The following is a 55598-nucleotide window of genomic DNA, read 5'->3' as shown; positions in this document are numbered from 1 at the left end:
TGTCCTCGCACTCGAACTCCTCGCCGCTGAGCGCGGCGGCCCGCACCTGCGGCAGCTCCGCGAGGGAATCCGGCTCGGCGACCGCCCGGGCGAACACCGCCCGACCCTGGGTCATCAGCCAGCCCCGGAAGTATTCGAAACCGTCGTCCGAGGCGCCGCCGTTGATCAGGTAGGCCGCGCCCCAGAGATCGACCTTGTACGACGCGGCGAGCACCCGCTGCTGGTGGTGGGCGTACCCGACGATCTCCTCCGGGTCCCGCTCGGCCAGCAGGGCGACCGCGCGGGCGGCGACCGCCGCGGGCTCGCCCCCGCCCCCGGCCCGGGCGCTGTCGATCAACTGCCAGAACTCGTCGGTCCTCATGGCCTCGCAGTCTGGCAGAGCGCACCGACGTCCCGGTGCGGCAGCATGGGCGGGTGCCCGCGATCTCCCTGCCCCCGGTGCCGTACGACGCCACGGCCGACCGGCCGGACTGGGCCGCGCTGCCGGACGGGCTGCGCGACGCGCTGGCCGCCCGGCTCGGCGGGGCCCCCGTGACGGTCCGCCCGGCCGGGGCGGGGTTCACCCGCGGCTTCGCCGCCGTGCTCACCGGCCCGGCCGGCGAGCCGGTCTTCGTGAAGGCGGCGGCGCTGGCCGAGCAGCGGCACCTGGTCGACTGGTACGCCCACGAGGCCGGCGTCCTGGCCCGGCTCCCCGCCGGCCTGCCCGTCCCCCGCCCACGGTGGGCGCTCACCGCGGCCGGCTGGTACGCGCTGGCCCTGGACCCGGTCGACGGGCACACGCCCCGGCTGCCCTGGGACCCGGCCGAGCTGGACGCCGCCCTCACCGCGTACGCCGAGGTGGCCGCCGCGCTCGCCGCGCCGCCCGCGGACCTCGTCGCGCTCGGGCTCCCGCGCCTCGCCGACCTGGCCCGGGACGACATCCTCTGGTGGGGCGAGGTGGCCGCCGGACGCGAACCGGCACCGGCGCTGCCGCCCTGGGCCCCGCTGCCCGAGCTGGCCGCGCTGGAGTCCCGCCTCCCCGGCTACGCCGACGCCGCCCCCGGCCTGGCCCACTGCGACCTGCGGGTGGACAACCTGCTGCTGGACACCGCCGGCCGGGCCTGGATCTGCGACTGGAACTGGCTCTGCCACGGGCCGGCCTGGTTCGACCTGGTCAGCCTGCTGATCACCGCACAGGCCAGCGGCCTCGACGCGGACGCCGCCTTCGCCGGCCACCCGGCCGCCGCGGGCGCCCCGGCCGACGCGCTGGACGTGACCCTCGCCGCACTCTCCGGCTACTTCCTCACGAGCGCCGCCGCCGGCCCGTCCACCGCCTCCCCGCACATCCGCGCGCACCAACGCTGGAGCGGTGACCAGGCGCTCGGCTGGCTCGCCGCCCGCCAGGGCTGGACCTGAGCGTGCGGGTTGCCGCGCTGGTGGCGGAGGGTGGAGCAGGGCGGACGCTCCGGGGCACCGGAGGCGTTTTGGCTCGCCGCCGGGCGACCTGGTAACCTGGCTTTTCGCGCGGCGATGACGCATGTCCGTCGTGCATGAAAGCAGACCAACCCGAGCTATCAAGACGAGGCTGTCGCGTGGCGAACATCAAGTCCCAGATCAAGCGCAACCGGCAGAACGAGAAGCGCCGGCTGCGTAACAAGTCGGTCAAGTCGTCGCTGAAGACCGCCATCCGGAAGTTCAACGAGGCTGCCGAGGCGGGCGACACCGAGAAGGCCACCACCCTCATGCGTGAGGCCACCCGCAAGCTGGACAAGGCTGCCAGCAAGGGTGTCATCCACGCTAACCAGGCGGCCAACCGGAAGTCGGCGATCGCCCAGCGCGTCGCCTCGTTCTCGGCCTGACGAGCGCCTTAGACCTCACCGGAAGCCCCGGGGCTCACCGCCCCGGGGCTTCCGGTCGTCTGCGTTCCCCCAGCCGGCCGTCGATCCCACGCGCCAACCCGGCCCGCTCCTCCGGTCCCAACCTCCGGCCCGACCGGCTCCCCCAGCCGACTCATCCAGGCCGTCGTAGTCGCCGCCGCGTTTGGGCTTTACAGGACGGGCGTTTGTGCGGAACTCCGCTTCATCCGCCGAGAACACGCCCCGGCCCAGCCCGCGTCCGCCCCCGTTGATCATGAAGTTATTGCCCAACGCCTCGGCGTGTCGCGACAACAACTTCATGATCGACCCCCCATATGGGCGCCGACGCAGTTGATCAAGAGGTTTGCGTCAAGGTCCAGGGGATTCCTGACGCAAACCTCTTGATCAACCACGTCGGAGGGGCGGTCGGGCGGTCTCGTCGGCGGACCGGGGCGCGCCCTTGGAGGGGCGGCGGGAGCCGCCGGGAGGGGCGGGTCAGCGGTGGGGGTTGTGGCGGGTCGGGTCCGGCCAGGGCTCAGCCTCGGCGGGTGAGTCGGCGGGGCGGGCCGCCCGTAACGTCGGGTCGCCGGCCAGGGCCACCCGGCCCGGCAGCGCGCGGGCCGTGGACGGCACGCTCGCCCGGCCGATGACCGGCTCCATCTGCCGGCGGAAGCGGTCCCGCTCCTGCTCCGGCACCTGCGCCGCGCTGCGGATCACGATCTCGGCGACCATGTCGTTGAGCTTCACCATGGCCGCCACCGCCGCCGGCAGCACCAGCACCGCCCACCAGGTCACCAGCTCGGCGAGGGCGAGCAGCACGGCCAGCGCCACGGCGCCCTCGAAGAAGAGGAAGCAGAGCATACCGCCGGGGTTGACGAACCGCAGCCCGAGGACCCGGGCGTAGAGCGGCCGGTACCGCTCCTCGTCCGCCGGGACCGTCGACCACGTTCGGGTCACCGGCCGCCACCCTGCCGCGCCGCGGCCACGGAGAACACCGCCCGCTCCAGCGCGTACGCCCGGTCGTCGGCGCCGCCCTTCACGGCGGCGTTGCACTCGGCGGCCGCCCGCATGGCCTCCACGAGGCCCTCCGGCGTCCAGCCCCGGCCCTGCCGCTGGGCCCGCTCGATCTTCCACGCCGGCATGCCCAGGCTGCTGGCCAGCTGGTAGGGGCTGCCCCGGCCGGCCGAGGCGACCCGGGCCACGGTCCGCACGCCGTCGGCGAGCGCGTCGGCGATCGGCACCGGGTCGACACCGACGTGCAGCGCCCAGCGCAGCGCCTCCAGGGCCCCGGGCACGTCGCCGACCATCGTCGCGTCGGCCACGGTGAAGCCGGTCACCTCGACCCGCCCCCGGTAGTAGCGGGACACCGTGTCCGCCCCGATCCGCCCATCGGTGTCGGCGACGAGCTGGGAGCAGGCGGCGGCCAGCTCACGCAGGTCGGTGCCGACGGCCGCGATCAGCGTCTCGGCCGCGTCCTCGGTGCACTTCCCGCCGAGGCGGCGGATCTCGTCCCGGACGAAGGCGACCCGCTCCCGGTGGCCCTTGAGCTTCGCCGCCGGCACCACGGTCGCGCCCGCGGATCGCAGCCCGTCGGCGAACGCCTTGCCCTTGGCCCCGCCCAGGTGCAGCACCACGAGCTGCACCTCCGGGTCGGGGTTCTTCGCATAGCCCAGCAGGGCGGTGACCAGGTCCTTGCGGGCGTCCTGACCGGAGCGGAGCACGAGCACCCGATGCCCGCCGAACAGCGACGGGCTGAGCATCTCGGCGATCTCCCCCACCGCCAGCGAGCCGGCCTGGTATTCCCGGACGTCCACATCCGGGTCGACGCTGCGGACCCGGGCGACGGCTTCGGAGACGGCGCGCGTGGCGAGCAGCTCCTCGTCGCCGAGAACAAGCAGAATAGGGGGCAGGCTGGCGGGGGTCACGTCGCCCATATTCGCACGGCCTCCGACCGGATCGTGCCTGGTCATCGAGGACTGTGACGGCAGAGCCCGCAGTCAGCGCAAATCCCGACAATCGAGTCGATCTACCAGCTATACCAACAAGCTCCCTCGATCGTCGGGGTGTATCCCGAAGCGTTCTCACGGTCGCCGCCCGGGACCGGTCCCCCGGGCCACCACCGCCAGCCCAGCGCTGCTGTGGACGGCCGCGACGTCGCCGTCGGTGTCGGTGCGCAGCACCCGCGCTCCGGCCCGGGTCAGCCGGTCCAGCAGGCCCGGGTTGGGGTGCCCATAGTCGTTGTCGGTGCCCACGCAGACCAGGGCGACCGCCGGGCGGACCGCGGCGAGGAACTCCGGATCCTGGTACGCCGACCCGTGGTGGGCCACCTTCAGCACGTCGGCCCGGATCGCCGCGGCCGGCACGGTCTCCAGCAGCGCCCGCTGCTCCTCGGTCTCCGCGTCGCCGGGCAGCAGGATCCGCACCCCGTGCACCGTGGCCGCCAGCACCAGCGAGTTGTTGTTCGGGTCCGACCGGCTGCCGCGCATTGGGTACGGCGGCCCGACGGCGACCAGCTCGACCGCCCCGGCCCGCCACCGCCAGCCTGCCGGCACCGGCGCCAGCACGCTCCCGCCCCGGCGCGCCGTGTCGCGTACCTGGGCGACCCCGTATGGCGGCTCGGACCACTGCGGGGTCGCCACCGCCGCCACCCGCCGGCCCCGGAACACCCCGGCGATCCCGCCCACGTGGTCGGCGTGGAAGTGGCTGACCACCAGCAGCGACACCTCGCGTACGCCGAGCCGGCGCAGGCACCCGTCCACCCCGGACGGTTCCGGGCCCGCGTCGACGACCACCGCCCGGCCGGCGGCGACCGGCAGCACCACGGCGTCGCCCTGCCCCACGGCGCACGCCACGACCACCCAGCCCGGCGGTGGCCAGCCGGCCGCGAGCAGCCGGACGGGCAGCGTGCCGAGCACCACCGCGACCACGACGACCGCGACCAGCCGGCGGAGCACCGGGCGCCGGACGGCCACCAGCAGCGCCACGCTGACGGCGGCCAGCAGCAGGGCACCGGTCACCCCGCCCGGCCAGGGCAGCGTCCCGGCCGGCAACCGGGCTCCCTGCGCGGCCACCGTCACCAACCAGCGGGCCGGCCAGCTCGCCAACCAGGCGGCGAACTCGGCGCCGGCCGGCCAGACCGGCGACAGGACCGCGGCCGTCACGCCCAGCACGGTGGCGGGCGCGACCACCGGCACGGCCAGCAGGTTCGCCGGGACCGCGACAAGGCTCACCGTCCCGGAGAGCCCCGCGATCACGGGACCGCAGGCGAGCTGCGCGGCCGCCGGCACCGCCAGCGCCTCGGCCGCCCCGGGCGGTACGCCCCGCCGGCGCAGCGCGTCCCGCCAGCCAGGGGCGAGCAGCAGCAGTCCACCGGTGGCACAGACCGAGAGCGCGAACCCGGGGTCGCCGGCCAGCTCCGGGTCGACCAGCACCAGCACGGTGACCGCGGCGGCCAGGGCGGGCAGCGCGGCTCGGGACCGCCCGGTGGCGAGCGCGGCCAACCCGATCGCCCCCATCGCGGCCGCACGGACCACGCTCGGCGAGGGCCGGACCAGGATCACGAACCCGACCAGGGCGAGTACGCACAGCGCGGCGGCCGTCCGCGGACCGGCCCGGGCCCAGCGGGCGAGCAGCAGCACCGCCCCGACGACGATGGCCACGTTGGACCCCGACACCGCGTTGAGATGGGTCATGCCGGTGGCCCGGAAGTCCTCCTCCACCTCCGGCGGCAGTCGGCTGGTGTCCCCCGCCACGAGGCCGGGCAGCAGCCCGCCCGGCGCGTCGGGAAGCGGCGCACAGGCCCGTTGCAGCCCCGTGCGGAGCGCGCCCGCCGCCCGCTGCGCCCACGGGGCCGCGCCGTGCCGGCTCGGTGGTCCGGTGGCCGACAGCACCGCCGCCGTCAGGTCCCCGCCGCGCGGCGCCGACAACCGACCCCGGGCGGTCGCCCGCTGCCCGGGCAGCAGCGTGCGCCAGGCCGGGTCGCTGGCCAGCACGAGGCCGCGCACCGTGCCGGTGACCTGGCGGCCGGCCGGGTCGGTGAGGCGGGTCAGGTCGGCCCGGACCAGCAGGGTGGCGGGGCGGCCGGCGGCTCCCCGGATGGGGCGCGGGTCGTCCCGGATCACCAGCTCGGCGGTGACCAGGGTGCGTTCGGTCACGAGCGCCCGCACGGGGTCGGCGTCGCGGACCGCGAGGCGGGCGGCGGTGGCCGTGGCGCCGCAGACCACTCCGAGGAGGACGGCTACCGCTATCCAGCCGTAGCGGCGGACCGGGGCGGCCGGGCGGCCGAGCAGGCCGCACAGGTGCGCGCCGGTGAGCAGCGCCAGGCCGGCGGCGACGGCGGCCAGCGTGGCGCTCGCCGTCACGGTGGAATGCAGGCCGGCCAGTGCGGCCAGCCAGGCGGCCACGGCCAGCCCGGCCAGCCGCAGGTCGGGCACGTCCCCCGCCGTCGCGCCGCCGTCGCGTTGCTGTCCTCCGGCAGTCACGCCGCTTCCGCTGGCGGCGCGGCGGGGCGGCTCGCCAGTGTTCACACCGTCACCAGGTCCTTGAGCTGTTCGTACCGGGCGTCGCCGATGCCGTCGACCTGGCGCAGGTCGGAGACGGAGCGGAAGCCGCCGTGCTGCTCGCGGTGGTCGAGGATCCGCTGGGCGAGCACGGGACCGACGCCGGGCAGCGCGTCGAGCTGGGCCAGGGTTGCGGTGTTCAGGTTGACCGGGCCACTTCCCGGCGCCGCGCCGCCGGCCGCGGGTCCGCCGCCTCCGGGCACCGGCCCGGGCGGGGCGGCCTGGCCGGGTGGGGCGCTGACGCCGACCAGGATCAGCTCGCCGTCGGTGACCTTGCGGGCTGGGTTGAGCAGGGCGACGTCGACGCCGGGCAGCGCGCCGCCGGCCGCCTCGATGGCGTCGGCCACCCGTGCGCCGGCCGGGAGGCGGACGAGGCCCGGGCGGCGGACCTTGCCGGCCAGCGCCACCACCACCTGGCCAGCGGAGGCGGTGGGCGCGGGCGCGGAGGTCTCCGGTGCGCCGACCGCCGCGGCTGGGCGGACCGGCTCTGCCTGTGGCCGGGAGCGCCAGGCCCAGACTCCGGCGACCAGCACGACGACGACCGCCACGGCAGCGAGGGCCCGGACACCCCGCCGGCCGGGATCGAAGGCGCCCGGGCCGGGCAGCCGGGCCGCCAGAGGACGCCGTTCCCCGGCATCGTCGGCAGCGCCCACAGGGTCGCGCCCGTGTCGACCGCCTTCGCCGTCGGCCGGAAGTGCCTCGTCGGCAAGGCGTGTCAGCGGCCACCTCGCGGCGGCGTCAGGGGCCGAGGTCACCCGGCCCGACTCGGGCCCGCGGCCGGACGCGCGCACGGGAAGGGGACCCGCGACGGCGGCGAGTGGTCGAGGATCGGCAGAGGATGAAGCCTGCGCAGCCCAGGGCGGATCAGGGTCGAGATCCGGACCGCGCCGGGAGCCTTCTGCCGGCATGGCGGCGCCGACCGGCTCGAACAGCCGGGACAGCCGCCGCCGTACCGTCGTCTCCTCGTCGTCTGACACGGCTGGAAGCTACGGCGCCAACCCGGCCCGGGGCGGACGTCGCCGCTCGCCTGTGGACGACCGACAGCCTTGTGGACGACCCCCCGGACCACCTCCATCTGTGCTACCGAGGCCCTCGAGGGGCAGGCGTCGGAGCCGAAGCGCCGGGACCTCGCGATCGCCTCGGCTCGTTGACAATGGCCGACATGACAATCCGATACGCCGACGTGCTCCGCCCGCTACGGGAGGCGTACGACTCGCGCGCCGCATGGCGTGAAGGGCTCACCAAGGAGCCGTGGAAGGTGGCGGAACGGCAGGCGTTCCGTGACCGGCTGGCGGCAGGTGCGCGGCTGCTGGAGATCGGTGCCGGCACCGGACAGGACAGCGCCTGGTTCCAGCGGGAGGGCTTCGGCGTTGTCGCGGCTGACCTCTCGCCGACGATGGTCGAGCACTGCCGGGCCAAGGGCATCGAGGCCCACGTCATGGACTTCCTGCGGCTGGACTTCCCGGCCAGCTCGTTCGACGCGGTGTTCGCGATGAACTGCCTGCTGCACGTGCCCAACCAGGACCTGCCCGCGGTCCTGGCGGCGATCCGGGCGATCCTGCGCCCCGACGGGTTGTTCTTCGTCGGCGTGTACGGGGGCACCGAGAGCGCCGAAGGTCCGCTCAGCGACGACCAGCACGAGCCGCCCCGCTTCTTCTCGTTCCGCACCGACGAGCAACTGCTCACGTTCGCCGCCGCGTCGTTCGACGTCGTGGACTTCCATTCCGTGGACGTCGGCGGCGGCCACCGGTTCCAGTCGCTGACGCTGCGCCGCCCGCAGCGCGAGGAACGACGTTAGCGGGCCGGGGACAACTCCCGGGCGAAGCGGCGTACGGCGTCGGTGACCGCAGTCGGGTTGTCGAAGTTGGCCAGGTGGCCGGCGCCCGGGATCAGCTCGATCCGGGTTCCCGGGCGGGCACGGGCGAACTCCCGCTCCCCCGAGCGGAACAGCCGGTCCCGCTCGCCGTTGAGGATGAGCACGGGGGCGCGCACCGCCGCCAGGCTCGACGCGTCGAACCGGCCCATGACGTCGCGCCAGGCGATCGGGAGGGTGTGGAAGGCGTACCCGTCGGCGATGGTGGCGTCGACGACCTCCGGCGGGTAGAGGCGGCGCAGCAGCCGGTCGTTCCAGCGGGTGAGCCGGGCGGCCGGCAGCCGGGCGACCAGCGACGCCAGCAGCCGGTACGGGACGGTCGCCGGCCCGGTGGTGGTCAGGCTGGCGCCCATCAGCACCAGGCCGGCGAGCAGGTCCGGATGCCGGCGGGCGACGTGCAGCGAGACGTACCCGCCGAGCGAGTGCCCCACCACCAGGGCCGGGCCGGAGTCGAGGTCGTGGACCGCCTCGGCCACGACGTCGGCGGCCCGGTCGAGGCTCCAGGGCTCGGCCGCGCGGCTGCCGTGCCCGGGCAGGTCGACGGCCGTGACGGGGAACTCGGCGGCGAGGGCGGGCAGTTGCGGCTGCCACTGGCCGCGGGCGAAGCGAGTGCCGTGCACCAGGACGATCGCGGGATGATCCACAGTGCCCAGTCTGCCTCCGGTACCGGACTCCGCGCCGCCCGGCCCCCGTCCGCCACCGGGGTCACAAGGCTGACCGCGCCTCGGGGTCCGGGCCGAGCGCCGCCCGACCCCCGTCAACCACCAGGGTCACCACGCCGGCCGCGCCTCCGGGTCCGGGCCGAGCGCCGCCCGGCCGCCGTCGACCGGCAGGGTCACCCCGTTGACGAAGGCCGCCCCCGCCGACAGCAGGAAGGCCACCACGTCGGCCACCTCCCCGGTACGCCCGATCCGGCCAACCGGGTGCAGCCGGGCCAGTTCCGCCTCGACCTTCTCCGCCTCACCCGATTCCAGGCCGGCCAGGTACGCGGCGTGCCGCTCGGTGTGGATCGAGCCGAGGGCGACCGCGTTGGTGCGGATCCCCCGGCCGCCGTAGTCCACGGCGAGGGCCCGGGTCAGCCCCTCGACGGCGGCCTTGGCGGTGGCGTACGGCAGGGCGCCCGGCACCGCCCGGCGGGCCTGGTGGGAGGAGACGTTGACGATCGCCCCACCGGTGCCGGCGGCGAGGAACCGGCGTACGGCGGTGCCGGCGCCGACCACGGCGGGGCGCAGGTTGGCGGCGATCAGGTCGAAGACCTCCCCCGCCGGCGTGCGGTGCAGGGCGGCGTCCCGGAACACGGCGGCGTTATTGACCCAGCCGGCGAGCGGGGCGGCCGCCTCGGCGAGGTCGGCGGCCCGCGCCGTGACGTCCTCGTCGGCGGCGTCGCCGGCCACGGCTCGCAGCCGGTCGGCGGCCGGGTGCCCGGCCAACCAGTGCAGCGCGGACTTGTCCCGCTCGACGACGACCACCGTGCCGCCGTCGGCCGCCAGCCGCTCGACGATCGCCCGCCCGACGCCCCGCCCACCCCCGGTGACCACAAAGGACCGAAAGCTCATCCGTCCCTCCGATGCGCGGCGATCTTGGCGAGTTGACGTTCGACAGGAACGGAAACTCGCCAAGATCGGAGAAGCCGCCACCCGGCGACCAGCCGAGCCATGGCGGCGGACACGGTCACGGGCGCCGGTGGAGGACGACGCAGGCCAGGCCGGGGCCGGCGTGCGCCGCGATCACGGCGCCCGCCTCCGAGACGTACGTGTCGTGCAGCCGGTCGCCCAGCCGTTCGGTCAGCGCCACCAGCAACTGCTCGGCGCGCTCCGGCGCGGCCAGATGGTGCACGGCGAGGTCGACCTCGGCGTCACCGGCCGCCTCGACGGCCAGGTCGACCAGGCGGGCCACGCCCCGGCTGGCGGTGCGGACCTTGTCCCGCACCACGATCGCCCCGTCCGGCATGTGCATGATCGGCTTGACCGAGAGGGCGGTGCCGAGCAGGGCCTCGGCCGCGTTGATCCGGCCGCCCCGGCGGAGGAATTCCAGCGTGTCGACGTAGAAGAAGATGGTGGTGCTGTCGACGGCGTCGAGCGCCGCCTGACGTACCTCGGTGAGGTCCGCGCCTCCGGCGGCGGCCGCGGCGGCGGCGAGCACCGGGAAGCCGAGGCCCATGCCGGTGGAGCGGCTGTCGACCACGGTGACCCGGTCGTCGCCGACCTCGGCGGCGGCCAGCCGGGCCGCCTCCACGGTGCCGGAGAGTTCGGCGGAGAGGTGCACGGAGACGACCCCGTCGGCGCCGGCGGCGAGCTGCTCCCGGTAGACCTGCGCGAACTGTTCCGGGGCGGGCCGCGACGTGCTGACCGTGACCCGCCGGCCGCTGAGCGCGCGGGTGGCGTCCTCGGGGAACGTCTCGATGCCTTCCAGCCCTTCGGCGCCGTTGAGCACGACGGTCAGCGGGACGACGGTGAGCCGGTGCGCGCGGACCAGCTCGGGCGGCAGGTAGGCGGTGGAGTCGGTGACGACCGCGACGGGCATGCCCGGCACGCTAGCCGATGTCACGGCGGCGCGCCGGGGCCGAACGGCTCAGACCGCGTCGGTGAGGGCGGGCTGGGTGATCAGCCCGACGTTGTGCGCCCGCAGGTGCCAGCCGCGGACGTCGTCGTGACGCAGCTCGGTCCAGTGGCAGTTGGCCAGCGACCCGAGGCTGCGCAGCACCGTGTGGTCCCAGCCGAGCAGGTGGCCGACGCCCTGCCGGGCGCCCCCGCCGTGGGTGGTGACCACCACGGTGCCGCCGGTGGCCAGGTCGGCCGCGTCCTGGAACGCGGCGCCGAGCCGCCGGCCCAGGTCGTCGAGGCTCTCGATGCCGGCGCCGGGGTCGGGGTCGCCGGCCCGCCAGCGGGCGTACTCGTCGGGGAAGCGCTCGGCGACCTCGGTGAGGGCGAGGCCCTGCCACTGGCCGAAGTGCCGCTCGCGCAGCCGGGCGTCGGAGCGGACCGGCAGGCCGGTCAGCGCGGCGAGCGCGGCGGCGGTGTCGGCGGCCCGGCGCAGGTCACTGGCGACGACGGCGTCGGGGCGCAGCGCGGCCAGCACGGGCGCGGCGACCCGGGCCTGCTCCCGGCCGAGGTCGTTGAGCGGCACGTCGGTCTGCCCCTGGACCCGGTCGGCGGCGTTCCAGTCGGTGTTGCCGTGCCGCCAGATGATCAGACGGGTCATTCCGCGGCGGCGCTGCGGGCGGCCGAGTCGGCGAGGTCCCGGTCCACGAACGGGATCTGCGGGCAGTCCTTCCAGAGCCGGTCGAGGGCGTAGAACTCGCGCTCCTCGGTGTGCTGCACGTGGACCACGATGTCGACGTAGTCGAGCAGCACCCAGCGGCCACCCCGCTCGCCCTCGCGGCGAACCGGCTTGGCCTTCTCCGGCAGCTCCAGCAGGCGCTCCTCGATGGCGTCGACGATGGCGAGCACCTGACGCTCGTTGGGAGCGGCGGCCAGCAGGAACGCGTCGGTGATCGCGAGCTGGTCGCCCACGTCGATGATGACGATGTCCTGCGCCTTCTTGTCGGCCGCGGCCTGGGCGGCGGCCATCGCCAGCTCGTGAGCGCGTTCGGAAACTGTCACCGTTCTCCTTCGATCAACCGTGCGACCCTCCAAGCCTCTCACACCCGGGCGGGAGACGACTTGTCAGTTCTGGTCGATTACGCGGACAAAGGCGAACGTTCCGGGCGGATTCAGCGCTGGTAGAGCCGCCGTTTGGCGATGTACTGCACCACACCGTCAGGCACCAGATACCAGACCGGCTCACCCCGGGCCACCCGCGCCCGGCAGTCGGTCGAGGAGATCGCCATGGCGGGGACCTGCACCAGGCTCACCGTGTCGGCGGGCAGATGCTTGTCGGTCAGTTCGAAGCCCGGCCGGGTCACCCCGATGAAGTGGGCCAGCTCGAACATCCGGTCCACTTCCTTCCAGGACAGGATGCGTTCCAGGGCGTCCGCGCCGGTGATGAAGAAGAGCTGCACCTTCGGGCCGTACTCGTCGTGCAGGTCCTGGAGGGTGTCGACCGTGTAGGTGGGGCCACCCCGGTCGATGTCGACGCGGCTCACCTGGAAGCGGGGGTTCGACGCCGTGGCGATCACCGTCATGAGGTAGCGGTCCTCGGGCGAGCTGACCGGTTCATCGGCCTTCTGCCAGGGCTGCCCGGTGGGGACGAAGACCACCTCGTCCAGGCCGAACCGGTCCGCGACCTCGCTGGCGGCCACCAGGTGCCCGTGGTGGATGGGGTCGAAGGTGCCGCCCATGATCCCGATTCGCCGGATGTCTTCCTCCACCCCGCGATCGTAGGCCGGGCCGCGCCGGCGGTCCGGCGGGCCCGCCCGGCGTCCCACCGACCGCGCCGGGCGGGTGTCACACCCCCCGGCGCGGTCACCGGGTCAGGCTCCCGCCGCGGCCACCGCGGTCCTGGCGACCAGGGCGCGGCGCAGGTCGTCGTCGAGGTCGACGACCCGCCGGCGCAGCCCCGGCGTGAGGTCGTCGCGGGCCAGCAGCGCCGCGGCCCGTTCCCGGGTGGTCTGGGCGACGGCGTAACGGGGGAAGGCCAGGGCAGCGACCCGGTCGGCCGTCCAGGGGGTACGCAGCCGCGCGGCCGCCGGCATGTCGGCGAAGTAGCGCTCGACGTAGCCGGCGGTCAGCTCTGCCTGCTCGGGCTGCCAGAAGCCCTCCGCGGTCGCCTCCACGAGGCGGTTGGACAGGTCGATGTTGCGGGTGACGATCTCCCAGGCGGCCCGCTTGGCGTCGGCGTCGGGCAGCGCGGCCCGGCAGCTCGCGGCCCGCTCGGCCCCGGTGGCGCTACGGTCGGCGGCCGCCTCGGCGGCGATCTCGGGCTCGCCGGCCGCGCCGAGCACCACGAGCCGGTGCAGCAGCGCCCACCGCAGGTCGGCGTCGACCGCCAGCCCCTCCGGCGCACCCTCGCCGGCCAGCCAGGCGGCGAGCAGCCCGGTGTCGGTGGTGGCGCCGATCAGGCCCCGGGCCGCGGCCAGTTGCAGCGAGCCGCCAGCCGGGGCGCCGGCCAGCAGGGTGGCGCAGGCCCCGGCGACGCGGAGCAGGGCCGCGTCACGGGCCAGCGGATCCAGGTAGCGGTCGACCAGGTTGCGGCTGAGGCTCAGCACGTCCTCCGCGATGATCACCTCGGTCTCGGCCGGCAGCGCCGCCTCGATGAGCGCGACGACCGAGGTCACCGGCCGTTCCCCGTCGGTGGCCGCGTCCAGCGCCTCGCCCCAGAGCAGCGCCCGGGCCAGCGGGTCGGCCAGCCCCGGGAGCACCATGGGCACCGCGTCCGCCGAGGCGGGGTCGAGCCGGATCTTGGCGAACGTGAGGTCACCAGCGTTGGGCAGCAGCAGACCGGTGGCCGGCTGCCCGACCAGCTCGGCCAGCTCGGTGCGGCCCCCGCCGGCGGCCGGGTCGAGATCGACCTCGAAGCCGTGCACCGGGGCGTCCGGGGCGTGGCGGGCCACGCCGATGCGGTGCGGGCGCAGCACCGGATGGGTCTTCGGCGCGGTCTGCACCACCGCCGCCTCGCTCCACCGGCCGTCGGCGTCGACCGCGGTCTCCATCCGCAGCGTGTTGACCTGCGGCCGGCGCAGCCAGCGCTCGGCCCAGTCGCCCAGGTCGCGACCGCTGGCGGCGCTGAGGCTCTCCAGCAGGTCGACGAGCGTGGCATTGCCGAACCGGTGCTTGGCGAAGTGCGCGTTCAGGCCGGCCAGGAAGGGCTCGTCGCCGACCCAGGCCACCAGCTGGCGCAGCACGCTGGCGCCCTTGGCGTAGGAGATGCCGTCGAAGTTGAGCAGCGCCTGGTCGGAGTCGGCCACCTCCTCGGGGGCCACCGGGTGGGTGGAGGGGCGCTGGTCGGCCGCGTAGCCCCACGCCTTGCGGCGCATGGCGAAGGTGGTCCACGCCCCGGTGAAGCGGGTGGCCTCGGCGGTGACCCGGGTGCCCAGGTATTCCGCGAAGGACTCGTTGAGCCAGAGGTCGTCCCACCAGCGCATGGTGACCAGGTCGCCGAACCACATGTGCGCCATCTCGTGCGCGATGGTGGTGGCCCGCAGCTCCCGCTGGCTGTCGGTCACCGCCGAGCGGAAGATGTGGTCGTCGCGCAGGGTCACCAGGCCCGGGTTCTCCATGGCGCCGGCGTTGAACTCGGGGACGAACGCCTGGTCGTACTTGCCGAACGGGTAGCGCTCGGCGAAGAGCTGGTGGAACCGGTCGAGGCACTGCTTCGTCACGCTGAAGATCTCGTCGGCGTCGGCGTCCAGGTGCGCGCCGAGGGACCTGCGGCAGTAGACGGCGAGCGGGATGCCGTCGTGCTCGTCCCGCCGGACGTGCCAGGGGCCGGCGATCAGCGAGACGAAGTACGTCGCCAGCGGCGCGGTGGGCGCGAACTCCCAGCGCCCCGGCGCCGGCCGGTCGGCGACCTGGCCGTTGGCGGCCACCGTCCACTCCGGCGGGGCGGTCACCGCGAGCGTCACCGGGGCCTTGAGGTCGGGCTGGTCGAACGCGGCGAAGATGCGCTGCACGTCGTCCAGGAAGGACATGGCGTAGAGGTAGGTCTCGCCGTCGGCCGGGTCGACGAACCGGTGCATCCCCTCGCCGGTGTTCGAGTAGGCCATCTCGGCGCTGACCGTCAGCGTGTTGGTCGCGGCCAGCCCGGTCAGCGGCAGGCGGTTGTCGTCGAGCAGGGCCGGGTCGAGCTCCCGGTCGTTGAGGCGTGCCCCCAGCAGTCGCAGGGGTTTCACCTCGGCGAAGGTCCCGGTGCCGGGGGTCGCCCGGAACCGGATGGTGACGGTGGAGCGGAACCGCTCGGCGTCGCCGGTCAGGTCGAGGTCCACCTGGTAGGACTCGACGGTAATCAACGCGCCACGCGCGGTCGCCTCTACACGGGTCAGGCTCGGCATCCGCTTATCCTGCCCGATGGGGCCCGAGCGGGCTCCCCCGATACGCGTGGCGATGGAGGAACAACGATGGGTCAGCACCCCAAGGGCGATTTCGACCTGTCTCGGGCGGTCTGGCAGCGGGCCGAGGGCGACTCGTCCGAGAGTGCGGTCGAGGTGGCCTTCGTCGGCGACCTGATCGGGATGCGGAACTCGGCCGAGCCGGACGGGCCGGTGCTGGTCTTCACGCAGGACGAGTGGGACGCGTTCGTGGCGGGCGCCCAGGACGGCGAGTTCGACCTGGACTGAGCCGCCGCGCTCAGTCACCGTCACCCCAGCCGAGACCGCCCGGGCCGGGCGCGTGGTGGAAACCCGGGTGGCCGGCCACGTCGGCGCAGCGCTCGCCGTCGGGGCCGGCCGCACCGCAGAACAGCCGCTCCGCGCGGTGCCAGGCGTCGGCCGGGGACAGCGCCGCCGCGCCGAGCGCCAGCTCCGGGCGGAGCAGGCCGAGCGCCTCGGCGTACGCGACGGCCAGCTCCCGCGCGGTGGTCTGGTCGGCCGCCTCGAAGCCGAGGTGCACCGTGAAGTGCCGGGGCGGCCGGGCCGCGGCACGCCGGGGTGGACCGACCAGCGGCTCCTCCCGGTCGCCGCGCCGCAGCCCGGTCGCCGCCCGCCGCTGCCGCCAGTGTGCCGCCCTGTTGTCCCGCATCCGTCCTCCCCGTCGCGGTGGTCGCCCCGCCGGGAGGCCCGCCGGCGGGTGCGGGGCCGGCCGCCGCCGGCCCCGCATCGAAGACAACCAGCTTTTCCGCGTCCTGGGAGGGGCCAGCTTCCGCGCTCGCCGCCGGGGCCGCACCGGCCGGACGCCGGGGCCGGGACAGTGGCGGCCGCGGCCGCGGCGGCGGGGCTGGGGCGGCGCGGACGCCGGGGCCGGGGCAGCGCGGGCTGGGCGGCGCGGCCGTCGCCGATCGCGGGTCGTGGAGGCCGCGGATGCCGAGGTCACGAGGTTGCGGGCGAGGATTCGCCCGCGCCGGCACGGGTAGGTAGCGCAGCGGCCGCGCAGGGTCGCCGAGCCGCGTCAGGAGCAGCGATGAGCACCATCCCCAGCGACCGCAGCCCGGAGAGCACGCTCGCGTTCCTCCGCGAGGGCTACCGGTTCGTCGGCGCGCGGTGCGACCGCCTCGGCACCGACATCGTCCAGACCCGGCTGCTGCTGGAACCGACGATCTGCCTGCGGGGCCGCCCGGCGGCGGAACTGTTCTACGACAACGAGCGCTTCGTCCGGCGCGGCGCCATGCCGATGCGCGCCCAGCGCACGCTGACCGGGGTGGGCGGCGTCCAGGGCCTCGACGGCGCCGCGCACCGGAGCCGCAAGGCCATGTTCATGTCGATCATGACACCGGCGGCGATCCGCCATCTCGGGCAGCTCTTCGACGACGAGTGGCGGGCCCGCGTCCCGGCGTGGGCCGAGTCCGGGCCGGTGGTGCTCTACGACGAGGTGGGCCGGCTGCTCACCCGGGCGGTCTGGGCCTGGGCCGGCGTGCCGCTGGCCGACTCCGAGGTGCCCCGCCGCACCGCCGAGATGCACGCGATGATCGAGGGGCCGGCCGTGGTCGGTCCGGGGCACTGGCGGGGCCGGCTCGGCCGCCGCCGCGCCGAACGGTGGGCCGGCGAGGTGATCGAGCGGGTACGCGCCGGCGCGCTGCCCGCGCCGGAGGGCAGCGCGCTGCGGGTCGTCGCCGAGTACCGGGACGAGCGGGGAACCCTGCTGCCCCGCCGGATCGCGGCGGTGGAGCTGCTCAACGTGCTCCGCCCGACGGTCGCCGTGGACCGCTTCGTGGTCTTCTGCGCGCTGGCGCTGCACGACCACCCGCACTGGTGCGACCGGGTCCGCGGCGACGACGCGGCGGCCGAGAGCTTCGTGCAGGAGGTACGGCGCTACTACCCGTTCTTCCCGGTGGCCGCGGCCCGGGTCCGGCGCTCGTTCGAGTGGCAGGGGTACGACTTCCCGCAGGGCCGGCGGGTGCTGCTCGACCTCTACGGCACGAACCACCACCCGGAGTTGTGGCCGGAGCCGGAGCGGTTCCGGCCCGAGCGGTTCGACGGCTGGCGGGGTGACCCGTTCCGGCTGGTCCCGCAGGGCGGCGGCGACCACGACACCGGCCACCGCTGCGCCGGCGAGTGGATCACGATCGAGTTGATGAAGCGGGCGGTCGGCAACCTCACCGGGTCGATGAGCTACCGGGTGCCGCCGCAGGATCTGGCCCTCGACCTGGGCCGGATGCCCGCCCTGCCGCCCAGCGGCCTCGTCCTCGACGGGGTTCGCCGCACCGCGTGATCAGCGCGGGAGGACAGTCACGACACCACCACGAGCGCCTGCGGGGCGGCCTGCTTCATCCGGGTGCGCAGCCACTTGAGTTGGATGGCGGTCTCCTGCTCGCAGGCCCGCACCACCCCGAGCAGGTCCTCGTCCCGGGCCCCGTACGCGGCCTGCCCGACCACCGTCCAGCAGATGTCGCACTCGGCGGCCATGAGGTAGAGGTCCTGGAGGTCGCGGAGCAGACCGATCGGCCCGGTCCGGGTGCCGGAGAACAGCGCGGAGTGCAGCCGGTCCGGCTCGGCCGGGGCCTCCTCGGCGTAGCGGCGGGCGAAGGGCGCCAGCTTCTCCGCGTGGGCGCGGCACTGGTCGGCCAGCTTCTCGCAGGTGTGGAAGACGTCCGGCTCGTCGCCGTGCGCCTTCCCCACCTCGGTGAACGCGTCGCCGAGGCGTTCCTGGGCCTTGTGCAGCAGGCCGAGATAGTGGGCCAGGTGCATGTCACTCCCCCCTCGACGGCGCCTCGGCGGCCGGCCCGCCGACCGTGGCCGGGATTCCGGAGCCCTCCGGCGGGGCGGAGCCGCCCACCGTGGGGGCGGGCGAGGGGTGGCCGCCCGAGTCGGCCTCCTTCACCAGCCGCACCGCCGCCACCTTGAAGATCGGCTGCTTGGAGACCGGGTCCCAGGCCGTGATGGTCAGCTCGTTGGCGGCCCGGTCGTGCCGCCCCTCCCCGGGGTGGGCGCCGTCGGCCGCGTCCCAGTAGCCGTAGTGGAAGGGGAGGAAGACCACGCCGGGGCGTACCCCGCAGATGCGGGCCCGGGCGCGGACGACGCCGCGCGGCGACTCGATCCGGACCAGGTCCCCCTCGCCGACGCCGAGCCCCTCGGCGTCGGCCGGGTTGAGCTCCACCCACGACTCGGGGGCGGCGTGCACGAGCTGGGTGGCCCGGCCGGTCTTGGTCCTGGTGTGGAACTGGTAGACCGTCCGCCCGGTGGTGAGCAGCAGCGGGAAGTCCCCGCTGGGCACCTCCGGCGACGGCTGGTACGGCGTGGCGTGCAGGAACGCCCGGCCGGCGGGCCGCTTGGCCCGGTACTCCTCGGGCAGCAGCTCGGCCCCGGTGGCGAGATCGTGGCCGTACGACTCGCAGTAGTCCGGGTCGGTGTTGAACACCCCGTCGGTGTAGAGCCGCTCGGTGCCGTCCGGGTGCTCGTCGGTGCACGGCCACTGGATGCCGCCGCTGCGCAGCCTGTCGTAGGTGATCGCCGTGTAGTCGCAGGGCCGGCCGCGCGAGCACTCCTTCCACGCCTCGAACACCTCCTCCGGCCCGGTCCAGGTGATCAGCGGCTCGCCAGCGGAGTTGCGGAAGTCCATCCGGCGCGCGTAGTCGAGGAAGATGTCCAGGTCGGGCCGGGCCTCGCCGGGCGGCTCGACGGCCTTGTCGGAGATGTGCACGGTCCGGTCCACGCTGGTGAACGTGCCGGTCTTCTCGCCCCAGGTGGCGGCCGGCAGCACCACGTCGGCCAGCTCGGCGGTCTCGGTCAGGAAGAGGTCCTGCACCACCACGAACAGCTCCGGGTTCGCCAGGATCCGGCGGATCCGGGCCAGGTCGGGCAGGGACACCGCCGGGTTGGTGGCCGAGATCCACAGCAGCTTGATCGAGCCCTGCTCGGCGTACCGGAAGATCTGCATGGCGTGCGTCGGCGGCGCCCAGTGCGGGATCTTGTCGACCTCGACGTTCCACAGCCGGGCCAGCTCGGCGATGTGCTCCTCGTTGGCCCAGTTGCGCAGGCCGGGCAGGTCGCCGTCGGCGCCGCACTCGCGGTTGTTCTGCGCGGTGGGCTGGCCGTTCATCTGGTAGAGCCCGGCCCCGGGCCGGCCGATCATGCCCCGGATCAGGTGCAGGTTGTTCACCTGGCAGGACGCCGCGGTGGCCTGGTTGGACTGGCTCATCCCTCCTTCGGCGCCGCCCACAGCGGCATCGGCCGGCCGGTCGCCCGGTTGAACAGCAGGTCGACCACGGTCACCAGCAGCACGGCGGCGAACGCGACGACGAGCTGGGTCGGGGTGTGCAGCAGCCCGAGGCTCACGATCAGTGTGGTCGCGCCGGCCGGAGGGTGCGCGGCCTTCCCCACGACCAGCACCGCGGCGGTGACGGCGAGGGAGCCGGCCGCCGCGACGATCCGCGCCCCGGACACCCCCTCCTGGAGCGCGGACGGCCGGTCGGCGAGGCCGGTGGCCACCAGGAACGCGTACCCGGCCGCGGGATTTCGAATCGACGGGCGTCCCGGCCGTCGCGCGTCCGGTCAGGCCGGCTGCGGGTGCAGCACGGTCCGCAGGCAGCCCTCCTCCTTCTTCTGGAAGATCTCGTAGCCCCGGGCCCCCTCCTCCAGCGACATGGGGTGGGTCGCCAGGTAGCCCGGGTCGATCTCGCCGATCGCGATCCGGTCCAGCAGCATGGGGATGTAGCGCTGGGCATGCATCTGCCCCATCCGCAGCACCAGCGCCTTGTTCATGGCCGCGCCGAGCGGGAACTTGTCCACCAGGCCGGCGTACACCCCGACGATGCTCACGGTGCCGCCCTTGCGGCACGCCATGATCGCCTGCCGGACCGAGGTGGGCCGGTCGGTCTGCAGCCGGGCGCTCTGCTTCGCCCGGTCGTACGCGTAGATCGGCCCCACGTCGTGCGACTCCATGCCGACGGCCTCGATGCAGGCGTCCGGCCCGCGCCCGGCGGTCAGCTCGCGCAGCGCCTCCAGCACGTCGGTCTCCGCGTAGTTGATCGTCTCGACGCCGAGCCGCTGGGTGGCGGTGGCCAGCCGCTCCGGCAGCCGGTCGATCACGATGACCCGCTCGGCGCCCAGGATCTGCGCGGACCGGGCGGCCATCTGACCCACCCCGCCGGCGCCCCAGACGGCGACCACCTCACCGCCCTTGAGACCGCAGAAGTCGGCCGCCATCCACCCGGTCGGCATGGCGTCGGAGGCGAACACCACCGAGTCGTCCGGCACCCCGTCGGGCACGGTGAACGCGCCGACGTCGCCGAACGGCACCCGGATGTATTCGGCGTGGCTGCCCGAGTAGCCGCCGGCCGCGTGCGAGTAGCCGAGGATGCCGGCCGGCGAGTGGCCCCAGAGCTTCTCGGTGAAGACCGGCTGCGGGTTGGAGTTGTCGCAGAGCGAGTACTGCTCGGTGCGGCAGTACCAGCAGCCGGCGCAGGCCACCACCGAGCCGACGACCACCCGGTCGCCGACGTTGATCCGCCGCACGTCCGGGCCGGTCTCCACCACCTCGCCCATGAACTCGTGGCCGAGGATGTCGCCCTCGCGCATCGCCGGCAGGTATCCGTTGATCAGATGCAGGTCCGAGCCGCACACGCTGCTGGCCCGCACCTTGACGATGATGTCCCCGCCCGACCGGACGGCCGGCTCCGGCACGTCGCGCACGGCCAGCTTGCCGACGCCCTCCCAGCACAGCGCCCTCACGGCCGGCCTCCCGCCATCAGCTTCTCCCGCATCCGGTCGGTCGCCTGCTCCTGCTTCGGGCTGCGCCCCGACGGGTCGTGCCGGGTGTCCAGCACCTGACCGGTCTCGATGAGCGACTTGATCCGGCGCAGGGCGCTGCGCAGCGCGACGTCCGGGTCGTTCCCGCCGGTCAGGCCGAGCGCCCGGCGTACCGGGCCGGACCGCCAGCGCAGCTGGGCCCGGATCTCGGTGCCCCGGTCCTGCGGCGCCGGCGCCAGCTCGACCCGCCCCTCCTGGGCCACCGGCCCCTCGGTGACCCGCCAGCTCAGCCGGCCCGGGCCGGCGACGGTGATCTCGGCCCGCCACTCGGTGCCGTCGCCGCCCGCGTCGGTCGCCACGCAGCGCCACCGGCTGTCGTCGAGCTGCTCCAGACTCACCCACTCGGCGAGCCCCCGGTCCAGCCGTTCCCGGTCGGTCCAGAAGCCGACCACCGCCTCCATCGGCCGGTCCACCGTGATTCCCCGGTGGACGACGTACCAGCCGTCCGCCCGGTCGGGTTGGCGCCGGCGCCGTCGCCGGGCCACCACCCGGCCGACCCCGAACGCGGTCACCGTGGCGGCGCCGGCCAGCGCCCACCTCGTCGCGTTGCTGCTCATCACGTCTCCTCCACCGGGGCGCCTCGGACCGCCCGCATCCCGGAGCGCTACCCGGCGCGGCGGCGTCGAAACGGCGAAACGGTTTGATCACCGGAATTTCGGGCACGCTGCCGTCCCCGCCGACCGAGAGGGGCGCGCCCGTGGCCCACGACCCCCGCCAGTCCGGCCGGTGGCATCCGGCCGGTGGCATCCCGGAGGCGCTCACCCGCCTCGACCTCGGCGCGGCGTCCGCGCCGGACCGGCTCCGGATGGCGTACGTCCTTCCGCTGCGCCCCGACGGCGACAGCGGCGGCGCCGGGCTGACCGGTTACCTCCGCGAGCTGAGCCGGTGGGTGGACGTGATCGTGGTCGACGGGTCGCCGCCGGAACTGTTCGCCCGGCACGCCGCCGCGTGGCGGGGGCTGGTCCGGCACGTCCCGCCCGACCCCGCGCTGCGCGGGCGCAACCCCACGGCGGTCGGCGTGCTGACCGGCGTCGCCCTGGCCCCCCACGAGCACGTGGTGATCGCCGGCGACGACGTCCGCTACGACCTCGGCGGGCTGCGCGCCCTACACGGGCTGCTCGACCGGGTGGACCTGGTCCGGCCGCAGGACCACGTCGACCCGCTGCCCTGGCATGCCTGGTGGGGCGCCGGCGGGACGCTGCTCCACCGGGCGTTCGGCGCCGACCGGCCGGGCACCCTCGCGGTGCGCCGGAGCACCTTCCTGGCCATGGGCGGCTACGACTCGGACGTGCCCGCCGAGAACCTGGAACTGGTCCGGACGGTCCGCGCGTACGGCGGCGCCACGGCGGCCCCCGCCTGGCTGTACGTGCGGCGGCTCCCGTCGGCCGGCGCGCGCCGGCCGGCGTACGACGAGCTGGCCCGGCCCGGATGGCTGCTGGCCGCGCTGGCGGTGCTGCCGGCCGCGGCGGCCGCGCTCGCCGCCCGCCGGCCGGGACTGCTGCTGCGGGCCGGGGTGGCGACGGTGGCCGTGGCGGAGGTGGGCCGGCGACGGGCCGGCGGCGCCCGCGTCTTCCCGGCACACACGACGCTCGCGGCGCCGCTGTGGCTGCTGGAACGCGGGGTCGGCGCCTGGCTCGCCGTGGGCCGGCGGCTACGCGGCGGCCGGCCCGCCCCGCACGCCCGTCAGGCGGCGCACTCCACCCGGGCGCTGCGCCGGCGGCTCGCCGAGCGCCGCCCCGACGACCTGGTGCTCTGGGTGGAGACCGGCGCCGCGCCGGCCCCGGCCCCGGCGGACCGGCTGCGGCGCTGAACCGGGGACCCCTCACGCGACAGCTCGCGGCCACCTCCCGGCGTGGCGCCGGGTGTGGCCGCGAGCTGCGGCGTACGGGTGTCGGCGGTCAGTACCGCACCTGGTCGCGGGACTGCTGCGCGGTGTCCTTGACGTCCTGCGCGGCGGACTTCGTGTCGTCCTTGACGGCGTGCACGGCGTCCTGCGCGGTGGACTTCACCGACTCGGTGGCCTGCTGCGCCGGCTCGCGCAGCTCCTCCTTCAGCTCCCCGGCGACCTCGGTGAGCTTCTCCTTCACGGCGCCGCTGTGCTCGGCGGCCTTCTCCTTGACCTGCGCGGCGACCTGCTGCTCGCGGCGGGTGGCCGGGATCAGCGAGGACACCAGCATGCCGACGCCGAAGGCGATTACGCCGGCCGCGATCGGGTTGCCCTCGGACTTCTCCCGCAGCACCTGCGGGGCCCGGTGGGCGGCGTCGCCGACGGTCGAGGCGGCGGCGTGGGCCTTGTCGCCGACGGTCGACGCCGCCGACGAGGCGTGGTCACCGACCGAGTGGGCGGCGTGGCCGGTGCTGTGGCCGAGGTCCGATGCGGTTCCCATCACCTTGTCCTTCACGTTGGTCAGCGCGCTGCGGACGCGCTGCTTGCGGTCGTCGACGATCCGGCCCGGGCTGACCTTGTACGCCAGGGCGTCCACGTCCGAGCTGAGGTTGGTGCGAGTGGCTTCGATCTCCCGGCGGATCTGGTCGGGATCGGTGCTCATCGGGTGACTCCCTCCGGGTGCGGCTTGAGCGCGTCGGGGATGCGCTGCACGCTGTCGTTGGTCTGCTTGAGGCCGCGAATCCGCTCGGCGTTCTTCTTGGCCTTCGAGTAGAGGACCGCGGCGACCACGGCCCAGATCACGGCCACGATCAGCGCGGCCAGGCCCGAATCCATCACGTTGTCCAGGAACTGCCACACCGCGATGGAGACGAAGAGCGCCACCATGTAGCCGCCGAAGCCGGCGCCGCCGAAGAGGCCGGCGGCCTTGCCCGCCTTCTTCCCCTCCTGGCGGATCTCGGCCTTGGCCAGCTCGACCTCCTGGCGCATCAGCGTGGAGAGGTCGGTGGTGACCTGGCGCATCAGCTCACCGATGGAGCTGCCCCGGACCTCGTCCGCGGTGTGCGGCGCGCCCGCCGCGGTGTAACCCGAGTCCAGTCCGGACCCCTGCGTCGGCATGCTCATGCCGTCGCCTCCCTTCTGTCGCTCGGGCCGCTCACGGACGGTTGACGCCGCTCGACGGCACGCCCGGCAGCGGGTCGGTGCGGCTCGGCGGGGGCAGCGGCTGGCCGGTGCCACCCTCCGGGTCGGCCCAGGTGTTCGGGGCGCCGCCACCCGGGTACGTCGCACCCGGCGCGGAGTAGCCCGGGTCCGGCTCGGCGTACGTGCCGGGGGTCGGGTCGAGGTAGCCGCCCTGCGGCACCTGCTCCGGCACCGCCCGGGAGGTCGGGATGACCGCGGTCCGGTCCGGGTCGTACGACTGCTGGCCCCCGCCGTCGCCGACCGCCGCGATGTTCCGGGTCAGCCGGCCGGCGACCACACCGAGCAGGGCGGCGCCCAGCAGGAAGGTGCCCGGGTTGCGGCGGGCGTAGTTCTTCACCTCGTGGAGCAGGTCGCCCGGCTCGCGCTGCTCCAGCCAGCCGGCCACGCCGTGCACCCGGTCGGCGGCCTGGTGGGCCAGCTCGGTGACCGGGCCCGCGCTGCCGCCGTTCTGCGCCATCGAGCGCATCTCCTCGGCCAGCGAACGCAGCCCGCTGGCCGCGCGCTGCTGCTGCTGGCTGGTCTGGGCGGTGACCTGGTTGCGGGCCTCGCCGTAGAGGTTGCGGGCTTGGCGCTTGGCCTCGCCCACGACCTCCTGGCCCTGCTCCTTGGCGGTCTGGGCGACCGCGCCGCCCGCGTTGGCGGCCTCGTTGCCGACCTGGCGGGCCTGGTCACGGACCCCGCCGCCGTTGGTCGACTCGTAGGTGCCGGACGTGGATGAGAGATCGTAAGTCATGATGTCCCTTCCGCTCGGAATTCGTAGCGGGTGTGCTGGGGGGATCACGCCGGCGTTGCTGCCGGCGTGTCGGAATCCCTACCCCCGGTCGCCGGGTCCATGCCTGATTCGTCATTTCTCTGCGGAGCCGCCCCGCGCCGGTCACACAATGGAGGGTCTGCCCGCCCCGGGCGGCGGTGAGCTACGGAGGTGACGGCGATGGCACGTGACGTGCGCGGACGCGCCGCGGCCCGGTCCCGGCCGCCGATCCAGAAGGTCGCCCTCGCGGTGGCCGCCGTCTTCGTGCTGATCGGTGTGCTCGGCTTCGTCCCCGGCTTCACCACCCACTACGGGGACCTGAGGTTCGCCGGCCACCACTCGGAGGCCAAGCTCATCGGCCTGTTCCAGGTGTCGATCCTGCACAACCTGCTGCACCTGCTCTTCGGGCTGGCCGGCCTCGTGCTGGCCCGGCGGATCGCCGGGGCCCGGCTGTTCCTGGCCGGCGGCGGCGCCGCCTACCTGGGCCTCTGGCTGTACGGCTTCGCCATCGACCGGGAGACTGCGGCGAACTTCGTGCCGTTCAACGACGCCGACAACTGGCTGCACCTCTTCCTCGGCTTCGGCATGCTCGCGCTGGGGCTGCTGCTCAACAACGAGGTGGGTACCGGCGGGCGGCCGGACACTCCCTTCGACCGGCCCTGACCAGCGCCGTCACCCGTTCGGGCGGCGTCGGCCGCGACGCGCCGGGCCGGCGTTTGCCCGTTGGCGGCCCGGGGCACAGGACCACCACGGGGGGTTACCCCCGGCGGGACGAGGAGGTCCGGCGATGCCACGGTTGTTGCGGGACAACGCACTCACGGTCGCCATGCTCGGCGCGTTCGTGATCTTCCTGGTGTTGCAGAGCGTGTTCGGCTGGCAGGTGCACAACGAGGAGTTGGCCGAGTACGGCGCCGCGCCGCTGAGCTGGTGGGCGTACCTGGGCACCGGGCACTTCGCCGAGGCGGTCTTCGAGAACTGGGAGTCGGAGTTCCTCCAGATGGGCGGCTACGTGCTGCTCACCGCGTACCTGGTGCAGAAGGGCTCGGCCGAGTCGAAGCCGGAGGGCCAGACGGACCGGCCCGAGGACGACCCGCGGCACGGGACCCCGGACTCGCCCTGGCCGGTGCGGGCCGGCGGGCTGCCGCTGGTGGTCTACCGGAACAGCCTCTCGATCGCGCTGTTCATGATCTTCGCGGGCTCGTTCCTCGGGCACCTGTTCGGCGGCGTGGCCGCCTACAACGAGGAGCAGGCGTTGCAGAGCGGGGCCGCCCCCATCGGCGCCTGGCAGTTCCTCGGCACCAGCGACTTCTGGTTCCAGTCGATGCAGAACTGGCAGAGCGAGTTCCTCGCCGTGGGCGCGCTGATCCTGCTCAGCATCGTGCTGCGGCAGCACGCCAGTCCCGAGTCCAAGCCGGTCACCGCGGCCCACGCCGAGACCGGCGCCTAGGGCCCGCCGTCAGGCGGCGACCGGCAGCCGCTTGGCGAAGCACACGCTGAACGGGTTGTCGACGTACTCGCCGTACACCGGAACGGGCCGGTAGCCGCAGGACCGGTAGAGGCCGATGGCGGCCGGCAGATAGCTCCCGGTCTCCAGGCACACGGTGGTGTGCCCCTGCCGGAAGGCCAGCTCCTCCAGGGCCGCCAGCAACTGCCGGGCGATCCCCCGCCCCCGGTACGCCGGCCGGACGTACATCCGCTTCAGCTCGCCGGTGTCGGCGTCGAGGGCCTGGAGGCCGCCGCAGGCGACCGCCAGGCCGCCCTCGACCACCGCCAGGTAGCGGATGTCGTCGTGGGTGACCGTCGCCTGCCCGTCCAGGCCGCCGTCGGCCTCGCGCAGCTCCCGCTGCTGCGCGGCGACCAGGGCGGCGACCTCGGGATCCGTGGCGGGACGGGATTCGATCAGCATCCCGTCACGGTAGGTCGACCGGATTTCGCGGACGTTTCCGGCCACCATCCCGAACGCGGACGGAACGGAACTACTCCCAGTCCTCGGCGTCGGCGTCGGCGTCGTCCTGCGGGGCGGCCGCCTCCAGCTCGTCCTCCGGGCGCACCCGGCGCGCCTTGCGGGCGGCCAGCCGCTCCGCGGCGGAGGCACGGGCCGTCTTGTCCTCCAGCCGCACGTCCGTGCCCCGGTTGCCCGGGACGAAGTCGACGCCGGCGTAGAGGGTGGGCTGCCAGTCGAACTCGCGGTCGCCGATCCGGACCAGGTCGCCCGCCTGGGCGCCGGCCTTGGCCAGCTTCTCCTCCACGCCGAGGCGGGCCAGCCGGTCGGCCAGGAAGCCCACCGCCTCGTCGTTGTCGAAGTTCGTCTGCTTGACCCAGCGCTCCGGGCGGTTGCCCCGCACCGTGAAGGAGCCGTCGTCCTCGGCCTCGATGGTGAAGCCGGCGTCGTCGACCGCCTTCGGCCGGATCACGATCCGGGTCGGCTCGGCCGGCGGCGCGGCACGGCGCGACTGGTCGACCAGCTCCGCCATCGCGTACGTCAGCTCCCGCAGCCCCTCCCGCGTGGCGGTGGAGACGTCGAACACCCGGAAGCCGCGGGCCTCCAGGTCGGGCCGGACGATGTCGGCGAGGTCCCGCCCGTCCGGCACGTCGATCTTGTTGAGGGCCACGAGGCGGGGCCGGTCGGCCAGGCCGCCGTACTGGGTCAGCTCGGACTCGATGGCGTCGATGTCGGCGAGCGGGTCCCGGCCCGGCTCCAGCGTCGCCGTGTCGACCACGTGCACCAGCACGGCGCAGCGCTCGACGTGGCGGAGGAACTCCAGGCCCAGCCCCCTGCCGGTGGCCGCGCCCGGGATCAGGCCCGGCACGTCGGCGACCGTGAAGGTGTGGTTGTCCACCCGGACGACGCCCAGGTTGGGCACGAGCGTGGTGAACGGGTAGTCGGCGATCTTCGGCTTGGCCGCGGAGATCACCGAGATCAGCGAGGACTTGCCCGCGGACGGGAAGCCCACCAGGCCGACGTCGGCGACGCTCTTCAGCTCCAGCACCACGTCGAGCCGGTCACCGGGCTCGCCCAGCTCGGCGAAGCCGGGGGCCTTGCGCCGGGCGTTCGCCAGCGAGGCGTTGCCCCGGCCGCCCCGGCCGCCCCGGGCCGCCTCGAAGGTGGTGCCGACGCCGACCAGGTCGGCCAGCACCTCGCCGTCGAGGGTCTGCACCACCGTGCCGTTCGGCACCTTGATCACCAGGTCGCGGCCGTTGGCCCCGTCCCGGTTCGAGCCCGCCCCGCCCTTGCCGTTCTCGGCCTTCATGTGCGGACGGAAGTGGAAGTCGAGCAGCGTGGTCACCTGCGCGTCGACGACCAGCGAGACGCTGCCGCCGTGCCCGCCGTTGCCGCCGTCGGGGCCGCCGAAGGGCTTGAACTTCTCCCGGTGGATGGAGACACAGCCGTGCCCGCCGTCGCCGGCCTGCATGTGCAGGACGACCCGGTCAACGAACGTCGTCACGACGCCAATCCTTCCAGCGGGACACTGCCCCGCACCTGAAAAAGCGAAGCGGGCCGGGACACGAGGTCCACGGCCCGCAACGCCTGCGAATTACTGCTGCGGCACGATGCTGACGGTCTTGCGACCGCGCTTGGTGCCGAACTGGACCGAGCCGGCGGCCAGCGCGAACAGCGTGTCGTCGCCGCCACGGCCGACCAGGTCACCGGGGTGGAACTTGGTGCCACGCTGACGGATGAGGATCTCACCCGCGCTGACGACCTGACCACCGAAGCGCTTCACGCCGAGCCGCTGGGCCGCGGAATCGCGACCGTTACGCGAGCTGGACGCACCCTTTTTGTGAGCCATTGGAGGACGACCTACTTCCCGCTGGAGATGCCGGTCACCTTGACCTGGGTCAGCGGCTGACGGTGACCCTGGCGCTTGTGGTAGCCGGTCTTGTTCTTGAACTTGTGGATCCGGATCTTCGGGCCCTTGGTGTGCGCGGCGATCTCGCCGGACACCGCGACCGTGGCGAGCTTCGTCGCGTCGGTCACCAGGTCGTCACCGTCGACGAGGAGCACCGCGGTGAGCTTCACCGCGTCGCCGGGGGCACCGGCGAGCTTCTCGACCTCGATCACGTCGCCCTCGGCGACCTTGTACTGCTTGCCGCCGGTCTTGACGATCGCGTACATCGGAGGCGGACTCCCTGTCGTTGAGGCTGCTGGCGTCTTTACCCACCGTTACCGGTCGGTCGTTCCCACGGCGTCTCGCCGGGAGCCGTGACACCGGCGGCGCGGGCACGCGGGAACTCGGCACACCAAAGTGCGCCGCAGGCAAGCGTACGCCATGACCGGCCCGCCGCCCAAACCGGGCCGCCCGTCAGGCCGGACAGAGCTCGTCGAGCCGCCCCTGGAGCCGGTCGAACTCCGTCTCGTCGATCGCCTGCACGTCCGTGCCCAGCCCGCCGACCTCGGTGGCGAGGTCCGCCAACAGGGTGCGCAGCCGGGGGTCGGCGGCCTGCCCGGACTGCTCCCGCAGCGCGTCCCGCCAGCCCACGAGGGCCGTCTCCGCGTCCCGTCGGGCGGTGTCCGCGGCCTTCCCGTCGCCGCGGCCGGTGGCACGCAGCATCTCGGCCAGCTTGAACACGTACGTCTGCACGGCGGCGGAGCCGGCCTGCTTGGCGCGGGCGCAGACACCCGGGTCGCCGGTGACCGTCGGGGCTGGTGTGGCCGCCGTGGGCGGTGGGGCCGGTGAGGCGAAGCCCACCGCGAACGGGTCCTCGCCCCGGTCGGCGCAGCCCGCGCCGGCCAGCAGAAGCCCGGTCAGCGCGGTGACCGCGAACACGCGACGCATGTCTCCTCCCTCCGGGGCCGGCCGTCCCGACCGGGGGTCGACGGACACGGCAGGGCCCCTGCCCGACTCTGTTGCCGGTGCAGGGGCCCTGTCAAACGCCGTACAGGTCAGCGGCTCACGGCCGGGTGCGCCGCCGCGCGCCGCCGCGCCGGGAGCGCCGGCGGGTGGCGCCGTTCTCGGCGCCCTCCTCGTCCCCGTCGCCGATGGCGTCCGGGTCGTCCGCGGCGGCCAGCCGGGCCGAGTCGCCCTGCTGGCTGTCCGCCACCGCCGGGGCGGCCGCCGTCTCCGTCTCGAACCGGGACAGGTCGTAGCCCTGGGTGTCGTAGTAGTCGTCGTCCGAGCTGTCGACCACCTCGGCGACGGCCTTCTCCGGCGCCGCCGGGGTGGGCTGCTCCGCGGCCTCCGCCGCGGGCTTCTCCGCGGCGGCCCGGCGACCCCGGCGCCGGCCCTTCTCCTCGGTGGCGGGGCTGGTGACGGCCGAGGCCACGGCCTTGACCTTCTCCCCCGCGCCACCGCGCGGCTTCTCCGGCACCGGCTCGGTGTGGATGATGACGCCCCGGCCCTTGCAGCACTCGCAGGTCTCGCTGAACGCCTCCAGCAGGCCCGCGCCGATCCGCTTGCGGGTCATCTGCACGAGGCCGAGCGAGGTGATCTCGGTGACCTGGTGCTTGGTGCGGTCCCGGCCGAGGCACTCGGTGAGCCGGCGCAGCACCAGCTCCCGGTTCGACTCCAGCACCATGTCGATGAAGTCGATCACCACGATGCCGCCGAGGTCGCGCAGCCGGAGCTGGCGCACGATCTCCTCGGCCGCCTCCAGGTTGTTCCGGGTGACCGTCTCCTCCAGGTTGCCCCCGGAGCCGGTGTACTTGCCGGTGTTGACGTCGATGACGGTCATCGCCTCGGTCCGGTCGATCACCAGCGAGCCGCCGGACGGGAGGAAGACCTTCCGGTCCAGTCCCTTCAGGATCTGCTCGTCGATCCGGTACTCGGCGAACACGTCCGTGGTGCCGGCGTGCCGGCGCAGCCGGGCCACCAGGTCCGGCGAGACGTGCGACAGGTAGGACTCGACCAGGTCGTACGCCGGCTCGCCCTCGATGACCAGCTCGCGGAAGTCCTCGTTGAACAGGTCCCGGACCACCCGGATGACCAGGTCGGGCTCCTCGTAGAGCAGCACCGGGGCGCCGCCCTCGGCCGCCTTGGCCTGGATCTCCTCCCACTGCGCCTGGAGCCGCTTGACGTCCCGGGCCAGCTCGTCCTCGCTGGCGCCCTCGGCGGCCGTCCGCACGATCACCCCGGCGCCGTCCGGCACCAGCTTCTTGAGGATGTCCCGCAGCCGCTTGCGCTCGGTGTCCGGCAGCTTCCGGCTGATGCCGGAGGCGTTGCCGTTCGGCACGTAGACCAGGTGCCGGCCGGAGAGCGCGATGTGGCTGGTCAGCCGAGCGCCCTTGTGCCCGATCGGGTCCTTGGTGACCTGCACCAGCACCGAGTCGCCGGACCGGAGCGCCTGCTCGATCGAGCGCGCCCGGCCCTCCAGGCCGGTGGTGTCCCAGTTGACCTCGCCGGCGTAGAGCACGGCGTTGCGGCCGCGCCCGATGTCGACGAAGGCCGCCTCCATGCTGGGCAGGACGTTCTGCACCTTGCCGAGGTAGACGTTGCCGGCCATCGTGCCGGACGAGTTGCGGGTCACGTAGTGCTCGACCAGCACGCCGTCCTCGAGGACCGCGATCTGCGTCCGGTCGCCCCGCTGGCGGACGGCCATCACCCGGTCGACCGCCTCCCGGCGGGCCAGGAACTCCGACTCGCTGAGGATCGGCGGGCGGGTACGCCGCTGCTCGCGGCCGTCCCGGCGGCGCTGCCGCTTGGCCTCCAGCCGGGTCGAGCCCGAGACGCCCTGCACCTCGTCGACGGCCTTGCGCGGCTCGCGGATCTTGACGACGGTGGGCACGCCGTCCTCGGCGGCGGTCTCCGCCTCACCCGCGCCCCGGCGGCGGCGCCGACGGCGACGACGGGTCATCCCCTCGCCCTCGGCCTCCTCCTCGTCCTCGCTCTCCTCGGCCTCGGCCTCGGCGGACTCGGCCCGGACGGCCTCCTCGGCCTCCTCGTCCTCCGCCTCCTCGGCGCCCCGGCCGCGGCCCCGGCCCCGGCGGCCCCGACGGCGGCGGCGCCGCAGGGCGGCCTCGTCCTCGTCCTCCTCGTCCGCCTCGGCGTCCTCCTCGGCCTCGACGGTCGGCTCCTCCTCGACCTCGACCTCGGCCTCGACCGGCTCGACCTCGCGACGACCCCGGCGGCGGCGCCGGCCGGTCTCCGCCGGCTCCTCGGCCGGCTCCTCGGCGACCGGGTAGGTGACCCGGACGACCGGGGCCTCCTCGGGCTGCGGAGGCATGAACAGGACGGTCGGCGCGGAGAGTGCGGCGCGGCGCCTGCGGCTGGTCGGCGCGGGCTCCTCGGCCGGCTCCTCGGCAGGGCCCGGCACGGCGGCACCGGGCGACACCTCGCCGGTCCGGTCCTCCGGACCGCCGGCGCGGGCCAGGACGGCCTCGTCGGCGCCCCGGTCGCCGGTGGTCGGCTCGTCCTCGGCGTCCTCCCCGACCGCGTCCTCGTCCTCCGGCTCGCCCTCGGCGGGCGCCGGGGGCTCCGGGGCGGCCGGGGGCTCGGTGTCGGGCTGCGGCTCGGCGACCGCGTGCGGCTCGACCGCGGGCCCGGCCGTCTCGGCCGGCGCGCCCGTCGGCGCCTCGTCCGCGGCGGCGTCGACCGGCGGAGGGGTGGTCTTGCGGCGGCGGGTGCGGGTCACCTTGACCGGCGGCACCACCTCGTCGGAGGCGGCCTCCGCCCCGGCCGCGACCACCGGCTCCTCGGCCGCCTTGGCGGGGGTCGCCTTGCGCCGCCGCCGGGTCTTCGGCGCGGCCTCCAGGTCACCGGCGACCGGGGCGAACACCTCGGCCTGCGGCGTCTCGCCGGTCCCGGTCACCGGGGTGTGCGCCTCGACCGGCGCGTCGGTCTGCTCCGGCTGGTTCAGCGGGGCGGCCTTGCGACGGCTGGCCCGCTTGCGGGCCGGCGGCCTGACCTCGGCGGTGCTGTCGGTGCTGCTGGTGGCGGCTGCCTCGGCCGGCTCTGCGCCGGTCCGTTCGCCGCCCTCGGGCTCGTTCTCGAGCATGGACGTTCTCCAGTTCTGGCTGCCCCGGGCGCGGGTGAGCGCTGCCACGCAGGGTCGCCGCAAAAGGTGTTTCCGCCGGTCGCGCAGGTGCGCGGCCGCCGAAGTCTGCCTGCCAGAACGCTGACCGACGGTCAGCGTTCTCCGATGGCTGCCCCGTCGCGATCCGCGTCCAACGGATCGACGATCTCGCCTTGCGCGGTCAACGTGCCCTGCGCCAGCCGGATCACCCTCGGGGAGACCGGCGGCTCCAGGTCGGCCACCACGCGGAGGCCGGAAAGGACGTCATCGGGTCGTACGGAGGGGGTGACCTGCCGCACGACCAGTTCGAGTATCGCACACGGTACGGCCGTCGCCCCGGAAGGCGTCTCGGACGGCGGCAGCGTATCGATGGCGATGACGGCGGCGCGGGCGTCGAAGGTGCGCCTCCCCTGCTTGGTCATCCGCTCGACCTGGATTTCCTCGGCGCCGGTGAACGCCGTCACGGCCCGCTCCAGCGCGGCCGGGTCGACCTCGGGCAGTTCGATCCGCCACCGGGAGGCCTCGATCCGGTCGGCCAGGCTGCCGCCGGCGGCCTCCACCGCGTCCAGCACGTCGAGCCCGGGCGACAGGGCGGCGTCCAGGGCCGCCCGCAGCTGCTCCGGGTCGACCGGCTCCCGCAGGCCGATCTCCAGGTACTCCGCCTCGCTGGCCACGCCGGTCGGCGCCGCCGAGGCGTACGAGATCTTCGGGTGCGGGGTGAAACCCTGGGAGAAGGCGATCGGTACGCCGGCCCGGCGCAACGCGCGCTCGAAGGCCCGGGCGAAGTCCCGGTGCGAGGTGAACCGCAGCGGTCCACGCTTGGCGTACCGGATCCGGACCCGCTGGACGACCGGCGCCTGGCCGCCCTCGGGTTGAGGCTTTCTGGCGATCGTGAGCTCCTCGGCTGTGCCTGCGTGTCGGTTCCATCCTGGCGCAGCGGCCGGCACGGCCCGCAGCCGGGGCGGCGGATGCGGCCGGACGAACCGGCCCGAACCGGTCAGCGGGGACGCCCACCCGCCCCGAGAACGACGGTGGCCGGCCGGCGACCCACAGGTCACCCGGCCGGCCACCACGGTTCAGGACCGGTTGCCGCCCGGCGGCGGGTACGTCCCCGGCGGCGGCGGAACGTGGCCGGGCGGCGGGGCGTAGGGGTTGGCGCCCGGCGGGGCCTGGCCACCCGGTGCGCCCGGCGGGGCGTGGTAACCGGCCGGGACCGGTGGGGTGCCGTAGCCACCCCCGGCGTCCTGGTCGAGCAGGCGGTCCGGCACGGCGGCCGCCCGGGCCGCCTCCCGGCGGTAGCGGCGCCGGTTCCAGATGAGGAAGACCACCAGCGCCACGAGCACCAGGAGCACCACGGCGATGCCGATGCCGATGACCATGACCTGCTGGTCGGTGGGGCCGCCCCGGTCGCCGTACTCCGTCACGTCGAAGTCGTCGTCCTCGGCCGCCTGCGGAGGAGCCGAGCTGGCCGCGGCCCCGCCGAGGAGCGGGTTCGCCGAGACCGCCGGCACCTTGGCGGTGAGCGCCGCCACCGGGTCGATCCGGCCGAAGCCGTACTGCGGGTCGCGGCCTGGCGGGCCGGCGTCCCGGGCGGTGCGGATGATCCGGTTGATCACGTTGGGCGCGGAGAGATCCGGATACTTCGCGCGGATGAGCGCCGCGATGCCGGAGACGATCGCGGTGGCGTCGGAGGTGCCGTCACCCCAGCCGTAGCCGTGGTCCGGGCCGGCGTTGTAGATGCCGTCGGCGGGGGCAGCCACCACGGCCTCGCGCCCCTGGCTGGAGCCGGACCAGAAACGACCACCCCTCGTGGTGCCGGTCACCGCGATCACCCCGGGGACATTGGCCGGGCTGATCACCTCGGTGTGCCCCTTGGCGGTGTTGCCGGCAGCGCCCACCACGACCACGTCCCGCTCGAGGGCGTAGCGGATCGCGGCCTCCTCGTCGTCGGACGCCACGCCCATGCTGCCGTAGGACAGGTTGACGACCTTGGCGCCGCCGTCGACGGCCATCCGGATGCCCTGGGCCGACGCCGCGTCGCTGCTCTCTCCCTTGCCCGGCTTCGTCTTGATCGGCAGGATCCGCACGCCCGGCGCGATGCCGGTCACCCCGTCCGAACCGGCGTTGCGCGCCGCGATGATGCCGGCCATGTGGGTGCCGTGGCCGTCCGCGTCGGAGCGCCCGTCGCCGGGGGCGCCGTAGCTGCGGCGCCCGGGGAGCACCTGGCCGGCCAGCTCCGGGTGGCTGGCGTCGACGCCGCTGTCCACCACGGCGACGGTCACCCCGTGCCCGGTGGAGAGCCGGTGCACCTGGTCGATGCGCAGCTCGTCCAGGTACCACTGTTCGGCCCGCCGCGGCGCGGCGGCCGCCGGTTGGGCGGCCCCCAGCACCATGAGCCCGGCCACCAGGCCGGCCGCGACCGACCGGAGCGCGCCCGCGTGCAACCTCATCCGTCCGTCCTCAGCGCAGGATGCCCGGGGACGCGGCGTCACCGCTGCCCCACGGATCGTCGTCCTCAGTCAACCACGACGAGTGCTCGCTGCCGGAGCCGCCGTGCCCGGCGCCGCCGTGCCCGCCGCCCATCATGCCGCCGCCCATCATGCCGGCGCCGCGCGCGCCACCCGCGCCCGCGCCCGCGCCGGCCGCGTTGCGCAGCGCGCTGGCCGCGCTGGTCATCGGGGGCACCTTGCCGTTGCCGCCACCGACCATGCCGGGGATGCCGCCCATGCCGATCCCGCCGGCCGCGCCGACACCGCCGCCACCGATGCCGCCGGCCGAGCCGAGGCCGGCGCCGCCACCGCCGAAGCCGCCACCGGCGCCGCCGAGCCCCGCGGAGTTGACGCCGCCGCCGAGCCCGCCGGCGCCGCCGCCGATGGTGCCCGGCCCGCCGGCGCCGGCCAGGCCGCTGCCGTAGTCGTGGTCACCGGTCCCCGGGTAGCCAGCGCCGGTGGACGGCGGGGTGACGGTGCCGGCGCCGCCGCCACTGCCTCCGCCGCCGAAGTCGGGGCCGCCGGTGGTGGGCGGGGGCTTCAGGGATCCGCCGTCGAAGGAGCCACCGCCGCCGCCACCACCGCCGCCGGTGCTGCCGAGGGAGGGCGCGCCGCCACCGAAGCCGCCGCCCGCGCCACCGCCACCGACGCCGCCACCACCGCCCGGCAGGCCGGACGGCGGCTTGCGGTCGTCGGGACGGTAGTCGTCGACGTCGGAGTTCGGCGTGGGCACGACCAGCTTGGGCCGCTCCGTCTCCACGGCGGCCGGCAGCGGCGACATCGCCGAGTTGGCCGCCTGCTGGTTGTCCCGGTACCAGTTGTCCAGGTGCGACTTGGTGTCCCACCAGCCGCCGCGCTTGTTGTCGCTGGCGTTGCCGTCGACCTTCATGGTCGCCTCGAGGTCGTCGGCCTTGTCGCGGAACGCGCCGTCGGCGTACGAGGCCGGGTTGCTCTGGTAGTCCTTGCGCAGCGCGGCCAGGAAGCCCGAGGCGCTCTCGCCGTCGCGGGCGTCGTCGAGCTCGGTGCCGTTGGGCAGGCTCCACTCGTCCCAGCCGAAGTCGTCCATCAGCGGGATCGGGATGCTCGCGACCGACTTGCGGATGTCACCCTCGATCCGCGCCAGCGCACCGCTGACGTTGCTCGCGTGGGTGATGAGATCCTCGATCTCCTTGCCGATCTCGCCCAGGTGCTCGCGGTACGCGTCGCCGCCGCTGCCCTTCCAGCCGCTGAGCAGGCCGGGCAGGCCGCCGCTGTGCGGGCGCTCCTGGCCCGACGCGATCGGGCCCACGAAGGACCGCCCGACGAGCGAGTCCCGCAGGTAGCCCAGGCCGGTGGAGAGGTTGCGCCACCCCACCCCGACCGAGCCGACCGTCTCCGGGTCCGCCGACAGCGTCACCTCGCGGACGCACCGCTCCCAGGTTCCTCCAGCCATGACCCTCTCCCCCTCAGGCCGTGTACGGGTAGGTGGGCTGCTCGCCCGTCGCCGGCGGCGGGGCGGCGGACTCCAGCAGCCGCTCGATCTCCTTGCCGTTGGCGGCGTTGCGGGCCTCGGTGTCGCGGAACGCCTTCGCGATGTCCTCGGTGCCCTGCTTCAGTGAGGCGAGCTTGGTGGAGAGCGACTTGAGGTGGGCCTCCATGTTCGCCGTCGACTTCGTCAGCGCCTGCCACTGCATGCGAGCGTCCTCGTACGCGCCGAACGGCGTGCCGTTGGGCACCGTCTGCGCGTTGTTGCTGTCGCCCTTCATCCGCTCCTTGATGCGTTCCATCTCGTAGCTGATGGTGTCGTCGACATACTGCTTGAGGCGCTCGACGTAGTCCGCCGCGGCGTCCAGGTCCTCGACGCTGACGTGCAGATCGCCGGTGTCCGGCGGCCTGATGTCACCCATGCTGCTGCCCTCCCCGCTGCCGGCCCCCGGCCGGTCCAATACGGACGCAGCGTATCGAGAGACAGCCAGTCGGGGCACCCCCACCCCGCGTCACGGGACATCGACGGGCGACGTGTCCCGGAATGTGACGGAGCGCGGAACCCCGAGGGATCCCGCGCTCCGGTGTGCGCCGGCGGTGCTACTGCTGGGCGCCGGCGGGCAGCTTCAGACCGTTGACCGGGGTCAACGGCAGCAGCTTCCGGCCGGTCGGGCCGATCTGGATCTCGGTGTCCATGGCCGGGCACACGCCGCAGTCGAAGCAGGGCGTCCACCGGCAGTCGTCCTGCTCATACTCGGCGAGCGAGTCCTGCCAGTCCTGCCAGAGCCAGTCCTTGTCCAGGCCCGAGTCGAGGTGGTCCCAGGGCAGGACCTCCAGCTCGTCGCGCTCCCGGGTGGTGAACCAGTCCAGGTCCACCCCGAACGACGGCAGCACCTCGGCCGCCGCGTCCACCCAGCGCTGGTAGGAGAAGTGCTCGCTCCAACCGTCGAACCGGCCGCCGTTCTCCCAGACCCGGCGGATCACCGCGCCGACCCGGCGGTCGCCCCGGGACAGCAGGCCCTCGATCAGCGACGGCTCGCCGTCGTGGTAGCGGAAGCCGACGGCCCGGCCCAGCGAGCGGTCGCTGTTGATGGCCTGCTTGAGCAGCCGGAGCCGGCCGTCGATGACCTCGGGGCGCTCCATGGCGGCCCACTGGAACGGGGTGTGCGGCTTCGGCACGAAGCCACCGATCGAGACGGTGCAGCGGATGTCCTTGGACCCGGTGGCCGCCCGGCCGGCCCGGATGACCTCGTGCGCCATGTCGGCGATCTCGAGGACGTCGGCGTCGGTCTCGGTCGGCAGGCCGCACATGAAGTAGAGCTTCACCTGCCGCCAACCGTTGGTGTACGCGGTCACCACGGTGCGGATGAGGTCGTCCTTCGACACCATCTTGTTGATGACCTTGCGGATCCGCTCCGACCCGCCCTCGGGGGCGAAGGTCAGGCCGGTCCGCCGGCCGTTGCGGGACAGCTCCTGCGCCAGGTCGATGTTGAAGGCGTCCACCCGCGTCGACGGCAGCGAGAGCGAGACGTTGGTGCCCGCGTACTGCTCGGCGAGCCCGGAGCACATGTCGCCGATCTCCGAGTGGTCGGCCGACGACAGCGACAGCAGGCCCACCTCGTGGAAGCCGGAGAACTCCAGCCCCTGCTGCACCATCTGGCCGACCGTGGTGATCGAGCGCTCCCGCACCGGGCGGGTGATCATGCCCGCCTGGCAGAACCGGCAGCCACGGGTGCAGCCGCGGAAGATCTCCACCGCGTACCGCTCGTGGACCGTCTCGGCCAGCGGCACGAGCGGCTTCTTCGGGTACGGCCAGGCGTCCAGGTCCATGGTCGTGCGCTTGTGCACCCGGAACGGCACGTCGGGACGGTTCGGCACGACCCGCTGGATCCGGCCGTCGGGCAGGTAGTCCACGTCGTAGAAGCGCGGCACGTAGATGCTCTCGGTGCGGGCCAGCCGCAGCAGCAGCTCGTCCCGGCCGCCCGGGCAGCCCTCGGCCTTCCAGTCCCGGACGATCGCGGTGATCTCCAGCACCGCCTCCTCGCCGTCGCCGAGCACCGCGGCGTCGACGAAGTCGGCGATCGGCTCCGGGTTGAACGCGGCGTGGCCACCGGCCACGATCACCGGGTCGGCCTCGGTGCGGTCGGCGGCGAGCAGCGGGATGCCGGCCAGGTCGATCGCGGTGAGCAGGTTGGTGTAGCCCAGCTCGGTGGAGAAGGAGACGCCGAACACGTCGAAGTCGCGCACCGCGCGGTGGGCGTCGACGGTGAACTGCGGCACGCCGTGGGCGCGCATCAGCTTCTCCAGGTCCGGCCAGACCGCGTACGTCCGCTCGGCGAGCACGTCGGGCAGCTCGTTGAGCACCTCGTAGAGGATCTGGACGCCCTGGTTGGGCAGGCCCACCTCGTACGCGTCGGGGTACATCAGCGCCCACCGGACGGTCGCCGCGTCCCAGTCCTTGACCACCGCGCCCAGCTCGCCACCCACGTACTGGATGGGCTTGGTCACCTGGGGCAGCAGCGGCTCCAACCGCGGCCACACGGAATTGGCCGCGGTCGGGCGCGGCGTCGTCGACGGGGCACTCATGATGCCCAAGGGTACGCGGTCCCCCGCCACCGACGACGCGGCACCGCTGGCCCACCCCACCCACCCCAACCAGGCCCCCCACCGCCCCGTCCACCCCTCTCCCCGCGTTGATCAAGAGGTTTGCGTCAGGATCCGCGCCGACCCGACGCAAACCTCTTGATCGACGAGCGGGGTGGGGGTGGGTGGGGTGGGGTGGTGGTGGATTCGTCGGGGGTGGCGGGGCGGTACTAACCTCGCAACGGGCGCGAGAGGAGATTGCCGCGATGTCGCAGCCGCAGCCGGGGGCGGACCGGCCGGCCGACGGGGGCACCCCGGCCACCGGCCGGAACGGGGATCCGGCGGTCACCGAGCCTCCGGCCGACGTTCCACCGCAGGCCGACGCCGCGCCTCCGACCAGGGCGGACGCGCCCGTGGACGCCGAGGCCCGGGCCGGCGCACCCGACGCGCAGCCGGTTCCCGCCACCGCAGCGGCCGAGCCCGCGCCGGAGGGCGAGCCCACCGCGCCCGCCGCACCGGCCGAAGCCGCTTCGCACGCGGAGGCCGCCCCACGCGACGAGCCCACCGCGCAGGCCGCACCGGCCGCGCAGCCGGAACCCGCCGCGCAGGCCGGCCCCGACGCGGAGGCCGACCCCGACCCGGAGGCCGACCCCGCCGCGGACCCCGACCCCACCCCGGTGTCGCCGGCCCCGCCCGCCCGGGGTTCGGCCGCCGTGCCCGGCCCGACCCGCGCCGCCGGGTCCGCCCCGGTTGCGCCCCGCCCCGACCCCACCCGGGTGGAGCAGCGGCCGGACCCCACCCGGGTCGAGAACCAGGCCGGCGTCGAGACGCCGGCGGAGCCGCCCGCCCCCCGCTGGAGCGGCTCCGCCGCGGTGCCGCCCCCGCCGCCGCGCAAGCGCGCCTGGGGCGAGTCGGCCGAGCCCACCCCGGTGCCGCCGGCCGACTCGCCAGAGCACCAGGTGCCGGTCGACCCGTGGGCGGGCGTGGACACCACCGGTTGGGACCTGCACTCCGCCGACTTCCCGGCGCTGCCGGCGACCCTGCCCTACACGGCGCCCTACACGGCGCCGCACCCGCCTCCCTACGCCGCCCCGCCGGTCGCCGCGGCGCCGCCGCTCGGCCCGCCGGCCGTCCCGGCCCCGCCGCCGGTCGCCCGGCCGGTGTCGCCGCCGGCGGTCGCGCCGCCCCGGCCCGCGCCGCCGAAGCAGCGCCGCGCGAAGAAGACCCCGCCGCCGGTGGCCGCGCCGCCCGGGTGGGGGCCGCCCAAGGGGTACGTGGCCGTGCCGGTCCGCCGCCGGCGCCGCTGGCCCTGGGTGCTGCTGCTCACCGTCGCCTGCTGCTGCGGGGTGCCGCTCTGGTGGGCCCAACCGCTCTCCGCCCAGTACCCGGCGAGCGCCAGCCTGCCCGACCAGCTCGGCTCGATGCGGCTGCGCCAGGACGAGCGCAGCCAGGCCGCCGCCGCCGAGCTGAAGTCGCAGGTACGCCAGGCGCACCTGATGGCCGAGGACACCTTCGCCGGCATCTACACGACGAGCGACGGCAAGCGGGTGACCCTCTTCGGCGGCACCGGGTTCCGGCTGAGCCCGGAGTCGGACGCGCAGGCCGAGCTGGCCCGCCTCACCGACCGGTACGACCTCGCCCCCTCGGTGCCGGTGGAGACCGGTGTCCGGGGCCGGTACGAGCGCTGCGCGGTGGGCCGGGCCGACGGCGACACGGTGGTGGTGTGCACCTCGGTGGACCACGGCAGCCTGGCCACCGGCGTCTTCACCCGACTGTCCGTGGAGGACAGCGGCCGGCTGCTGGACGACCTGCGCCAGAAGGTCGTCACCCCCGAGCAGTCCTGAGGGACCGTCACCGTTCGCAACGTATCGAACACGTAAAGGTTCCGCCTTCCTCCCGGGTCGGATCGGTCCGAGGGGTGACAATCAGGACATGTCGCGGCGTTGGCTCTTCGCTGACCAGCTGGGGCCGCACTTCCTCGACGAGCGGAAGCAGCCGGTTCTCCTCATCGAGTCCAAGGCGGTCTTCCGGCGGCGCGTCTTCCACCGGCAGAAGGCCCACCTGATCCTCTCCGCGCTCCGGCACCGCGCCGCCGAGCTGGGCGACCAGGCGATCTTCGTGCGCGGCGAGACGTACGGGCAGGCCCTGAGGCAGGTCCGCGAGCCACTGGAGGTGTGTCACCCGACCTCGCGGCGGGCGCTGGAGTTCGTCCGAGGGCTGGACGCGGTCACCGTGCTGCCGGCCCGGGGCTTCGCGACCAGCCTGGCGGACTTCGCCGACTGGGCCGACGACCGCCGGGGCGCGCTGCGGATGGAGGTGTTCTACCGGTTCGCCCGGGAGCACCACGGGGTGCTCATGGACGGTCGCGAGCCTGCGGGCGGCCGGTGGAGCTTCGACACCGAGAACCGGGATCCCCCGCCGAAGGACGGCAGGCTCGACGTCCCGGCGCCGGTGATGCCGAAGGAGGACGACATCGACGCGGAGGTCCGGGCCGACCTGGACCGCTGGGCCCGGGAGGGCATCCGGTTCGCCGGGCGGGACGGGCCCCGCCGCTTCCCGGCCACCACCGGCGAGGCGAGGTCCCGGTTGCGGCACTTCCTCCGGCACCGGCTCGCCGCGTTCGGCCGGTACGAGGACGCCATGCTCTCCACCGACCCGTGGCTGGCGCACAGCATGCTGTCGTCCTCGTTCAACCTGGGCCTGCTGGATCCCATGGTGGCGGTCCGGGGCGCCGAGCGGGCGTACCGGAGGCAGGAGGCGCCGCTGGCCGCCGTCGAGGGCTTCGTCCGGCAGGTGCTGGGCTGGCGGGACTACATGTGGCACACCTACTGGTATTTCGAGAAGGGCTGGCGGGACAGCAACGCGCTGGGCGCCCGCCGCGCCCTGCCGGACTGGTGGCGCGACCTGGACGCGGCTCCGGTCGACGCGCGCTGCCTGCAGGACGTGCTCACGGGCGTCCGCGACCGGGGCTGGGTGCACCACATCCCGCGGCTCATGGTGCTCGGCAACTACGCGCTCCAGCGCGGCTGGCGCCCGTCGGAGCTGGTCGAGTGGTTCCACACCCGGTTCGTGGACGGCTACGAGTGGGTGATGACCGGCAACGTGGTGGGCATGAGCCAGTACGCCGACCTGGGCCGGATGACCACCAAGCCGTACGTCGCCGGTGGCGCGTACATCAACCGGATGAGCGACTACTGCGGCGGCTGCCGCTACGACCCGCGGCAGCGGCTCGGCCCGGACGCCTGCCCGTTCACCGCCGGCTACTGGGCGTTCCTGGCCGGCAACCGCGACCGGATCCCGGGGAACGCGCGGATGGCCCGGGCCATGAAGCAGCTGGCGCTGCTCGGCGACCTGGACGCGGTGGTCGCCCAGGAAGGGCGGCGCGGCAGCGACCCGCCGTGACGCCTCAGGCGGTCGGGTCGGCGGCCGGGTCGGCCGGCGGCTCGGCGCGCTTCGGCGCGTAGCGCGGCACGTACTCCTGGCCGGTGAGCTTCTGGATCTCGGCCATCATCTCGTCGGTCATCGCCCGCAGCGACGTGCGGTCGTCGGACCGGCCGGTGAAGTCCAGCGGCTTGCCGAACCGGATGGTGATCTCCGCCCGGCCGGGCCGGGGCACCCGCGTGCCGATGGGCTGCGCCTTGTCGGTGCCGGTCACGCCCACCGGGATGATCGGCACGCCCGCCGCCACGGCCAGCCGGGCCGCGCCGGTCCGCCCCCGGTAGAGCCGGCCGTCGGGCGAGCGGGTCCCCTCCGGGTAGACGGCCACCAGGTCGCCGGCCTTGAGCACCGGGATGGCGGCGTCGAACGCGGACAGCGCCGCACGGCCACCGGCCCGCTCGACCGGGATGGCACCCAGCCCGGTGAGCACGAACTTCGAGAACGCGCCCTTCACGCCGGTGCCGTTGAAGTACTCCGACTTGGCCCAGAAGGCCAGGTGCCGGGGCACCACCGTGCCGAGCAGCAGCTCGTCGGCGACGGAGAGGTGGTTGCCCGCGAAGATCGCCCCGCCGGTCGCCGGGATGTGCTCCAACCCCTCCACGTGCGGACGGAAGGCCAACCGCAGCGTGGGCGCCACGGTGAGCTTGCCGATGGTGTAGAGCAGGGGCACGGGTCCTCCGGCGGTCGTACGTGAGCAGGCGCTGTCACGGTAGCGGACGGGTCGGCATCCGGCGGATCGGGTGGTCAGCCGTCCGCAGGCTGGTCCGGCGGCGCGGACGCCGCCGGACCCGCCATCAGAACCTCATACCCGCCGGACCGCCACCGTCACCCGCTCGCCCTCGCCGACCTCGCCGGCGAAGCCGTCGACGCCCTCGGCGAAGTCGACCGTGTCGGCCAGCACCTCCCGGGCCACGAAGTCGGTGTACGCGGCGACCGCCGCGCGGACCTCCTCCGAGGCGGAGACGGCCACCACGATCCGGTCCGAGACGTCCAGGTCGGCGTCCCGGCGGGCCTGCTGGACCACCCGGACCACGTCCCGGGCCAGCCCCTCGGCGGCCAGCTCGGGGGTGACCTCCGTGTCCAGCACGACCACGCCCTCGCCGCCGGGCAGCGGCGCGGAGTGCTCGGCGTCGGCGGCGACCAGGCGCAGCTCGTACTCGCCCTCGGCGAGGGTGACCCCGGCGGCGACCGGGGCGCCGTCCTGCAGCTCCCACTCCCCCGCCTTGACCGCCTTGATCACCTGCTGGACCGCCTTGCCGACCCGCGGGCCGAGCGCCCGGGGCACCACGGTCAGCACCTGCTCGCAGTAGGCGGACACCTCGTCGGTGAACTCCACCGCCTTCACGTTGACCTCGTCTGCAACCAGGTCGGCGAAGGGCCGCAGCTGGGCCGCGACCGGTGAGGCCACGGTCAGCTTCGACAGCGGCAGCCGCACCCGCAGCCCCTTTGCCTTGCGCAGCGACAGCGCCGCCGAGGCGACCGCCCGGACGTTGTCCATGGCGGCCACCAGCTCGTGGTCGGCCGGGAACTCCTCCGCCGACGGGAAGTCGGTCAGGTGCACCGACCGCTCGCCGGTGAGCCCGCGCCAGATCTCCTCCGCGGTCAGCGGCGCGAGCGGCGCCACCACCCGGCAGAGCGTCTCCAGCACCGTCCACAGCGTGTCGAACGCGTCGGCGTCGCCCGCCCAGAACCGGTCCCGGGAGCGGCGCACGTACCAGTTGGTCAGCGCGTCCAGGAAGGACCGGACGGTGGCGCAGGCGCCCGAGATGTCGTACGCGTCGAGCTGACCCTGGACCGTCGACACCAGCTCGTTCGTCTTCGCCAGCACGTACCGGTCGAGCAGGTGCGTCGAGTCGGTGCGGCGCTTCGCCGTGTAGCCGTCCGCGTTGGCGTAGAGCGAGAAGAAGTACCAGACGTTCCACAGCGGCAGCAGCACCTGGCGCACCGCGTCCCGGATGAGCGTCTCGGTGACCGCCATGTCGCCGCCGCGCAGCACCGGCGAGGACATCAGCATCCAGCGCATGGCGTCCGACCCGTACGCGTCGAAGACGTGGTAGACGTCCGGGTAGTTGCGCAGGCTCTTGGACATCTTGCGCCCGTCGGAGCCGAGCAGGATGCCGTGGCTGAGGCAGTTGCGGAACGCCGGCCGGTCGAACAGCGCGGTGGCCAGCACGTGCATGGTGTAGAACCAGCCGCGCGTCTGTCCGATGTACTCGACGATGAAGTCGCCCGGGTAGTGGTGCTCGAACCACTCGCGGTTCTCGAACGGGTAGTGCACCTGGGCGAACGGCATCGAGCCGGACTCGAACCAGCAGTCCAGCACCTCGGGAACCCGGCGCATCATCGACTGCCCGGTCGGGTCGTCCGGGTTGGGGCGGACCAGGTCGTCCACCGCGGGCCGGTGCAGGTCGGTCAGGCGTACGCCGAAGTCCCGCTCGATGTCGGCCAGCGAGCCGTACACGTCGACGCGCGGGTGGTTCGGGTCGTCGGACTTCCACACCGGGATCGGCGAGCCCCAGAACCGATTCCGGCTGATCGACCAGTCGCGGGCGTTGGCCAGCCACTTGCCGAACGAGCCGTCCTTGATGTGCGCCGGCGTCCAGTTGATCTGCTGGTTCAGCTCGACCATCCGGTCCTTGACCCGGGTGACCGCGACGAACCAGGAGGAGACCGCCTTGTAGACGAGCGGGGTGTCGCAGCGCCAGCAGTGCGGGTAGGAGTGGGTGTAGGTGTCCTGCCGGAGCACCACCCCCCGCTCCTTCAGCTCCCGGATCACCGGCTTGTTCACGTCGAAGACCTGCTCGCCCTGGTACGGCGGCACCAGCCCGGTGAACCGGGTGTGGTCGTCGACCGTGACGATGGTCGGGATGCCGGCCGCGTTGCAGGTGTTCTGGTCGTCCTCACCGAAGGCCGGAGCCAGGTGGACGATCCCGGTGCCGTCCTCGGTGGTGACGAACTCCGCGCCGAGCACCTGGTAGGCGTTCTCGCCGGCCTGGTCGACGAGGAAGTCGTAGAGCGGCGTGTAGCGGCGCCCGACCAGGTCCCGGCCGAGCACGGTGCCGACCTGCTCGTACCCCTCCAGCTCCTTGGCGTACGCGCCGAGCCGGGCGGCGCCGACCAGGTAGCGGTCGCCGTCGCGGTCCAGCACCGCGTACTCGATGTCGGGGCCGACGGCGAGCGCCAGGTTCGACGGCAGGGTCCACGGCGTGGTGGTCCAGACGCCGAGCCGCACCGGGCCGCGCACCAGCTCGGGGGCCGAGTCGTCGGCGGTCAGCTCGAACCAGACGGTCAGCGTCGGGTCGTGCCGGTCCTTGTAGACGTCGTCCATCCGGGTCTCGGTGTTCGACAGCGGGGTCTCGCACCGCCAGCAGTAGGCCAGCACCCGGAAGCCCTCGTAGACCAGACCCTTGTCGTGCAGGGTCTTGAAGGCCCACATGACGCTCTCCATGTAGTCCAGGTCGAGCGTCTTGTAGTCGTTGGCGAAGTCGACCCAGCGGGCCTGCCGGGTGACGTACCGCTCCCAGTCCTGGGTGAACTCCAGCACCGACGTGCGGCAGGCCTCGTTGAACCGGGCCACGCCGAGGTCGAGGATCTCCGCCTTGGTGGTGATGCCGAGCTGCTTCTCGGCGACCACCTCGGCCGGCAGGCCGTGGCAGTCCCAGCCGAACCGGCGCTCGACGTGCCGGCCGCGCATGGTCTGGTAGCGCGGCACGACATCCTTCACGTATCCGGTGAAGAGGTGGCCGTAGTGCGGCAGGCCGTTGGCGAAGGGCGGGCCGTCGTAGAAGACGAACTCGTTCTTCCCGTCCTCGCCGGTGGGACGCGCCTCGACGCTGACCTCGAAGGTCTTGTCGGCCGTCCAGTGCTCCAGGACCCGGCGCTCGACCGCGGGCAGGTCCGGGCTCGCCGGGACGCCGGCGGCGGTCGGGTCGTGCAACGGATAGGCCATCGGGGGTCGCTCTCCTCAGCAGCTCACATGTCCGTGGGTCTGCGAGGACGAACCCGTTCCCGGTACGCCGTGCCGGCGCGCCCGGGGCAAGGCCCGCGGTACCACCCCGCTTGGCGGTCCGAGGTGCGACCGCCCGCTCGTTGGCCGGCTGTGACGGGCCGTCCCGTCCGGTTCTACTGAGCCGGTCACCCGGCCGTTCTTCCGGAGGCTCACCGGTGATGGCCGGGTCGTCGCCTGTCTGCCGTCAAGCGTACTCGACCCGCCCCCCCGTCCCGCTCCGGACTATCCGCCCACCCCATGACCACCGTCACACCGCCGCGCCGTCACATCGCCCCGGCCCCGATCCGTCGTGTGGGCGTACCGACGACTTGAAGGAGGCGGCGATGAGCCGGATGGACGCGGCGACGGTGGCGCCGGAGGCGTACCGGGCGGTGCTCGGGTTGGAGAAGTACGTCCAGAAGAACGTGGACCACACCGTGCTGGAGCTGGTCAAGCTGCGGGCGTCGATGTTGAACGGCTGCTCGTTCTGCGTCGACATGCACAGCCGGGACGCGCTCGGGGCGGGCGAGTCGAGCCGGCGGCTGTTCGCCGTCGCGGCGTGGCGGGAGGCGCCCTTCTTCACCGAGCGGGAGCGGGCCGCGCTGGCGCTGACCGACGCGGTGACCCGGCTCGGCGAGCACGGCGTGCCGGACGACGTGTGGGACGCCGCCGCGAAGGTCTGGTCGGAGAAGGAACTGGCCGATCTGGTGGTCGCGATCGCCACAATCAACGTGTGGAACCGGATCTCGGTGAGCACCCGTACCGAGCCGCCGGTCGAGGTGTGACCTCACCCTCGGCGGCGGCGCAGGCGGCCGGTGCGCTCACGGCGCACCGGCCGATGCTGCTCGGGCTGGCGTACCGCCTGCTGGGCAGCCTGCACGACGCCGAGGACGTGCTCCAGGAGGCGTACCTGCGCTGGCTGGACGTCGACCGGGACAGCGTGGCCGAGCCGCGCCGCTACCTGTCCCGGGTGGTGACCCGGCTGGCCCTGGACCGGCTGCGGGCCCGGCAGGCCGCCCGGGAGACGTACGTCGGGCCGTGGTTGCCGGAGCCGGTGCCGACCGACCCGTCCCCGTTCGGCCCGCTGGACACGGTCGAGCAGCGGGAGACGCTCTCCACCGCGCTGCTGCACCTGCTGGAACGGCTCACCCCGCCGGAGCGGGCGGTGTACGTGCTGCACACCGCCTTCGCCCTGCCGTACGCCGAGATCGGTGACCTGCTGGACCGGTCCGCGGCGGACTGCCGGCAACTGCACCACCGCGCGGTGGCCCGGATCGCCGACGGCCGGCCGCGGTTCACCGCCGGCCCGGCCGAGCAGCGCCGGCTGCTCGACGCCTTCCTGGCCGCGGCGCGCGACGGCGACCTGGCCCGGCTGACCGGCCTGGTCGCGGCCGACGCCACCTCGTGGAACGACGGCGGCGGCCGGGTCTCGGCGGCCCGCAACCCGGTGCACGGCCCGGACCGGATCGCCCGCTTCTTCGCCGGCCTGTACCACCAGCGCCACCCCGAGGTCCGGGCCACCCCGGTCGAGCTCAACGGCGCGCCCGCGCTGGTGCTGACCTGGCCCGGCGCCCGCTACATCCTCTCCGTGGCCGCCGCCGAGGGCCGGATCACCGGCGTCTACCTGATCGGCAATCCGGACAAACTGACCGGCGTGCCGGGCTGAGCACGCACGACGGCCCCGGCCCGCACGCGCGGGAACCGGGGCCGTCGGAGGTCGGATCAGCTCAGCTCGGGGAACCAGAGGGCGATCTCGCGCTTGGCGCTGTCCACCGAGTCGGAGGCGTGCACCAGGTTCTCCCGGTTGGAGAGGGACAGGTCGCCGCGGATGGTGCCGGCGGCGGCCTTGCGGCCGTCGGTGCTGCCGATCATCCCGCGGACCACCTCGATCACCTGGTCGCCGGAGAGCACCAGGGCGGCCAGCGGGCCCCCGGTCATGAACGCCTTCAGCGGCGGGTAGAACGGCTTGTCCACGTGCTCGGCGTAGTGCTGGTCGGCGAAGTCGCCGTCCATGGCGCGGACCACCAGCGCGTCGATCCGCAGGCCCTTGCGCTCGAAACGGCCGAGGATCTCCCCGACCAGACCGCGGCGGACCGCGTCGGGCTTGATCAGTACGAGCGTCCGCTCGTCCGGGCTGCTGCTGGACACGCTGGTTTCCTCCTGTGCGCGGAACCGGGTCGGGCTGGGTACGGTCAGCGTAGCGACCCGGCCCCGGCGCCGGCGCGGCGGCTGCTCCTTCCCTGGGTCGCCGCGGCGGCCTAGCCTGGCCCTGGAACCCCTGGGAGGTCCACTGTGGCGAATGGCGGGAACCGACCCATCGCGCCGGTACGCAAGCTGATCGGCGCGGTGCTGGGCACCCTGGCCACGTTCGTGACCCTGTTCGGGCTGGGCATGACGAGCTGGGCGATCGTGGCGCTCGGAGTCGCCCTGCTGGTGCTGGCGATCGCCCTGGCCACGGTCCGCGGCGGCGGCCGCACCTGGGTTGTCGGGCTCGGCCACGTACACAGCGCCTCCGAGCCGCCCACCCAGTACGCCTTCGGCCGCTGTGAGCTGCAACTGGTGATCGACGCCCCCGGCCTGCCGCCCCGGTCCAAGAAGATCATCGAGCCGCGGGTCCCGGTCGCCAAGTGGCCGTCGCTGGGTCAGGCGCTGCCCGTCCGGGTCGCCCTCGACGACCAGCGGCACGTCCGCGTCCTCTGGGACGAGGTGCCCACCCACGCCGAGACGGCCGCCGCGGTGGCCGACCTGCCGCCCGAGTTCGCCGACCCGGGCCCGGTCGACGAGGTGCTGATCGGGCAGGAGGCCCCGCCGTGGGCCGACCGGGCTCCGGAGGACGACTTCCGCGACGACTTCCCGCCCGCGCCGGACCCGCTCCTCGACGACCTCACCGGGCTGCCCGAGGACCGCGAGCCGGTGGTGCTGCACCAGCGCCCCGGCGGCGGGGTCGTCCTGGAGGGGCAGCTGGTCGAGCCGGCCACGGCCGGTCCGCTCCCCCGCCGGGCCCCGACGCCCCGCCCGCCCGCCGAGGAGCGGTTCGACACCGTGCCGGTGGACCCGATCGACGTCCCGTTGGACGAGCCGGCCGGCGACGCGCCGCCCACCCCCGAGGAGCTGGACGAGGCCATCTTCGGCCCGGCCGGCGAGGACGAGCCGGCCGAGGCGGCGAGCCCGATCAGCGGCATCGGCATCACCCTGCTCGTCACCGACCTGGACCGGTCCCTGGACTTCTACCGGGACCTCGGCTTCGCCGAGGTGGACCGGGGCGAGGGCAACGCCGTCCTCGCCTCCGGGCCGACCCGCCTGGTGCTGCGCCGGGTGACCGGGGCCGCACCGATGAGCCGCCGGCTGGTCCACGTCAACCTCGAGGTCGACGACATCCAGTCGGCCTACGAGCGGCTGCGCGGGTCGGGCGTCCGGTTCACGTATGCCCCGCGGGTGGTCAACCGGGGCACCAAGCTGGAGGTGTGGGCGGCCGCCTTCCGCGACCCGGACGGGCACGGCGTGGCGCTCACCCAGTGGCGCACCCTCGCCGACGCCTGACCCCGCCGGCTCAGCGGAGGATGACCCGCCGCACGTGCAGGGCATACGCCCACACGAGCGCGAAGATGACGCCGAGCGCGAACAGCGACCAGTGCAGCAGCCCGGCGAGCAGCAGCAGGGCCTGGAGCACGGTGCCGGCGTTCCAGGCCCAGGCCCGCTTCATCAGGCCGGCCAGCACCACGCAGGCGACCGCCAGCGCGACGATGGCGGCGACGGCCGCCCCGCTGAGGTCTCCCCCGACCACCCGGATCGGCTGGATGGCCAGCAGCAGCACCAGCGCCTCCAGCGCGAGGGTGCCGGCACCGAGACCGCGGACCGCCTTGTCGGGGTCGCGCAGCCCGGAGCGCCGCGACCCCGGCTGCTCCGCCCCGTCCGGCGGGCGCTCGTCCACCGGGCCGGTCATCGCTTGAGCAGCCGGCGGGCGTCGGCCACGGTCATCACCGATCCGGTGATCAGCACACCCACCCCGGCCAGCTCGCCCGGCACGTCGGACTCGGCCTCGGCGACGGCCGCCTCGATGGCGTCCGGCATCGCCTCGGTCACCTCCACCCGGTCCGGCCCGAAGACCTCCCGGGCCAGCGCGGCCAGCTCGTCGACGGGCATGGCCCGGGGCGAGCTGTTGACGGTGACCACGATCGAGTCGAGCACCGGTTCGAGCAGCTCCAGCAGGCTGGCCGCGTCCTTGTCGCCGAGCACGGCGAGCACCCCGACCAGCTTGCTGAACGCGAACTCCTCCTGGACCGCGGTGACCGTGGCGGCCATCCCGTGCGGGTTGTGCGCGCCGTCGAGCAGGATCGTGGGGGCGGTGCGGACCCGCTCCAGCCGGCCCGGCGAGCTGGCCCCCGCGAAGCCCTCCCGGACCGCCTCGACGTCGAGCTGCCGCCGTGCGCCCGCGCCGAGGAACGCCTCCACCGCGGCGAGCGCCACGGCGGCGTTCTGCGCCTGGTGCGCGCCGTGCAGCGGGATGAAGATCTCCTCGTAGACCCCGCCGAGGCCCTGGATGGTGAGCACCTGGCCGCCGACCGCGACGGTGCGGCGCAGCACGCCGAACTCGGCGCCCTCCCGCGCGACGGTGGCGCCGACCTCGGCGCAGCGTTCCAGGATGGGCCGGGCGGCCTCCTCCTCCTGCGCCGCCGCGATCACCGTGGCGCCGGAGTGGATGATGCCCGCCTTGTGCAGCGCGATGTCCTCGACGGTGTCGCCGAGCCACTCGGTGTGGTCCAGCCCGATCGGGGTGATCACCGCGACGCCGGCCTGGATCACGTTGGTGGCGTCCTCGGCGCCGCCGAGGCCCACCTCCACCACGGCGACGTCCACCGGGGCGTCGGCGAAGGTGGCGAAGGCCAGCGCCGTGGTCAGGTCGAAGTAGGTCAGCGGTTCGGCGGAGCGCTGGTCGACCAGCTCGGCGAGGGGCGCCACCTCCCGGTACATGGCCACGAACCGGTCCTCGCTCACCGGCTCGCCGTCCAGGCTGATCCGCTCCCGGACCGTCTCCAGGTGCGGGCTCGTGTAGCGGCCGGTGTGCAGCCCGAACGCCCGCAGCAGCGCGTCGATCATCCGGGCGGTCGACGTCTTGCCGTTGGTTCCGGTCAGGTGGATCGACGGGTACGCCCGCTGCGGGCTGCCGAGCAGGTCGAGCAGGCTCTCGATCTTCTCCAGCTCGAAGTGCATGCGGGTGAAGCCGCGCGCGTTCAGCGCGGCCTCCACCTCGGCGAATTCGGTGCGGTCGGTCACGAGGGAAGCGCCTCCAGCGCGGCGTCGATCCGGATGAGATCGGCCTCGGCCACCGCGAGCCGCTCCCGGATCTTGGCGACCACGGGCTCGGGGGCCTTGCCGACGAACGCGGGGTTGTCGAGCTTCGCCCGCGCCTGCGCGGCCTCCTTCTCAGCGGCCGCCCGGTCCTTGGTCAGTCGGGCCCGCTCGGCGGCCACGTCGATCGAACCCCGGGTGTCCAGCGCCACGCTCACCTCGCCCGGCATGGCGAGGGTCGCGCTGGCCTGGAAGTCGTCGCCCGGCGCGTCGAGCCGGACCAGCGAGCGCACCAGCGGCTCGTGCGCCGCGATGCCGGCGCCGGTCAGGCCGTCGAGCCGGGCGGCCACCCGCTGCGTCGGGCGCAGCCCCTGGTCGGACCGGAACCGCCGGATCTCGGTCACCACCCGCTGCAGGGTGCCGACCTCGACCTCCGCCGGGTCGTCGACGAGGGTACGGTCGGCCGCCGGCCACGCGGCGGTCATCACGGTCTCGCCACCGGTCAGCGCGGTCCACAGCTCGTCGGTGACGAACGGGATCACCGGGTGCAGCAGCCGCAGCAACTGGTCCAGCACGTGCCCGAGCACCCGGCGGGTGGCGTCGGCCGACGCCCCGCCCTCGGCGAGCACCGGCTTGCTCAGCTCCACGTACCAGTCGCAGACGTCGTCCCAGGCGAAGTGGTAGAGCAGGTCGCAGACCTTCGCAAACTCGTACGCCTCGAACTGCTCGTCCACCTCGGCGGTGACGTGCGCCAGCCGGGACAGGATCCACCGGTCGACGGTCGACAGCTCGGTCGCGGCCGGCAGCGGCCCGTCGGTGTGCGCGCCGTTGAGCAGCGCGAACCGGGTGGCGTTCCACAGCTTGTTGCAGAAGTTGCGGGAGCCCTGGCACCACTCCTCGCTGACCGGCACGTCCTGGCCGGGGTTGGCGCCCCGGGCCAGGGTGAACCGGGTGGCGTCGGCGCCGAACCGGTCGATCCAGTCCAGCGGGTCGACCACGTTGCCGAACGACTTCGACATCTTCTTGCCGTGCTCGTCGCGCACCATGCCGTGCAGGGCGACCACGTCGAACGGCTGCACGCCGTCCATGGCGTAGAGGCCGAACATCATCATCCGGGCGACCCAGAAGAAGAGGATGTCGTAGCCGGTGACCAGCACGCTGGTCGGGTAGAACTTCGCCAGGTCCGGGGTGCGCTCGGGCCAGCCGAGCGTGGAGAACGGCCACAGGCCGCTGGAGAACCAGGTGTCCAGGACGTCCTCGTCCTGCCGCCAGCCCTCGCCGGTCGGCGGCTCCTCGTCGGGGCCGACGCAGACGATCTCGCCGGCCGGGCCGTACCAGACCGGGATGCGGTGACCCCACCAGAGCTGCCGGGAGATGCACCAGTCGTGCATGTTGTCGACCCAGGCGAAGTAGCGCTTGGCCAGCTCGGCGGGCTCGATCTTCACCCGGCCGTCGCGGACCGCGTCGCCGGCGGCCTGGGCCAGCGGGGCGGTGTTGACGAACCACTGCAGCGACAGCCGCGGCTCGACGGTCGTCTTGCACCGGGAGCAGTGCCCCACGGCGTGCACGTACGGCCGCTTCTCGGCGACGATCAGGCCCTGCTCACGCAGCGCCGCCACGATCGCCGGGCGGGCCTCGTAACGGTCCAGGCCCTGGAACGGGCCCGGCGCGGTGATGATCCCCCGCTCGTCCATGATCGTCAGCTGCGGCAGGTCGTGCCGCTGGCCGATCTCGAAGTCGTTCGGGTCGTGCGCCGGGGTCACCTTCACCATGCCGGTGCCGAAGCTCGGGTCGACGTGCTCGTCGGCCACGATCGGGATCCGCCGGTCGGTGAGCGGCAGGTCCACCTCAGTGCCGATCAGGTGCCGGTAGCGCTCGTCCTCCGGGTGCACCGCGACCGCGGTGTCGCCGAGCATGGTCTCGGCCCGGGTGGTGGCCACCACCACCTCGTCGCTGTAGCGGATCGAGATGAGCTCGCCCTCGTCGTCGGTGTGCTCGACCTCGATGTCGGAGAGCGCCGTGAGGCAGCGCGGGCACCAGTTGATGATCCGGTTGGCCCGGTAGATGAGCCCGTCGTCGAAGAGCTTCTTGAACATGGTCTGGACGGCCCGGGACAGGCCCTCGTCCATGGTGAAGCGCTCACGGTCCCAGTCGACCGCGTCGCCGAGCCGGCGCATCTGGCCCAGGATGGCGCCGCCGGACTCGGCCTTCCACTGCCAGACCCGCTCGACGAACTTCTCCCGGCCCAGGTCGTGCCGGGACAGGCCCTCGCCGGCGAGCTGCCGCTCGACCAGGTTCTGGGTGGCGATGCCGGCGTGGTCCATGCCGGGCAGCCAGAGCGCCTCGAAGCCCTGCATCCGCTTGCGGCGGTTCAACGCGTCCATGAGGGTGTGCTCGAACGCGTGGCCCATGTGCAGCGAGCCGGTGACGTTCGGCGGCGGGATGACGATGGTGAAGGGCGGCTTGTCGCTGTCCGCCGATGCCCGGAAGTGGCCGGCGGCTACCCACTGCTCGTACCGTCGCTGCTCTACCTCGCCGGGCTGGTACTGGCCGGCGAGGGTCGGGGCGTCGGGGCGTCGGGCATCCAGTCTGTCGGTCACCCCTGAAAGTCTACGGAGCGCTTTCGGAGACCCGACGTGCCCCACCTGTTAGTTCGCGTACGGTGGCGGACATGTCCGACGCGCACCTCACCGAGCGTCCGGTCGACGACGGTCCCGAGCCGGTCGACCTCACCGACGAGCCGATCCGGCTGAGCCGCCGCGACCCGGCGCTGGAGCCCGAGCGACGCCCCGTCTCCCGGCGACGGAAGATCGCGCTCGCGGCTGCGCTGGCGGTCGGGCTGGCCGGCGCCGCGGCGCTCGGCCTCGGCGGCTGGCGGGTGCTCGCGGAGAAGGACACCGACCTGAGCACCCCGGCCACGGTGGCCGGGCTGTCCAGGGACGACAGCGACCGGGCCCGCAGCACCGCCGACTACCTGCGCGACGGTTTCGCCGCCGACATCGAGCTGGACCGGAGCTTCGGCACGGTCTACACCGACCCGGCGGACGCCAAGAAATCCGTGCTGCTCTTCGGCGGCACCACCCTGCTGTGGCAGCCGGAGCGGGATCTGGACAGCCTCTTCGGGCTGATGGCCGACGAGACCGGCAAGGTGACCGGCCTGCGCAAGGTGGACGCCGGCGCCCTGGGCGGCGTCATGAAGTGCGGCACGACCAGCGGCGACGGCGGCGACTTCGCGGTCTGCGGCTGGGCCGACCACGGCAGCGTCGCGATGGGGATGTTCCCGGGCCGGGCCGTGGACGACTCGGCAGCGCTGTTCCGCCGGCTCCGCGAGGGCATCCAGACCCGCTGAACGGCCGGCACCCTCGGGGTGCCGCAATACGCCTGGGAAACGCAGTCAGGGCCACCCCGAAGGGTGGCCCTAACTGGAAGATTGTCCGGCGGTGTCCTACTCTCCCACACCCTCCCGAGTGCAGTACCATCGGCGCTGGAGGGCTTAGCTTCCGGGTTCGGAATGTT

General features: G+C 74.2%; 52 protein-coding genes (1 of these 52 running past the window's edge). 14 read left to right on the top strand and 38 right to left on the bottom strand.

All coding sequences use genetic code 11. The features are described 5' to 3' along the window. Positions 1 to 361 carry the 5' portion of a DUF4240 domain-containing protein gene (locus tag ABZS80_RS26815; protein ID WP_355060069.1) on the bottom strand. The gene continues 176 nt to the left of window position 1, outside the view, so only the first 361 of its 537 coding nucleotides appear in the window; it begins with the start codon at positions 359 to 361; the stop codon falls past the left edge of the window. Positions 362 to 414: 53 nt separating this feature from the next. Here ABZS80_RS26815 and ABZS80_RS26810 point away from each other — a divergent pair, with 53 nt between their 5' ends. Further along, positions 415 to 1395, top strand: a complete 981-nt coding sequence (locus ABZS80_RS26810; protein WP_355060067.1) for a phosphotransferase — start codon at positions 415 to 417, stop codon at positions 1393 to 1395. A gap of 176 nt (positions 1396 to 1571) precedes the next feature. Continuing rightward, positions 1572 to 1838 (top strand): 30S ribosomal protein S20, encoded by a 267-nt coding sequence (gene rpsT / locus ABZS80_RS26805; RefSeq protein WP_151464914.1) that lies wholly within the window; start codon positions 1572 to 1574, stop codon positions 1836 to 1838. A gap of 492 nt (positions 1839 to 2330) precedes the next feature. Here rpsT and ABZS80_RS26800 read toward each other — a convergent pair whose 3' ends face one another. The 4 genes from ABZS80_RS26800 to ABZS80_RS26785 all read right to left on the bottom strand — a co-directional run bounded on the left by ABZS80_RS26800 (position 2331) and on the right by ABZS80_RS26785 (position 7185). Further along, positions 2331 to 2792, bottom strand: coding sequence for a hypothetical protein (locus ABZS80_RS26800; protein WP_355060065.1), 462 nt, complete (start codon positions 2790 to 2792; stop codon positions 2331 to 2333). Next, a complete protein-coding gene (gene holA, locus ABZS80_RS26795) occupies positions 2789 to 3769 on the bottom strand; it encodes a DNA polymerase III subunit delta (protein WP_355060063.1) in 981 nt (326 codons plus the stop codon). Before holA ends, ABZS80_RS26800 begins: the two co-directional genes overlap by 4 nt. Before the next feature lie 147 nt (positions 3770 to 3916). After that, complete coding sequence (locus ABZS80_RS26790) at positions 3917 to 6316, bottom strand: ComEC/Rec2 family competence protein (protein WP_355060061.1); 2400 nt, start codon at positions 6314 to 6316, stop codon at positions 3917 to 3919. Between the two features lie 41 nt (positions 6317 to 6357). After that, a complete protein-coding gene (locus ABZS80_RS26785; RefSeq protein WP_355060059.1) occupies positions 6358 to 7185 on the bottom strand; it encodes a ComEA family DNA-binding protein in 828 nt (275 codons plus the stop codon). Positions 7186 to 7547: 362 nt separating this feature from the next. On the opposite strand from ABZS80_RS26785, the gene ABZS80_RS26780 reads away from it, so the two are divergent. Further along, on the top strand, positions 7548 to 8192 hold the full coding sequence (locus ABZS80_RS26780; protein ID WP_355060057.1) for a class I SAM-dependent methyltransferase: 645 nt from the start codon (positions 7548 to 7550) through the stop codon (positions 8190 to 8192). On the opposite strand, the gene ABZS80_RS26775 is transcribed toward ABZS80_RS26780, so the two are convergent. From ABZS80_RS26775 to pepN, 7 genes are all read right to left on the bottom strand, one after another. Beyond that, positions 8189 to 8911, bottom strand: coding sequence for an alpha/beta hydrolase (locus ABZS80_RS26775; protein WP_355060055.1), 723 nt, complete (start codon positions 8909 to 8911; stop codon positions 8189 to 8191). The genes ABZS80_RS26780 and ABZS80_RS26775 overlap by 4 nt on opposite strands. Before the next feature lie 126 nt (positions 8912 to 9037). Then, complete coding sequence (locus tag ABZS80_RS26770; RefSeq protein ID WP_355060053.1) at positions 9038 to 9823, bottom strand: SDR family oxidoreductase; 786 nt, start codon at positions 9821 to 9823, stop codon at positions 9038 to 9040. Between the two features lie 115 nt (positions 9824 to 9938). Next, positions 9939 to 10790, bottom strand: a complete 852-nt coding sequence (locus tag ABZS80_RS26765; RefSeq protein WP_355060051.1) for a DegV family protein — start codon at positions 10788 to 10790, stop codon at positions 9939 to 9941. 48 nt (positions 10791 to 10838) lie between these two features. Next, on the bottom strand, positions 10839 to 11468 hold the full coding sequence (locus tag ABZS80_RS26760) for a histidine phosphatase family protein (RefSeq protein ID WP_355060050.1): 630 nt from the start codon (positions 11466 to 11468) through the stop codon (positions 10839 to 10841). Then, complete coding sequence (rsfS, locus tag ABZS80_RS26755; RefSeq protein ID WP_151462577.1) at positions 11465 to 11869, bottom strand: ribosome silencing factor; 405 nt, start codon at positions 11867 to 11869, stop codon at positions 11465 to 11467. The genes ABZS80_RS26760 and rsfS overlap by 4 nt, the downstream gene beginning before the upstream one ends. 110 nt (positions 11870 to 11979) lie before the next feature. Next, positions 11980 to 12576, bottom strand: a complete 597-nt coding sequence (gene nadD, locus ABZS80_RS26750; RefSeq protein WP_151462576.1) for a nicotinate-nucleotide adenylyltransferase — start codon at positions 12574 to 12576, stop codon at positions 11980 to 11982. Between the two features lie 102 nt (positions 12577 to 12678). Next, positions 12679 to 15195 (bottom strand): aminopeptidase N, encoded by a 2517-nt coding sequence (gene pepN / locus ABZS80_RS26745; RefSeq protein WP_355060047.1) that lies wholly within the window; start codon positions 15193 to 15195, stop codon positions 12679 to 12681. Between the two features lie 66 nt (positions 15196 to 15261). On the opposite strand from pepN, the gene ABZS80_RS26740 reads away from it, so the two are divergent. Further along, positions 15262 to 15480 carry a DUF397 domain-containing protein gene (locus ABZS80_RS26740; RefSeq protein WP_151462574.1) on the top strand — a complete coding sequence of 73 codons (219 nt, stop codon included), beginning with the start codon at positions 15262 to 15264 and terminating at the stop codon, positions 15478 to 15480. Between the two features lie 10 nt (positions 15481 to 15490). On the opposite strand, the gene ABZS80_RS26735 is transcribed toward ABZS80_RS26740, so the two are convergent. After that, positions 15491 to 15880 carry a hypothetical protein gene (locus ABZS80_RS26735; protein ID WP_355060045.1) on the bottom strand — a complete coding sequence of 130 codons (390 nt, stop codon included), beginning with the start codon at positions 15878 to 15880 and terminating at the stop codon, positions 15491 to 15493. Positions 15881 to 16258: 378 nt separating this feature from the next. On the opposite strand from ABZS80_RS26735, the gene ABZS80_RS26730 reads away from it, so the two are divergent. Next, positions 16259 to 17506 (top strand): cytochrome P450, encoded by a 1248-nt coding sequence (locus tag ABZS80_RS26730; protein ID WP_355060043.1) that lies wholly within the window; start codon positions 16259 to 16261, stop codon positions 17504 to 17506. Positions 17507 to 17523: 17 nt separating this feature from the next. Here the strand turns inward: ABZS80_RS26730 and ABZS80_RS26725 are convergent, their stop codons facing one another. The 5 genes from ABZS80_RS26725 to ABZS80_RS26705 form a co-directional block, all read right to left on the bottom strand. Further along, positions 17524 to 17982: a hypothetical protein gene (locus ABZS80_RS26725; RefSeq protein WP_355060041.1), complete on the bottom strand. Its 459-nt coding sequence runs from the start codon at positions 17980 to 17982 to the stop codon at positions 17524 to 17526. Between the two features lies 1 nt (position 17983). After that, the gene (locus ABZS80_RS26720; protein WP_355060039.1) at positions 17984 to 19432 is read right to left on the bottom strand and encodes a molybdopterin dinucleotide binding domain-containing protein; all 1449 of its coding nucleotides are present in this window, start codon (positions 19430 to 19432) and stop codon (positions 17984 to 17986) included. Next, complete coding sequence (locus ABZS80_RS26715) at positions 19429 to 19722, bottom strand: HPP family protein (protein ID WP_355060037.1); 294 nt, start codon at positions 19720 to 19722, stop codon at positions 19429 to 19431. Before ABZS80_RS26715 ends, ABZS80_RS26720 begins: the two co-directional genes overlap by 4 nt. A 63-nt stretch (positions 19723 to 19785) precedes the next feature. Beyond that, on the bottom strand, positions 19786 to 20964 hold the full coding sequence (locus tag ABZS80_RS26710) for a zinc-dependent alcohol dehydrogenase (RefSeq protein ID WP_355060035.1): 1179 nt from the start codon (positions 20962 to 20964) through the stop codon (positions 19786 to 19788). Continuing rightward, complete coding sequence (locus ABZS80_RS26705; protein WP_355060033.1) at positions 20961 to 21599, bottom strand: cyclase; 639 nt, start codon at positions 21597 to 21599, stop codon at positions 20961 to 20963. The genes ABZS80_RS26710 and ABZS80_RS26705 overlap by 4 nt, the downstream gene beginning before the upstream one ends. Positions 21600 to 21739: 140 nt before the next feature. On the opposite strand from ABZS80_RS26705, the gene ABZS80_RS26700 reads away from it, so the two are divergent. Next, positions 21740 to 22852: a glycosyltransferase family 2 protein gene (locus ABZS80_RS26700; protein WP_355060031.1), complete on the top strand. Its 1113-nt coding sequence runs from the start codon at positions 21740 to 21742 to the stop codon at positions 22850 to 22852. Between the two features lie 88 nt (positions 22853 to 22940). On the opposite strand, the gene ABZS80_RS26695 is transcribed toward ABZS80_RS26700, so the two are convergent. The 3 genes from ABZS80_RS26695 to ABZS80_RS26685 are packed head-to-tail and all read right to left on the bottom strand — an operon-like array spanning position 22941 to position 24863. Continuing rightward, positions 22941 to 23591, bottom strand: a complete 651-nt coding sequence (locus ABZS80_RS26695) for a DUF3618 domain-containing protein (protein ID WP_355060029.1) — start codon at positions 23589 to 23591, stop codon at positions 22941 to 22943. After that, positions 23588 to 24052: a phage holin family protein gene (locus ABZS80_RS26690; protein WP_151462565.1), complete on the bottom strand. Its 465-nt coding sequence runs from the start codon at positions 24050 to 24052 to the stop codon at positions 23588 to 23590. The genes ABZS80_RS26695 and ABZS80_RS26690 overlap by 4 nt, the downstream gene beginning before the upstream one ends. Before the next feature lie 31 nt (positions 24053 to 24083). Further along, the gene (locus tag ABZS80_RS26685; protein WP_355060026.1) at positions 24084 to 24863 is read right to left on the bottom strand and encodes a hypothetical protein; all 780 of its coding nucleotides are present in this window, start codon (positions 24861 to 24863) and stop codon (positions 24084 to 24086) included. Positions 24864 to 25061: 198 nt separating this feature from the next. Between ABZS80_RS26685 and ABZS80_RS26680 the strand changes: the two genes are divergently transcribed. Together ABZS80_RS26680 and ABZS80_RS26675 are read left to right on the top strand one after the other, a co-directional pair. Further along, complete coding sequence (locus ABZS80_RS26680) at positions 25062 to 25544, top strand: DUF4383 domain-containing protein (protein ID WP_355060025.1); 483 nt, start codon at positions 25062 to 25064, stop codon at positions 25542 to 25544. Between the two features lie 124 nt (positions 25545 to 25668). Next, the gene (locus tag ABZS80_RS26675) at positions 25669 to 26328 is read left to right on the top strand and encodes a DUF6766 family protein (RefSeq protein ID WP_355060023.1); all 660 of its coding nucleotides are present in this window, start codon (positions 25669 to 25671) and stop codon (positions 26326 to 26328) included. 9 nt (positions 26329 to 26337) lie between these two features. Here the strand turns inward: ABZS80_RS26675 and ABZS80_RS26670 are convergent, their stop codons facing one another. The 11 genes from ABZS80_RS26670 to ABZS80_RS26620 form a co-directional block, all read right to left on the bottom strand. Then, complete coding sequence (locus tag ABZS80_RS26670; RefSeq protein ID WP_355060021.1) at positions 26338 to 26787, bottom strand: GNAT family N-acetyltransferase; 450 nt, start codon at positions 26785 to 26787, stop codon at positions 26338 to 26340. A gap of 70 nt (positions 26788 to 26857) precedes the next feature. After that, positions 26858 to 28327 (bottom strand): GTPase ObgE, encoded by a 1470-nt coding sequence (gene obgE / locus ABZS80_RS26665; protein ID WP_355060019.1) that lies wholly within the window; start codon positions 28325 to 28327, stop codon positions 26858 to 26860. Between the two features lie 90 nt (positions 28328 to 28417). Continuing rightward, positions 28418 to 28672 carry a 50S ribosomal protein L27 gene (gene rpmA, locus ABZS80_RS26660; RefSeq protein ID WP_013288010.1) on the bottom strand — a complete coding sequence of 85 codons (255 nt, stop codon included), beginning with the start codon at positions 28670 to 28672 and terminating at the stop codon, positions 28418 to 28420. Between the two features lie 11 nt (positions 28673 to 28683). Then, on the bottom strand, positions 28684 to 28998 hold the full coding sequence (rplU, locus tag ABZS80_RS26655; RefSeq protein ID WP_355060017.1) for a 50S ribosomal protein L21: 315 nt from the start codon (positions 28996 to 28998) through the stop codon (positions 28684 to 28686). A 187-nt stretch (positions 28999 to 29185) separates the two neighbouring features. After that, entirely contained in the window at positions 29186 to 29659 is a 474-nt protein-coding gene (locus ABZS80_RS26650) for a hypothetical protein (protein ID WP_355060015.1), read from the bottom strand. Between the two features lie 115 nt (positions 29660 to 29774). Beyond that, positions 29775 to 32813: an Rne/Rng family ribonuclease gene (locus ABZS80_RS26645; RefSeq protein WP_355060013.1), complete on the bottom strand. Its 3039-nt coding sequence runs from the start codon at positions 32811 to 32813 to the stop codon at positions 29775 to 29777. A gap of 131 nt (positions 32814 to 32944) precedes the next feature. Then, a complete protein-coding gene (locus tag ABZS80_RS26640; protein WP_355060144.1) occupies positions 32945 to 33664 on the bottom strand; it encodes a TIGR03936 family radical SAM-associated protein in 720 nt (239 codons plus the stop codon). Positions 33665 to 33907: 243 nt separating this feature from the next. Further along, positions 33908 to 35281: a type VII secretion-associated serine protease mycosin gene (gene mycP, locus ABZS80_RS26635; RefSeq protein WP_355060012.1), complete on the bottom strand. Its 1374-nt coding sequence runs from the start codon at positions 35279 to 35281 to the stop codon at positions 33908 to 33910. A gap of 10 nt (positions 35282 to 35291) precedes the next feature. Further along, positions 35292 to 36752 carry a hypothetical protein gene (locus tag ABZS80_RS26630; protein ID WP_355060010.1) on the bottom strand — a complete coding sequence of 487 codons (1461 nt, stop codon included), beginning with the start codon at positions 36750 to 36752 and terminating at the stop codon, positions 35292 to 35294. A 13-nt stretch (positions 36753 to 36765) separates the two neighbouring features. Further along, entirely contained in the window at positions 36766 to 37206 is a 441-nt protein-coding gene (locus tag ABZS80_RS26625; RefSeq protein WP_151462554.1) for a hypothetical protein, read from the bottom strand. A gap of 178 nt (positions 37207 to 37384) precedes the next feature. Further along, a complete protein-coding gene (locus tag ABZS80_RS26620) occupies positions 37385 to 39370 on the bottom strand; it encodes a TIGR03960 family B12-binding radical SAM protein (RefSeq protein ID WP_355060007.1) in 1986 nt (661 codons plus the stop codon). 263 nt (positions 39371 to 39633) lie between these two features. On the opposite strand from ABZS80_RS26620, the gene ABZS80_RS26615 reads away from it, so the two are divergent. After that, the gene (locus ABZS80_RS26615; RefSeq protein WP_355060005.1) at positions 39634 to 41211 is read left to right on the top strand and encodes a hypothetical protein; all 1578 of its coding nucleotides are present in this window, start codon (positions 39634 to 39636) and stop codon (positions 41209 to 41211) included. A gap of 88 nt (positions 41212 to 41299) precedes the next feature. Then, positions 41300 to 42769: a cryptochrome/photolyase family protein gene (locus ABZS80_RS26610; RefSeq protein WP_355060003.1), complete on the top strand. Its 1470-nt coding sequence runs from the start codon at positions 41300 to 41302 to the stop codon at positions 42767 to 42769. 4 nt (positions 42770 to 42773) lie between these two features. Here ABZS80_RS26610 and ABZS80_RS26605 read toward each other — a convergent pair whose 3' ends face one another. Together ABZS80_RS26605 and ileS are read right to left on the bottom strand one after the other, a co-directional pair. Further along, positions 42774 to 43475, bottom strand: a complete 702-nt coding sequence (locus ABZS80_RS26605; RefSeq protein ID WP_355060001.1) for a lysophospholipid acyltransferase family protein — start codon at positions 43473 to 43475, stop codon at positions 42774 to 42776. 132 nt (positions 43476 to 43607) lie between these two features. After that, positions 43608 to 46754, bottom strand: coding sequence for an isoleucine--tRNA ligase (ileS, locus tag ABZS80_RS26600; RefSeq protein WP_355059999.1), 3147 nt, complete (start codon positions 46752 to 46754; stop codon positions 43608 to 43610). A gap of 383 nt (positions 46755 to 47137) precedes the next feature. Between ileS and ABZS80_RS26595 the strand changes: the two genes are divergently transcribed. Together ABZS80_RS26595 and sigJ are read left to right on the top strand one after the other, a co-directional pair. Continuing rightward, positions 47138 to 47578, top strand: a complete 441-nt coding sequence (locus tag ABZS80_RS26595; protein ID WP_151464896.1) for a carboxymuconolactone decarboxylase family protein — start codon at positions 47138 to 47140, stop codon at positions 47576 to 47578. Continuing rightward, complete coding sequence (sigJ, locus tag ABZS80_RS26590; RefSeq protein WP_355059998.1) at positions 47575 to 48459, top strand: RNA polymerase sigma factor SigJ; 885 nt, start codon at positions 47575 to 47577, stop codon at positions 48457 to 48459. Before ABZS80_RS26595 ends, sigJ begins: the two co-directional genes overlap by 4 nt. A gap of 56 nt (positions 48460 to 48515) precedes the next feature. On the opposite strand, the gene ndk is transcribed toward sigJ, so the two are convergent. Next, on the bottom strand, positions 48516 to 48941 hold the full coding sequence (ndk, locus tag ABZS80_RS26585; RefSeq protein WP_151464897.1) for a nucleoside-diphosphate kinase: 426 nt from the start codon (positions 48939 to 48941) through the stop codon (positions 48516 to 48518). A 144-nt stretch (positions 48942 to 49085) separates the two neighbouring features. Between ndk and ABZS80_RS26580 the strand changes: the two genes are divergently transcribed. After that, positions 49086 to 50333: a VOC family protein gene (locus ABZS80_RS26580; RefSeq protein WP_355059995.1), complete on the top strand. Its 1248-nt coding sequence runs from the start codon at positions 49086 to 49088 to the stop codon at positions 50331 to 50333. Positions 50334 to 50343: 10 nt separating this feature from the next. Here the strand turns inward: ABZS80_RS26580 and ABZS80_RS26575 are convergent, their stop codons facing one another. From ABZS80_RS26575 to ABZS80_RS26565, 3 genes are read right to left on the bottom strand one after another with little or no spacing between them, the layout of a single operon-like run. Then, a complete protein-coding gene (locus tag ABZS80_RS26575; RefSeq protein WP_355059993.1) occupies positions 50344 to 50736 on the bottom strand; it encodes a DUF4233 domain-containing protein in 393 nt (130 codons plus the stop codon). Next, positions 50733 to 52067, bottom strand: coding sequence for a folylpolyglutamate synthase/dihydrofolate synthase family protein (locus tag ABZS80_RS26570; protein ID WP_355059991.1), 1335 nt, complete (start codon positions 52065 to 52067; stop codon positions 50733 to 50735). The genes ABZS80_RS26575 and ABZS80_RS26570 overlap by 4 nt, the downstream gene beginning before the upstream one ends. Next, positions 52064 to 54682, bottom strand: coding sequence for a valine--tRNA ligase (locus tag ABZS80_RS26565; protein WP_355059989.1), 2619 nt, complete (start codon positions 54680 to 54682; stop codon positions 52064 to 52066). Before ABZS80_RS26565 ends, ABZS80_RS26570 begins: the two co-directional genes overlap by 4 nt. 71 nt (positions 54683 to 54753) lie before the next feature. Between ABZS80_RS26565 and ABZS80_RS26560 the strand changes: the two genes are divergently transcribed. Continuing rightward, the gene (locus tag ABZS80_RS26560) at positions 54754 to 55431 is read left to right on the top strand and encodes a hypothetical protein (protein WP_151465663.1); all 678 of its coding nucleotides are present in this window, start codon (positions 54754 to 54756) and stop codon (positions 55429 to 55431) included. The last annotated feature ends 167 nt before the right edge of the window (positions 55432 to 55598 follow it).

Source organism: Micromonospora sp. NPDC005305 (assembly GCF_040607315.1).
GTDB lineage: Bacteria > Actinomycetota > Actinomycetes > Mycobacteriales > Micromonosporaceae > Micromonospora.
The sequence above is the reverse complement of the archived record's forward strand: the minus strand, read 5'-3'. Positions and strand labels throughout refer to the sequence as shown.

Bases quoted from the DNA above. Each gene is read 5' to 3' on its own strand.
- holA (WP_355060063.1), bottom strand. From the start codon at position 3,769: ATGGGCGACGTGACCCCCGCCAGCCTGCCCCCTATTCTGCTTGTTCTC.
- ABZS80_RS26780 (WP_355060057.1), top strand. From the start codon at position 7,548: ATGGCCGACATGACAATCCGATACGCCGACGTGCTCCGCCCGCTACGG.
- ABZS80_RS26770 (WP_355060053.1), bottom strand. From the start codon at position 9,823: ATGAGCTTTCGGTCCTTTGTGGTCACCGGGGGTGGGCGGGGCGTCGGG.
- ABZS80_RS26765 (WP_355060051.1), bottom strand. From the start codon at position 10,790: ATGCCCGTCGCGGTCGTCACCGACTCCACCGCCTACCTGCCGCCCGAG.
- ABZS80_RS26760 (WP_355060050.1), bottom strand. From the start codon at position 11,468: ATGACCCGTCTGATCATCTGGCGGCACGGCAACACCGACTGGAACGCC.
- pepN (WP_355060047.1), bottom strand. From the start codon at position 15,195: ATGCCGAGCCTGACCCGTGTAGAGGCGACCGCGCGTGGCGCGTTGATT.
- ABZS80_RS26740 (WP_151462574.1), top strand. From the start codon at position 15,262: ATGGGTCAGCACCCCAAGGGCGATTTCGACCTGTCTCGGGCGGTCTGG.
- ABZS80_RS26735 (WP_355060045.1), bottom strand. From the start codon at position 15,880: ATGCGGGACAACAGGGCGGCACACTGGCGGCAGCGGCGGGCGGCGACC.
- ABZS80_RS26730 (WP_355060043.1), top strand. From the start codon at position 16,259: ATGAGCACCATCCCCAGCGACCGCAGCCCGGAGAGCACGCTCGCGTTC.
- ABZS80_RS26725 (WP_355060041.1), bottom strand. From the start codon at position 17,982: ATGCACCTGGCCCACTATCTCGGCCTGCTGCACAAGGCCCAGGAACGC.
- ABZS80_RS26720 (WP_355060039.1), bottom strand. From the start codon at position 19,432: ATGAGCCAGTCCAACCAGGCCACCGCGGCGTCCTGCCAGGTGAACAAC.
- ABZS80_RS26705 (WP_355060033.1), bottom strand. From the start codon at position 21,599: ATGAGCAGCAACGCGACGAGGTGGGCGCTGGCCGGCGCCGCCACGGTG.
- ABZS80_RS26695 (WP_355060029.1), bottom strand. From the start codon at position 23,591: ATGAGCACCGATCCCGACCAGATCCGCCGGGAGATCGAAGCCACTCGC.
- ABZS80_RS26690 (WP_151462565.1), bottom strand. From the start codon at position 24,052: ATGAGCATGCCGACGCAGGGGTCCGGACTGGACTCGGGTTACACCGCG.
- ABZS80_RS26685 (WP_355060026.1), bottom strand. From the start codon at position 24,863: ATGACTTACGATCTCTCATCCACGTCCGGCACCTACGAGTCGACCAAC.
- ABZS80_RS26680 (WP_355060025.1), top strand. From the start codon at position 25,062: ATGGCACGTGACGTGCGCGGACGCGCCGCGGCCCGGTCCCGGCCGCCG.
- ABZS80_RS26675 (WP_355060023.1), top strand. From the start codon at position 25,669: ATGCCACGGTTGTTGCGGGACAACGCACTCACGGTCGCCATGCTCGGC.
- ABZS80_RS26670 (WP_355060021.1), bottom strand. From the start codon at position 26,787: ATGCTGATCGAATCCCGTCCCGCCACGGATCCCGAGGTCGCCGCCCTG.
- rpmA (WP_013288010.1), bottom strand. From the start codon at position 28,672: ATGGCTCACAAAAAGGGTGCGTCCAGCTCGCGTAACGGTCGCGATTCC.
- rplU (WP_355060017.1), bottom strand. From the start codon at position 28,998: ATGTACGCGATCGTCAAGACCGGCGGCAAGCAGTACAAGGTCGCCGAG.
- ABZS80_RS26650 (WP_355060015.1), bottom strand. From the start codon at position 29,659: ATGCGTCGCGTGTTCGCGGTCACCGCGCTGACCGGGCTTCTGCTGGCC.
- ABZS80_RS26645 (WP_355060013.1), bottom strand. From the start codon at position 32,813: ATGCTCGAGAACGAGCCCGAGGGCGGCGAACGGACCGGCGCAGAGCCG.
- mycP (WP_355060012.1), bottom strand. From the start codon at position 35,281: ATGAGGTTGCACGCGGGCGCGCTCCGGTCGGTCGCGGCCGGCCTGGTG.
- ABZS80_RS26630 (WP_355060010.1), bottom strand. From the start codon at position 36,752: ATGGCTGGAGGAACCTGGGAGCGGTGCGTCCGCGAGGTGACGCTGTCG.
- ABZS80_RS26625 (WP_151462554.1), bottom strand. From the start codon at position 37,206: ATGGGTGACATCAGGCCGCCGGACACCGGCGATCTGCACGTCAGCGTC.
- ABZS80_RS26620 (WP_355060007.1), bottom strand. From the start codon at position 39,370: ATGAGTGCCCCGTCGACGACGCCGCGCCCGACCGCGGCCAATTCCGTG.
- ABZS80_RS26615 (WP_355060005.1), top strand. From the start codon at position 39,634: ATGTCGCAGCCGCAGCCGGGGGCGGACCGGCCGGCCGACGGGGGCACC.
- ABZS80_RS26610 (WP_355060003.1), top strand. From the start codon at position 41,300: ATGTCGCGGCGTTGGCTCTTCGCTGACCAGCTGGGGCCGCACTTCCTC.
- ileS (WP_355059999.1), bottom strand. From the start codon at position 46,754: ATGGCCTATCCGTTGCACGACCCGACCGCCGCCGGCGTCCCGGCGAGC.
- ABZS80_RS26595 (WP_151464896.1), top strand. From the start codon at position 47,138: ATGAGCCGGATGGACGCGGCGACGGTGGCGCCGGAGGCGTACCGGGCG.
- ABZS80_RS26575 (WP_355059993.1), bottom strand. From the start codon at position 50,736: ATGACCGGCCCGGTGGACGAGCGCCCGCCGGACGGGGCGGAGCAGCCG.
- ABZS80_RS26560 (WP_151465663.1), top strand. From the start codon at position 54,754: ATGTCCGACGCGCACCTCACCGAGCGTCCGGTCGACGACGGTCCCGAG.